Below are 57,671 nucleotides of genomic sequence, written 5' to 3' on the forward strand. Positions count from 1 at the left end.
CATGCAGGCGTCCGTCGAGCACGCCTTGCTCGACTTCGTTGGGGGCGATCATGCGAATCTGGATCTGCACGTCCGGCCCGCGCTCTTTCAACTGCGCGAGCGCGTGGGTGATGCGCATGTGGGGCAGGGTGACCAGATTATCGGTCAGGCCGATGATCAATTCGCCGCGCAAGTGCTGGTGCAGGCCGTTGACCTCGGTGCGGAAACTTTCCAGCGCACTTAAAAGCTGCAGCGCCGATTGATAGACCTCGCGACCCTCCTCGGTCAGCGAGAAACCCGCGCGCCCGCGTTGGCACAGACGCAGTCCGAGACGCTGCTCCAGATCGCTCATCTGCTGGCTGATCGCCGAGCGACCGATGCCGAGCACGGTTTCCGCCGCCGAGAAGCCGCCGCACTCCACCACGCTGCGAAAAATCCGCAGCAGACGAATGTCGAAGTCACTGACCTGGGCCAGTGGATCGGGGCGGCGGCTGCTCATGCTGTTGTTCTCATTGTTTAGCAGAGTTCTAACTGAAGGTTAGAAGAGTTGAATTTCACCGACTTTATCCGCGTGGCAATTTAGCTGCAACAACGCTTTTTATCTCTCTGAAGCTTATTGCCCTGCGAGGTTTTGCCCGATGAACATGCCTGAAAACGCGTCGTCGCCACTGGCCAGCCAACTGAAGCTGGACGCGCACTGGATGCCGTACACCGCCAACCGCAACTTCCAGCGCGACCCGCGTTTGATCGTCGGCGCCGAAGGCAGCTGGCTGATCGACGACAAGGGCCGCAAGGTGTACGACTCGCTGTCCGGTCTGTGGACCTGCGGTGCAGGGCATACCCGCAAGGAAATTCAGGAAGCGGTGGCCAAGCAGTTGGGCACCCTCGATTACTCGCCGGGCTTCCAGTACGGCCACCCGCTGTCGTTCCAGCTGGCGGAAAAAATCACCGACCTGACACCGGGCAACCTGAATCACGTGTTCTTCACCGACTCCGGTTCCGAGTGCGCCGATACCGCGGTGAAAATGGTCCGTGCCTACTGGCGCCTGAAAGGCCAGTCGACCAAAACCAAGATGATCGGCCGTGCCCGTGGCTATCACGGCGTGAACATCGCCGGCACCAGCCTCGGCGGCGTCAACGGCAACCGCAAACTGTTCGGTCAGGCAATGATGGATGTCGATCACCTGCCGCACACCTTGCTGGCGAGCAATGCGTTCTCCCGTGGCATGCCGGAGCAGGGCGGTATCGCGTTGGCCGATGAACTGCTGAAGCTGATCGAACTGCACGATGCGTCGAACATCGCAGCGGTGTTCGTCGAGCCTATGGCCGGTTCCGCTGGCGTACTGGTTCCGCCACAGGGCTACCTCAAGCGTCTGCGTGAAATTTGCGATCAGCACAACATCCTGCTGGTGTTCGACGAAGTGATCACCGGTTTCGGCCGTACCGGCACCATGTTCGGTGCAACGACTTTCGGTGTGACGCCGGACCTGATGTGCATCGCCAAGCAAGTCACCAACGGCGCGATCCCGATGGGCGCGGTGATTGCCAGCTCCGAGATCTACCAGACTTTCATGAACCAGCCGACCCCGGAATACGCCGTGGAATTCCCGCACGGCTACACCTACTCGGCGCACCCGGTGGCTTGCGCTGCGGGCCTGGCGGCACTCGACCTGCTGCAAAAGGAAAACCTGGTGCAGAGCGTGGCCGAAATCGCACCGCATTTCGAAAACGCCCTGCATGGTCTGAAAGGCGCGAAGAACGTCATCGACATTCGTAACTTTGGTCTGGCCGGTGCGATCCAGATCGCGGGTCGTGACGGCGACGCCATCGTGCGTCCGTTCGAAGCCGGTATGGCGTTGTGGAAAGCCGGGTTCTATGTGCGCTTCGGCGGCGACACGCTGCAGTTCGGCCCAACTTTCAACAGCAAGCCGCAAGACCTTGATCGTCTGTTCGACGCGGTCGGCGAAGTGCTGAACAAGCTCGACTGATTTTTCCTTCTATAAAGCTACGCCAATAGCAGGCGCCTCTTGCGGGCGTCTGCGCACAAGAATTCAGGAGTTCCCCGATGAGCGTTATCCCGCATTTGATCAATGGCGAACTGGTGACCGAGAACGGTCGCGCGGTCGATGTGTTCAACCCGTCCACCGGTCAGGCAATCCACAAGCTGCCGCTGGCCAGCCGCGAAACCATCCAGCACGCCATCGATGCCGCCAAGGCTGCATTCCCGGCCTGGCGCAACACGCCACCGGCCAAGCGTGCTCAGGTGATGTTCCGTTTCAAGCAACTGCTGGAGCAGAACGAAGCGCGCATCGCACAGTTGATCAGCGAAGAACACGGCAAGACTCTGGAAGACGCGGCCGGTGAACTGAAGCGCGGTATCGAGAACGTCGAGTTCGCCTGCGCAGCGCCGGAAATCCTCAAGGGCGAGTACAGCCGCAACGTCGGCCCGAACATCGATGCCTGGTCCGATTTCCAGCCGCTGGGCGTAGTGGCCGGCATCACCCCGTTCAACTTCCCGGCCATGGTGCCGCTGTGGATGTATCCGCTGGCGATCGTATGCGGCAACTGCTTCATCCTCAAGCCATCCGAGCGTGATCCAAGCTCGACCCTGCTGATCGCGCAACTGCTGCTGGAAGCCGGTTTGCCGAAGGGTGTGCTGAGTGTCGTGCATGGTGACAAGACTGCGGTGGACGCGCTGATCGAAGCGCCGGAAGTCAAAGCGCTGAGCTTTGTGGGTTCGACGCCGATTGCCGAATACATCTATGCCGAAGGCACCAAACGCGGCAAGCGCGTTCAGGCGCTGGGCGGGGCGAAGAACCACGCGGTGTTGATGCCGGATGCGGATCTGGACAACGCGGTCAGCGCCCTGATGGGCGCGGCTTACGGTTCTTGCGGCGAGCGCTGCATGGCGATTTCTGTAGCCGTGTGTGTGGGCGATCAGGTGGCGGACGCACTGGTGGCCAAACTGGTTCCACAGATCAAGGCGCTGAAAATCGGTGCCGGCACTTCTTGCGGTCTGGACATGGGGCCGCTGGTTACCGGTCAGGCACGCGACAAGGTCAGCGGTTACGTCGAAGATGGCGTGGCGGCGGGCGCGACCCTGGTAGTCGACGGTCGCGGGCTGAGCGTTGCCGGTCATGAAGAAGGTTTCTTCCTGGGTGGCTGCCTGTTCGACAATGTCACTCCTGAGATGCGCATCTATAAAGAAGAGATCTTCGGGCCGGTTCTGTGTGTCGTCCGGGTGAACAGCCTGGAAGAGGCGATGCAACTGATCAACGATCATGAATACGGCAACGGTACTTGCATCTTCACTCGTGATGGTGAAGCAGCGCGTCTGTTCTGCGACGAGATCGAAGTCGGCATGGTCGGCGTCAACGTTCCATTGCCGGTGCCGGTGGCTTACCACAGCTTTGGCGGCTGGAAGCGTTCGCTGTTCGGCGACCTGCATGCTTATGGTCCGGATGGCGTGCGCTTCTATACCCGTCGCAAGGCGATCACCCAGCGCTGGCCGCAGCGTGCGAGCCATGAAGCTTCGCAATTCGCTTTCCCTAGCTTGTAAGTAGAAGAGCAGTGCAAAGAAGGCCGACCTATTAAGGTCGGCCTTCGCGTTTCGGGGCTTTTTTGACCGATATGACAGATTTGTGAAAATAAGTGTTGACGGCAGATTCTGAATCTCTATAATTCGCCCCACTTCCGGCGCAGTCGAAACGGAAAACTCCTTGAGATTCAATGAGTTAAGTAGGTTTCGAAGGTGGATCGCTTCAGTTCATCGAAGCCTGGAAGGCGTTGGAAATGCCGGTTTGTTGGGCGCTTTCAGCGATTCGATCTTCTCGGTCGAAAGCGAAGAAAAAGAGGTGTTGACAGCAGCGTGTAACGCTGTAGAATTCGCCTCCCGCTAACGAGAGATCGGAAGCGCAAGTGGTTGAAGTTGTTGAAGAAATCTTCAAAAACTTCTGAAAATAATCACTTGACAGTAAATGAGGCTGCTGTAGAATGCGCGCCTCGGTTGAGACGAAAGATCTTAACCAACCGCTCTTTAACAACTGAATCAAGCAATTCGTGTGGGTGCTTGTGGAGTCAGACTGATAGTCAACAAGATTATCAGCATCACAAGTTACTCCGCGAGAAATCAAAGATGTAACCAACGATTGCTGAGCCAAGTTTAGGGTTTCTTAAAAACCCAAAGATGTTTGAACTGAAGAGTTTGATCATGGCTCAGATTGAACGCTGGCGGCAGGCCTAACACATGCAAGTCGAGCGGATGAAGGGAGCTTGCTCCTTGATTCAGCGGCGGACGGGTGAGTAATGCCTAGGAATCTGCCTGGTAGTGGGGGACAACGTTTCGAAAGGAACGCTAATACCGCATACGTCCTACGGGAGAAAGCAGGGGACCTTCGGGCCTTGCGCTATCAGATGAGCCTAGGTCGGATTAGCTAGTTGGTGAGGTAATGGCTCACCAAGGCGACGATCCGTAACTGGTCTGAGAGGATGATCAGTCACACTGGAACTGAGACACGGTCCAGACTCCTACGGGAGGCAGCAGTGGGGAATATTGGACAATGGGCGAAAGCCTGATCCAGCCATGCCGCGTGTGTGAAGAAGGTCTTCGGATTGTAAAGCACTTTAAGTTGGGAGGAAGGGTTGTAGATTAATACTCTGCAATTTTGACGTTACCGACAGAATAAGCACCGGCTAACTCTGTGCCAGCAGCCGCGGTAATACAGAGGGTGCAAGCGTTAATCGGAATTACTGGGCGTAAAGCGCGCGTAGGTGGTTCGTTAAGTTGGATGTGAAATCCCCGGGCTCAACCTGGGAACTGCATCCAAAACTGGCGAGCTAGAGTATGGTAGAGGGTGGTGGAATTTCCTGTGTAGCGGTGAAATGCGTAGATATAGGAAGGAACACCAGTGGCGAAGGCGACCACCTGGACTGATACTGACACTGAGGTGCGAAAGCGTGGGGAGCAAACAGGATTAGATACCCTGGTAGTCCACGCCGTAAACGATGTCAACTAGCCGTTGGGAGCCTTGAGCTCTTAGTGGCGCAGCTAACGCATTAAGTTGACCGCCTGGGGAGTACGGCCGCAAGGTTAAAACTCAAATGAATTGACGGGGGCCCGCACAAGCGGTGGAGCATGTGGTTTAATTCGAAGCAACGCGAAGAACCTTACCAGGCCTTGACATCCAATGAACTTTCCAGAGATGGATTGGTGCCTTCGGGAACATTGAGACAGGTGCTGCATGGCTGTCGTCAGCTCGTGTCGTGAGATGTTGGGTTAAGTCCCGTAACGAGCGCAACCCTTGTCCTTAGTTACCAGCACGTTATGGTGGGCACTCTAAGGAGACTGCCGGTGACAAACCGGAGGAAGGTGGGGATGACGTCAAGTCATCATGGCCCTTACGGCCTGGGCTACACACGTGCTACAATGGTCGGTACAAAGGGTTGCCAAGCCGCGAGGTGGAGCTAATCCCATAAAACCGATCGTAGTCCGGATCGCAGTCTGCAACTCGACTGCGTGAAGTCGGAATCGCTAGTAATCGCGAATCAGAATGTCGCGGTGAATACGTTCCCGGGCCTTGTACACACCGCCCGTCACACCATGGGAGTGGGTTGCACCAGAAGTAGCTAGTCTAACCTTCGGGAGGACGGTTACCACGGTGTGATTCATGACTGGGGTGAAGTCGTAACAAGGTAGCCGTAGGGGAACCTGCGGCTGGATCACCTCCTTAATCGACGACATCAGCTGCTTCATAAGCTCCCACACGAATTGCTTGATTCATTGAAGAAGACGAAAGAAGCAGCCCGAAATTGGGTCTGTAGCTCAGTTGGTTAGAGCGCACCCCTGATAAGGGTGAGGTCGGCAGTTCGAATCTGCCCAGACCCACCAATTTTGTGTGGGAAACGCCTGTAGAAATACGGGGCCATAGCTCAGCTGGGAGAGCGCCTGCCTTGCACGCAGGAGGTCAGCGGTTCGATCCCGCTTGGCTCCACCACTACTGCTTCTGAAGTAAGAGCTTAGAAATGAGCATTCCATCGGGCTGATGGTGAATGTTGATTTCTAGTCTTTGACTAGTTCGTTCTTTAAAAACTTGGGTATGTGATAGAAAGATAGACTGAAAGCCACTTTCACTGGTGGTGATCAGGCTAAGGTAAAATTTGTGAGTTCTCTTAGTTGAGAAATTCGAATTTTCGGCGAATGTCGTCTTCACAGTATAACCAGATTGCTTGGGGTTATATGGTCAAGTGAAGAAGCGCATACGGTGGATGCCTTGGCAGTCAGAGGCGATGAAAGACGTGGTAGCCTGCGAAAAGCTTCGGGGAGTCGGCAAACAGACTTTGATCCGGAGATGTCTGAATGGGGGAACCCAGCCATCATAAGATGGTTATCTTGTACTGAATACATAGGTGCAAGAAGCGAACCAGGGGAACTGAAACATCTAAGTACCCTGAGGAAAAGAAATCAACCGAGATTCCCTTAGTAGTGGCGAGCGAACGGGGACTAGCCCTTAAGTGGCTTTGAGATTAGCGGAACGCTCTGGAAAGTGTGGCCATAGTGGGTGATAGCCCTGTACGCGAAAGTCTCTTAGTCATGAAATCGAGTAGGACGGAGCACGAGAAACTTTGTCTGAATATGGGGGACCATCCTCCAAGGCTAAATACTACTGACTGACCGATAGTGAACTAGTACCGTGAGGGAAAGGCGAAAAGAACCCCGGAGAGGGGAGTGAAATAGATCCTGAAACCGTATGCGTACAAGCAGTGGGAGCAGACATTGTTCTGTGACTGCGTACCTTTTGTATAATGGGTCAGCGACTTATTTTCAGTGGCGAGCTTAACCGAATAGGGGAGGCGTAGCGAAAGCGAGTCTTAATAGGGCGTCTAGTCGCTGGGAATAGACCCGAAACCGGGCGATCTATCCATGGGCAGGTTGAAGGTTAGGTAACACTGACTGGAGGACCGAACCGACTACCGTTGAAAAGTTAGCGGATGACCTGTGGATCGGAGTGAAAGGCTAATCAAGCTCGGAGATAGCTGGTTCTCCTCGAAAGCTATTTAGGTAGCGCCTCATGTATCACTGTAGGGGTAGAGCACTGTTTCGGCTAGGGGGTCATCCCGACTTACCAAACCGATGCAAACTCCGAATACCTACAAGTGCCGAGCATGGGAGACACACGGCGGGTGCTAACGTCCGTCGTGAAAAGGGAAACAACCCAGACCGTCAGCTAAGGTCCCAAAGTTATGGTTAAGTGGGAAACGATGTGGGAAGGCTTAGACAGCTAGGAGGTTGGCTTAGAAGCAGCCACCCTTTAAAGAAAGCGTAATAGCTCACTAGTCGAGTCGGCCTGCGCGGAAGATGTAACGGGGCTCAAACCATACACCGAAGCTACGGGTATCACGCAAGTGATGCGGTAGAGGAGCGTTCTGTAAGCCTGTGAAGGTGAGTTGAGAAGCTTGCTGGAGGTATCAGAAGTGCGAATGCTGACATGAGTAACGACAATGGGTGTGAAAAACACCCACGCCGAAAGACCAAGGTTTCCTGCGCAACGTTAATCGACGCAGGGTTAGTCGGTCCCTAAGGCGAGGCTGAAAAGCGTAGTCGATGGAAAACAGGTTAATATTCCTGTACTTCTGGTTATTGCGATGGAGGGACGGAGAAGGCTAGGCCAGCTTGGCGTTGGTTGTCCAAGTTTAAGGTGGTAGGCTGAAATCTTAGGTAAATCCGGGGTTTCAAGGCCGAGAGCTGATGACGAGTTGCCTTTAGGCGACGAAGTGGTTGATGCCATGCTTCCAAGAAAAGCTTCTAAGCTTCAGATAACCAGGAACCGTACCCCAAACCGACACAGGTGGTTGGGTAGAGAATACCAAGGCGCTTGAGAGAACTCGGGTGAAGGAACTAGGCAAAATGGCACCGTAACTTCGGGAGAAGGTGCGCCGGTGAGGGTGAAGCACTTGCTGCGTAAGCCCACGCCGGTCGAAGATACCAGGCCGCTGCGACTGTTTATTAAAAACACAGCACTCTGCAAACACGAAAGTGGACGTATAGGGTGTGACGCCTGCCCGGTGCCGGAAGGTTAATTGATGGGGTTAGCTAACGCGAAGCTCTTGATCGAAGCCCCGGTAAACGGCGGCCGTAACTATAACGGTCCTAAGGTAGCGAAATTCCTTGTCGGGTAAGTTCCGACCTGCACGAATGGCGTAACGATGGCGGCGCTGTCTCCACCCGAGACTCAGTGAAATTGAAATCGCTGTGAAGATGCAGTGTATCCGCGGCTAGACGGAAAGACCCCGTGAACCTTTACTATAGCTTTGCACTGGACTTTGAATTTGCTTGTGTAGGATAGGTGGGAGGCTTTGAAGCGTGGACGCCAGTTCGCGTGGAGCCATCCTTGAAATACCACCCTGGCAACTTTGAGGTTCTAACTCAGGTCCGTTATCCGGATCGAGGACAGTGTATGGTGGGTAGTTTGACTGGGGCGGTCTCCTCCTAAAGAGTAACGGAGGAGTACGAAGGTGCGCTCAGACCGGTCGGAAATCGGTCGTAGAGTATAAAGGCAAAAGCGCGCTTGACTGCGAGACAGACACGTCGAGCAGGTACGAAAGTAGGTCTTAGTGATCCGGTGGTTCTGTATGGAAGGGCCATCGCTCAACGGATAAAAGGTACTCCGGGGATAACAGGCTGATACCGCCCAAGAGTTCATATCGACGGCGGTGTTTGGCACCTCGATGTCGGCTCATCACATCCTGGGGCTGAAGCCGGTCCCAAGGGTATGGCTGTTCGCCATTTAAAGTGGTACGCGAGCTGGGTTTAGAACGTCGTGAGACAGTTCGGTCCCTATCTGCCGTGGACGTTTGAGATTTGAGAGGGGCTGCTCCTAGTACGAGAGGACCGGAGTGGACGAACCTCTGGTGTTCCGGTTGTCACGCCAGTGGCATTGCCGGGTAGCTATGTTCGGGAAAGATAACCGCTGAAAGCATCTAAGCGGGAAACTTGCCTCAAGATGAGATCTCACTGGAACCTTGAGTTCCCTGAAGGGCCGTCGAAGACTACGACGTTGATAGGTTGGGTGTGTAAGCGCTGTGAGGCGTTGAGCTAACCAATACTAATTGCCCGTGAGGCTTGACCATATAACACCCAAGCAATCTGCAGACTCGAAAGAGATCAGATTGCGGTGTGTGAAGACGCAATGAACCGAAAGTTCGACGCTCACAAAACACCGAAAGCTGTCACATACTCAATTTGCTGAAGCGAGGCCATCTGGTCACGAGTCAGTACCCGAATTTCTTGACGACCATAGAGCGTTGGAACCACCTGATCCCATCCCGAACTCAGAAGTGAAACGATGCATCGCCGATGGTAGTGTGGGGTTTCCCCATGTGAGAGTAGGTCATCGTCAAGATTAAATTCCGAAACCCCAATTGCGAAAGCAGTTGGGGTTTTGTTTTGCCCGCAGGAAAGTTCTTACAGCATTCTCAGCCGCCCTGCGGCTGTCCTCGCCGGCCGACAATGCTAAGGTTCAGCCCTAGCTTTTGTACTTTTCCAAGGAAGCCTTCATGCCGGACACTCAGTCCCTCAACGCTGCATTCATGGTCGTTCAGAGCAACAGCCTGGATGAACTGCGCAGCCTTGTGATCAGCATCATGCGGCGCTATCCATTGGCCCCCCTGGAGAACGAAATCGCGCTCGTGCAGAGCAACGGCATCGCTCAATGGCTCAAGTTGGCACTGGCTGAGGATCCTGAAGAAGACGATTCAGGCGGCTGTGGTATCGCCGCCGCTATCGACGTGCAATTGCCGGGCAGTTTCATGTGGCAGCTGTACCGGATGGTTCTGGGGCGAGAGGAAATTCCAGCGAAGTCGTTGCTCGACAAGGCGCCGCTGACCTGGCGTCTGATGCGCCTGTTGCCACAGGTTATCAACCGTCAACATTTCGAACCGCTGCAACGCTTCCTCACCCATGACACCGATCTGCGCAAGCGCTACCAGTTGTCCGAACGTCTGGCAGACCTCTTCGACCAATACCAGGTTTACCGCGCAGATTGGCTTGAGGACTGGGCGGAGGGTCGTCATCAACTCCGCAATGTAAGAGGTGAAGCGAAACCGCTCTCACCGTCCAGTTGCTGGCAGGCAGAGTTATGGCGTGCTCTGCTGGATGACGTAGGCGAGCAAGGCATGGCCCAAAGTCGGGCGGGCGTGCACCAGCGATTCATGGAGCGCATCAACAGTCTTGAGCACGCACCTGTCGGTCTTCCCCAGCGGGTCATCGTATTCGGAATTTCGTCGCTGCCTGCTCAGGTACTGGAGGCATTGGCCGGGCTATCCCGTTTCAGCCAGGTTTTGTTGTGCGTCCATAACCCCTGTCGTTATCACTGGGCCGATATCGTTGCCGACAAGGATCTCTTGCGTCACCAGTACAAGCGGCAGGCTCGAAAAAACGGCATGCCTGTAGTGCTGGATTCGGAAACGCTCCACCAACATGCTCACCCGCTACTCGCAGCGTGGGGCAAGCAAGGTCGTGATTACATCAGCCTTCTCGACAGCTACGACGAGCCTGACAGCTATCGTGCAGCATTTCGCAACGGACGCATCGATCTGTTCAGCGAAACCCAGCCGAACAACATGCTCAACCAATTACAGGACGACATTCTGGAACTGCGACCGCTCAGCGAGACTCGAGCACTTTGGCCGGCAGTCGATCTGACTCAAGACAACTCGATCCGCTTTCACATTGCCCATAGCGCCCAGCGCGAAGTGGAAATTCTTCACGACCAGCTCCTGGCCCGTTTCAATGCCAACCCCCAATTACGCCCTCGCGATGTGATCGTGATGGTGCCTGACATCGATAGTTATGCGCCGCATATCCGAGCCGTATTCGGGCAGCTCGACCGTCAGGACCCACGTTTCATTCCTTTCACCATGGCCGATCAGGGGCAGCGCGGGCGGGATCCATTGCTGATCGCTGTCGAACATCTGCTCAAACTGCCGGACAGCCGTTTTCCCGTCAGTGAGATCCTCGACTTGCTCGACGTTCCTGCGTTACGCGCCAGGTTTGGTGTGCAGGAGCGAGACTTGCCGACCCTGCATCGGTGGATTGAAGGGGCCGGCGTACGTTGGGGCATCGATGCCGGACAACGTGCCGGACTGGGATTGCCCGACCAACTGGAGCAAAACAGTTGGCGCTTCGGCTTGCGTCGGATGCTGCTCGGTTATGCCGTTGGCAGTTCCGGTGCCTGTGGAGATATCGAGCCTTACGATGAGATCGGTGGTCTCGATGCTGCATTGATCGGTCCGTTGGTGGCGTTGCTGGATGCACTGGAACTCTCGCATCAGCAACTGATGAAACCCGCGCAACCACAGGAGTGGGGACATCGGCTTCAGGCGTTGATGCAGCTGTTTTTCAAGCCCGAAGATGAGCATGACGACTACCTGTTGGCTCAGCTCGAGGAGTTGCGTGAAACCTGGCTGGAAACCTGCGAGGCCGTCGGTCTGCTGGAGGAGCTGCCACTGACCGTCGTCCGTGAGGCCTGGCTGGCGGGGCTGGATCAGGGGCGTCTGTCGCAGCGCTTCCTGGCCGGAGCTGTGAACTTTTGTACGCTGATGCCAATGCGCGCGATCCCGTTCAAGCTGGTTTGCCTGTTGGGTATGAACGACGGCGATTATCCACGCGCTCAACCGCCGCTGGACTTCGATCTTATGGGCAGCGACTACCGGCCGGGGGATCGTTCCCGTCGGGAGGATGATCGCTATCTTCTGCTCGAAGCGCTCTTGTCCGCCCGTCATCAGCTCTACATCAGTTGGGTGGGCCGAAGCATTCGCGACAACAGTGAGCGGCCAGCCTCAGTGTTGATCGGCCAGTTGCGCGATCATCTCGCCAATGGATGGCGATCGGCTGATGACAATGAGGATCTTCTGATTGCCATGACTCAAGAGCATCCATTGCAGCCATTCAGTTCGCGCTACTTCCATGAGGAAGACAAGCTGTTCAGCTACGCCAGCGAGTGGCAGGTGCTGCATCAACCTCACGAACAGAACGACGTAGCTACAATGCTTGCGCCCCATACCCAGGAAGAACCGTTGAGTCTGGAACTGCTGCAGGACTTTCTGCGCAATCCGGTCCGACATTTTTTCACTCAGCGACTCAAGGTTTACTTCGAAGCGGCGCAGGTACCTCAGGCTGACGAGGAGCCTTTTGTGCTGGATGCATTGCAGCGATACATGCTCAGCGACAGCTTGCTCGGGGCAGCCATGAGGCTCCCGGACAACGTAGATAAGGCGCTCGAGTCTCAGGCCCGACGCCTCCAAAACAGCGGACTGTTGCCCATGGCCGGATTCGGTGAATGCCTTCAGCGAGAGCTGATCGAGCCTTTGCCTGACTTGTTGCAACGCTATCAACAACTGTTGGCGTTATGGCCAACCCCCCTGACCAACGCGCTACCGATCAATTTTGAATGGCAGGAACTGCGCCTTGAAGGATGGCTGGGAGGTTTGCACCGACGCGCCGATGGCGGCGTACTCTCGGTCACAACAATCCCCAACAGCATTGGCTCGATCAAGAACCGCAAATGGCATCGCCTGACCAAGCCCTGGGTCAGCCATCTTGTCGCGTGTGCCAGTGGCCTTTCCCTGACGACCGCACTGGTAGCCAGCGATGACACGCTCCTTCTGGAACCTCTGGAACAGACTCGAGCGGGACGAATTCTTGAGGATCTGCTCCTCGCTTGGCAGACGGGCATGCGCCAGCCACTGCCGGTCGCGGTGAAAACAGCTTTCGCATGGCTGGGGCAGACAGATCCGGTCAAGGCTGAAGCGGCTGCCCGCAAAGCCTATGAGGGCGATGGTCAGACCAACGAAGGTGAACGTCGCGAAAGTCCGGCTCTGACCCGACAATTCGCCGACTTCGATGCACTGCAGGCGGATGAAACCTTCTCCGGTTGGTGTGATGCACTGTATCGCCCTTTGCTTGAGGCGCCGTGGCGCTCATGGACTTATGAGGAGGCAGGCGCATGAGCAACCAACAGCCTCTCGCGCTGGCATTCCCGTTAAGGGGCAGTCAACTGATTGAGGCCAGTGCGGGCACTGGCAAGACGTTCACCATTTCGGCTTTATATCTGCGATTGATCCTCGGCCACGGAGGCGAGGGGAGTGGTTTCGGTCGTGAGCTGTTACCCCCGCAGATTCTCGTGGTGACCTTCACCGACGCGGCGACCAAAGAACTGCGCGAACGTATACGTACACGTCTGGCCGAGGCCGCCCGTTTCTTCCGTGACGAGACGCCTCCCCCTGATGCGCTGATCGATGAATTGCGTGCACAGTTCGATCCGCAACAATGGCCCGGTTGCGCCAATCGCCTGGATATCGCCGCGCAATGGATGGACGAAGCCGCTGTTTCGACGATCCACAGCTGGTGTCAGCGAATGCTGCGCGAGCATGCATTCGACAGCGGCAGTCTGTTTACCCAGACCCTGGAAACCGATCACAGCGACCTGCTCGGCGAAGTCTTGCGCGATTACTGGCGGCTGTTCTGCTATCCGATGCAGGGCGATGCCTTGAACTGGGTTCGCAGTCATTGGGCAGGCCCGGCGGCCTTGTTGCCGCGTGTGCGTGGACTGTTTGGCACCGAGCGCGAAGGGGATTCAGACAAGACACCATCCGAACTGATCGAAGAATGCCTGCAGGAACGCCGTGCGGCATTGGTTGAGTTGAAGGGACCATGGCGGCAGTGGGCCGATGAGCTACTCGCCATCTGCCATCAGGGCGTCGCCAACAAAACCGTGGACGGGCGCAAGATGCAGGCCCGCTATTTCGAGCCCTGGTTCGAAAAGCTCAAGGCCTGGGCCGAGGACGAGGCGCTCGAACAACTGGATATCGGCACCGGCTTCGCCCGGCTCACGCCGGATGGCATGGCTGAAGCCTGGAAAGGCGAGCCGCCGAGTCACCCGGGCCTGGATGCAATGCCGGTGCTCAAGTCGAGCCTGGACAATTTGCCGACGCCCGATGCGGCTGTGCTGCAGCATGCTGCCAAATGGGTCGGTGCCCGCTTTGAAGACGAGAAGCACCGTCGGGCCGAAATGGGTTTTGACGACATGCTGTTGCGTCTGGATGCGGCCTTGCAGTCCGACGGTGGGGAACGTCTCGCCACGCTCATCCGCGAGCAGTTCCCGGTCGCCCTGATCGATGAGTTCCAGGACACGGACCCGGTGCAGTACCGGATCTTCGAAAGTATTTATCGCATTGAAGAGGATAACCCCGAGACCGGGCTATTCCTGATCGGCGATCCGAAGCAGGCGATCTATGCCTTCCGTGGCGCGGACATCTACACCTATCTGCGAGCCCGGCAGGCCACAACCGGGCGCCTGCATACACTGGGCACCAATTTCCGTTCCAGTCACGGGATGGTCAGTGCGGTCAACCATGTGTTCGAACGTGCGGAGTCCCGTGAGCAAGGGCGCGGAGCATTTCTGTTCCGAGAGAAAAACGGCGTTAACCCGGTGCCGTTCCAGCCTGTGCAGGCTCAGGGGCGTAAAGAACATTTGCAAGTATCCGGGCAGGACGTACCGGCGCTGAACATCTGGCATTTATCCACCGACAAGCCACTGTCCGGGGCGGTCTATCGTCAGCAGTTGGCGGCAGCCTGCGCCAGTGAGATCACGACCCTGCTCAATGGCGGCCAAACCGGTCGCACCGGGTTTGTGCAGGAGGGCAAGGATTGGCGCGGGCTGCGACCAGCGGACATAGCGATCCTGGTGCGCGATGGTAAAGAGGCGCAGGCGATACGCGGTGAACTTGCAGCGCGCGGGGTCCGCAGCGTTTATCTGTCGGACAAGGACTCGGTGTTTGCCGCTCAGGAAGCCCATGATCTGCTGTCATGGCTCAAGGCATGCGCCGAGCCGGATGTCGAACGCTCCCTGAAAGCCGCGCTGGCGTGCATCACCCTGAATCTGCCACTGGCTGAGCTGGAGCGTCTTAATCAGGACGAACTGGTCTGGGAAACCCGGGTCATGCAGTTCCGTGGTTATCGTGAGCTCTGGCGCAAGCAAGGGGTGCTGCCGATGCTGCGGCGCCTGCTGCACGACTTTCAATTACCGCAGATGCTCATCGCCCGCAGTGATGGCGAGCGGGTGCTGACCAACCTGTTGCACCTGTCGGAATTGTTGCAACAGGCTGCGTCGGAGCTCGATGGCGAGCAGGCACTGATCCGTCATCTGGCCGAGCATCTGGCGCTGTCCGGCCAGGCAGGCGAAGAACAGATCCTGCGTCTTGAGAGCGACGAACAACTGGTCAAGGTCGTGACCATTCACAAGTCCAAGGGGCTTGAATACCCGTTGGTGTTCCTGCCTTTCATCTGTTCGGCCAAACCTGTGGATGGCAGTCGGTTGCCGCTGCATTATCACGATGAGTCCGGCAAGGCCCGCATCAGTCTGAAACCCGACGCCGAACTGATCGCCCTGGCGGACAACGAGCGCCTGGCAGAGGACCTTCGGTTGCTCTACGTCGCGCTGACCCGCGCACAACATGCGTGCTGGCTCGGAGTGACGGATCTCAAACGCGGCAATCACAGCAGTTCGGTGTTGCACCTTTCTGCGCTGGGCTATCTGTTGGGTGGCGGCGCAATGTTGAATGAGTCCAGCGGATTGGCTCGTTGGCTGAGCGATCTTCAACAGGATTGTCCGGCGCTGAGCGTTGTTGAAATGCCGGAGGCTACCGGCGAGGAGTATCAGCCCCCGCGTAACGAGGCCACGCTACGTGCCACCCTTTTACCGGCTCGCAAGGCCAGCGAGAACTGGTGGATCGCTTCGTACAGCGCCTTGCGCATCAGTGATGTGCTGAGCGTCGGCAACGATGAAGCTCCCGACAGTCCGCAAGCGCAAAAGCTGTTTGACGACGAACGCCTCGATCCCGAAGCTCCACGCGAGATCATCGCCGGCGGGGCTGACATTCACCGTTTCCCCCGTGGACCGAATCCTGGAACGTTTCTTCACGGTTTGCTGGAGTGGGCGGGGGAGGAAGGGTTCGCGGTGACTCGCGAGTCGCTGGACGACGCGATTGCCAGGCGTTGCAATCGGCGGGGCTGGGAAGGCTGGATCACCACCCTCGGTGACTGGTTGCAACACTTGCTCAAACTGCCACTGCCTGTGGGCCTCGACCAACCGCCAGTGGTGCTCGAGCAATTGAAGCAATATCGGGTCGAGATGGAATTCTGGTTCGCCAGCCACAAAGTCGACGTGCTCAAGCTTGACGAGCAGGTGCGACAGTTCACCCAAAACGGTGTTGCCCGGGGCGGTGCGGAGGCGGTGCAGCTCAATGGCATGTTCAAAGGCTTTATCGACCTGACGTTCGAGCATGAAGGTCGTTACTACGTGGCCGATTACAAATCCAACTGGCTGGGTGTCGATGACGCTGCGTATACCGAACGCGCCATGGAACAGTCGATTCTCGACAACCGGTACGACCTGCAATACGTGCTGTATCTGTTGGCTCTGCATCGTCAGCTCAAGGCGCGGCTTGTCGACTACGACTACGACCGGCATATCGGCGGCGCGTTGTATCTGTTCCTGCGCGGGACGCGCGCCCCTGGCGGTGGCGTCTACTTCGCGCGACCACCACGGGAGCTGATCGAGCGCCTGGACTTCATGTTCCAGGGCAAACCGCAACCCAAGGCCGAGCCCGCGTGGGAACAGGGAGTACTGCTATGAGCCGGACATTCACCGACCTGCTGCCAACGCCACTGACCGCCGAAAACCTCGCGCAACTGACGCCCCTGACCCGTGCCGATGATCTACTGCTGTTGCTGACCCAATGGGTCGAGCGTGGCTGGTTGCGGGCACTGGACAAAGCCTTCGTGGCCTTTCTTCATGAGTTGGCACCCGATATCGATCCGCTGGTATTGCTCGCCGCCGCATTGACCAGTCACCAGCTCGGCCATGGTCATGTCTGCCTGGATCTGTTCGAAACCCTCAAGGCGCCGGATTTCGCTCTGTCCCTGCCGCCGGAGGGTGACGCGCAACCCGGCGTGTTGCTGCTGCCATCGCAACTGCTGGATACCCTCGACGGAGCGCACTGGTGCAAGGTGCTGGCGGGCAGTTCTCTGGTGGCACTGGGCGCCGACGAAGGCGCGTCGGCTCGGGAGCGCCCGCTGGTGTTGTCCGGCAAACGCTTGTACTTGCGGCGCTATTGGGCCTACGAGCGGCGTATCGACAACGCATTGCGTCAGCGCCTCGCGGAGCAGGAAGCGACACCACCCGATCTCGCACGCCGGCTGGACACACTGTTCGATCCGGCCCAGCGCGCAGATGTCATCGACTGGCAGAAACTCGCCTGCGCCCTGGCCACCCGAAGTGCCTTCAGCATCATCACCGGCGGTCCGGGCACCGGCAAAACGACAACGGTGGTCCGTCTACTGGCGCTGCTCCAGGCACCTGCGGTCGAGGCGCATCAACCATTGCGAATTCGGCTCGCGGCGCCTACCGGGAAAGCCGCGGCGCGGTTGACCGAGTCCATCAGTCAGCAGGTGCAATCGCTGAAGGTCGCTGACAGCGTCCGGGAAAAAATCCCGACCGAGGTGACCACGGTGCACCGCCTGCTGGGCAGCCGTCCCGGCACTCGGCATTTTCGCCATCATGCCGCTAACCGTCTGCCCCTGGACGTGCTGGTGGTCGATGAAGCGTCGATGATCGACCTGGAAATGATGGCCAACCTGCTCGATGCCTTGCCGCCTCATGCCCGGTTGGTGTTGTTGGGCGACAAGGATCAACTGGCCTCGGTGGAGGCTGGCGCAGTGCTGGGGGATTTGTGTCGCGATGCCGAAGCGGGTTGGTACAGTCCGCAGACCCGCCAGTGGTTGGAAAGTGTAAGCGGCGAATCCCTGCAGGAAAGCGGCTTGCACGAAGGCTCTGACGGTTCGCACCCGCTGGCCCAGCAGGTGGTGATGCTGCGTCATTCGCGGCGTTTCGGCGAGGGCAGCGGCATCGGCCAGCTGGCGCGACGGGTGAATCAGCAACTTCCGATTGAGGCTCGGCAGTTGCTGGAAGCCAATGCTCATGGCGATGTGTTTTCGTTGCCGCTTCAAAACGAACACGACCGGAAACTCGAGCACCTGGTACTCGATGGTCACGGCGAAGGCCCCCACGGTTATCGACACTATCTGAGCGTTTTGCGCGATCGACGCCCTGCGAGTGGTACGCCGCTCGAGCATCCAGGCTGGGTCGATTGGGCGCGTGACGTCCTGCAGGCCTTCGATACCTTCCAGTTGTTGTGCGCAGTGCGCAAAGGGCCGTGGGGTGTCGAGGGGCTGAACCAGCGCATCACTGACGCGTTGCTCAAGGCGCGGCTGATCGAGAGCAACCAGCAATGGTACGAAGGTCGGCCGGTGCTGATGACTCGAAACGACTACGGTCTGGGGCTGATGAACGGTGACATCGGCATCGCCCTGAAATTGCCCGAGCTCGATGGACCGGATGCCGGTAAATCCGTATTGCGAGTGGCGTTTCCGCGTAACGACGGGCGCGGCGGGGTTCGCTTCGTGCTGCCGAGCCGGCTCAACGATGTCGAGACCGTCTTTGCGATGACGGTGCACAAGTCTCAGGGCTCGGAGTTCGCCCATACCGCGCTGATACTGCCGGACGCCCTGAATCCCGTGTTGACCAAGGAACTGATCTACACCGGAATTACCCGGGCCAAGGACTGGTTCACCTTGATTGAACCCCGCAGTGGCGTATTCGAGGAGGCAGTACAACGTAAGGTGAAGCGCTTGAGCGGGCTGATGCTTGAACTGGAAGAAGGGACTACGCCTCGAGGATGAAGGGGCTTTCGATTACTGCCGATCTTTGACCGGCCGGTCAGGGGCGCTGTATCGCTGGCGTTCCAACGCTGTGCTATCGTTGCGGCATCATTTCGTAACGATCCAAGAGAATCCTTGCATGAAGGTGGCTGTCTGGGCGACAGAGCGCGTAGTTGGCTGCAAGTGGGCATTGCTTGCCGGTGTGCTCTTTTGGTTCACGGGTGTGGCCGCTGCCCAGACTCAGACCCCGGTGGGCATGGCCGAACAGCGGGCCAAATCCGTCACCCAGGTTGTCCTCGGCATCCTCAGTTATGCGCGCTGGCCGGTAGAGCCGGCGCAGTTGCGTCTGTGCATCGTCGGACCGACCGAGTACACCGACGACCTGGTCAAGGGCACGACTCAGGCCACGGGGCGTCCGGTCATCGTGCGTCGACTGTTGGCCGACAACCCGGCCCTCGTCAGCGAGTGCGACGCGGTCTACATCGGCAAACTCACTACCGACGAACGCAGCCGGCTGTTCGCGTCTCTGATCGGCCATCCGGTGCTGAGCATCAGCGAAGGCGGTGATCAGTGCACGGTCGGCAGCCTGTTCTGCCTGCGGGTCGGCGATGAACAAGTGTCGTTCGAGGTCAATCTCGACTCCGTCGCCCGCAGTGGCGTGCGCATCCATCCCAGCGTGCTGCAGTTGTCGCGCCGCAAACCGGCGGTGCCATGAGACGCGACAAATCCACAGAGCGTCCGACCCTGGGCTCGGTCATCGGCCGTGGCAACCTGATTGTGGCGCTGGTTGCCGTGGCAATGGCCAGTGTGTCGCTGACGCTGCTTGGGGTGCTGGCACTGCGGGTCTATGCCGATCACAACCTGCACTTGATCGCCCGCTCGATCAGTTACACGGTGGAAGCCGCCGTGGTGTTCAACGACAAGGCCGCCGCGACCGAAGCGCTGGCATTGATCGCCTCGACCGAAGAAGTGGCCGATGCCCAGGTGCTGGACACTCAGGGTCAATTGATCGCGCGCTGGCAGCGTCCGGAGAACGGCCTGTTTTCCGAATTGGAGATGCAGGTCGCGCGGGCCATTCTGGAAAAACCCATTAGCCTGCCGATCCTGCATCAGGATCGAGAGATCGGTCGCATCTTGTTGATCGGCCACGGCGGCAGCCTGATGCGCTTTCTGTTGAGCGGGTTGGCGGGGATCATTCTCTGCACGGCGATCAGTGCCTGGGTCGCGCTCTTTCTGGCGCGACTGCAGTTGCGCAGGATCATCGGCCCGTTGCACAGCCTGGCGGCAGTGGCGCATGCCGCCCGAAGTGAGCGGGCGCTGGACCGACGCGTACCTCGGGCGAAGATTGCCGAGCTGGATAACCTGGGCAATGACTTCAATGCCTTGCTCGATGAGCTCGAAGACTGGCAAACCCACCTGCAAAGCGAGAACGAAACCCTCGCCCACCAGGCCAGCCACGACAGCCTCACCGGATTGCCGAACCGGGCCTTTTTCGAAGGCCGCCTGATCCGTGCGCTACGCAACGCCCACAAACTGAACGAGCGCGTGGCGGTGCTGTTTCTCGACAGCGACCGATTCAAGAACATCAACGACAGCTTCGGTCATGCCGCCGGCGACGCAGTGCTGGTGGCGGTGGCCAATCGGGTGCGGGCGCAGCTGCGTGAGGAAGATCTTGTCGCGCGTCTGGGCGGTGATGAGTTTGCAGTCCTGCTGACGCCCTTGCACAAGACCGAAGACGCCGAGCGCATTGCCGACAAGATCCTCGCCAGCATGGACACCCCGATTGCGCTGCCGGGCGACAGCAGTGTCGTGACGTCGCTCAGTATCGGCATCGCCGTTTACCCCGATCATGGCGCCACGCCCGGCACCTTGCTCGATGCGGCGGATGCCGCGATGTATCAAGCCAAGCGCTTGTCGCGCGGCGCCCAATTCACGGCCGGGTCGGAGCACCCGGTCGACCCCGTTCAAACCAGGAGCTGATGCCGTGTTCTCACTTTCCATTCGACTGTTTTCCACCCTGTTGCTGACGGCCATGCTGGCCTTGACCGGTTGCCAGACCGCCCCACAAAAAGGCCTGACGCCGGCTCAGGTTGCTGTCCTCAAGCAGCAAGGCTTCGAGTTGACCGATGACGGCTGGGAGTTCGGCCTGTCGGGCAAAGTGTTGTTTGGCAGCGATGTCGAAAGCCTGAACCAGCAAAGTACCGAAATCGTCGAGCGTATCGGCAAGGCGCTGCTGGGGGTCGGTATCGAACGGGTGCGGGTCGATGGTCACACCGACGCTTCGGGCAAGGAAACCTATAACCAGCAGCTGTCACTGCGTCGCGCGAAAAGCGTCGGCAAAGTGCTGACCTCGGTCGGCATGAAGGAAGAGAACATCCAGTTGCAAGGCCTCGGCAGCCGCGAACCGGTCGCTTCCAACGACACCGCAGCCGGCCGCACCGAAAACCGCCGGGTGTCGATCGTGGTCAGCGCCGATTAATCGGCGAACTGCATTTCGCGGGTCTCACCCATCAACAGACCCTGATTGCGCTCGGTCACCTCTCGGATGTAATCCCACAACAGGGTAATCCGCTTGAGCTTGCGCAGATCCTCCCGGCAGTACATCCAGAACTGCCGGGTGATATCGATTTCCTCCGGCAACACCGGTAGCAGACGCGGATCCTGAGCCGCGAGGAAGCACGGCAGAATCGCCAGCGACCTTCCTTGCTGCGCCGCCACGAATTGGGCGATCACGCTGGTGCTGCGCAAATGGGCGCTGGCGCCGGGCAACACGTTCGCCAGATACAGCAGCTCCGAGCTGAACGCCAGGTCATCCACGTAACTGATGAATTGATGCTTGCCCAGATCGGCGGGGCGGCGGATCGGTGGGTGTTTGTCCAGGTAATCCTGGGTCGCGTAGAGCTGCAAGCGGTAGTCGCAGAGTTTGCAGCACACGTACGGTCCGTGTTCCGGGCGTTCGAGGGCGATGACAATGTCGGCCTCGCGCTTGGACAGGCTGATGAAGTGCGGCAGCGGCAGGATGTCCACGGAGATTGCCGGGTAAGCGTCGACAAAGTGGCTCAGTTGCGGGGTGATGAAGAAGCTGCCGAATCCTTCCGTGCAGCCCATCCGCACATGCCCGGACAGCGCGACGCCGGAGCCGGACACCTGCTCGCAGGCCATGTGCAGCGTGCTTTCAATCGACTCGGCATAACTCAGCAGACGCTGGCCTTCGGCAGTCAGCACGAAACCGCTGGTGCGCGACTTTTCGAACAGCAAAGTGCCGAGCGCCGCTTCCAGCGAACTGATCCGCCGCGACACGGTGGTGTAGTCCACCGCCAGGCGTTTGGCTGCCGTGCTGGCCTTGCGGGTACGGGCGACTTCGAGGAAAAACTTGAGGTCGTCCCAGTTCAGCGAGCCTAGAGAGGTGATGTTTTTTTGCATGATGGACGGGCTTATATGTGCGTTCTTATTAGAAGTTTGCACATCTATACTCCAAAAACGGTCCGACAACCAATTCGTGACACACGCCTCATCTCAAGGCGGATCTTTCGCCTTGGCTCCCAAGATAAAAACAATTTCCGGAGACCAGCATGAACGCATCGCTTACGCCCAACGAAACCACGATCCAGAAGGTCAAGCTGCTGATCGACGGCGAGTGGGTCGAGTCGCAGACCACCGAGTGGCACGACATCGTCAACCCGGCGACCCAGCAGGTTCTGGCCAGGGTTCCGTTCGCCACCGCCGCTGAAGTCGACGCCGCCGTCAGCGCCGCCCAGCGCGCCTTCCAGACCTGGAAGCTGACCCCGATCGGCGCGCGCATGCGCATCATGCTCAAGCTGCAAGCGTTGATCCGCGAGCATTCCAAACGCATCGCCGTGGTGCTGAGCGCCGAGCAGGGCAAGACCATTGCCGACGCCGAGGGCGATATTTTCCGTGGCCTGGAAGTGGTCGAACACGCCTGCTCCATCGGCAGCCTGCAAATGGGCGAGTTCGCCGAGAACGTCGCCGGCGGCGTCGACACCTACACCCTGCGCCAGCCGATCGGTGTTTGTGCCGGCATCACGCCGTTCAATTTCCCGGCGATGATTCCGCTGTGGATGTTCCCGATGGCCATCGCCTGCGGCAACACCTTTGTACTCAAGCCATCCGAACAGGATCCGCTGTCGACCATGCTGCTGGTGGAACTGGCGATCGAAGCCGGCATTCCGGCCGGTGTATTGAACGTCGTGCACGGTGGCAAGGACGTGGTCGATGGCCTGTGCACCCACAAAGACATCAAGGCCGTTTCGTTCGTCGGTTCGACCGCCGTCGGCACCCACGTTTATGACCTGGCCGGTAAACACGGCAAGCGCGTGCAATCGATGATGGGCGCGAAGAACCACGCGGTGGTGCTGCCGGATGCCAATCGCGAGCAAGCGCTCAATGCACTGGTCGGCGCCGGTTTCGGTGCGGCCGGTCAGCGTTGCATGGCCACCTCGGTGGTGGTGCTGGTGGGGGCGGCCAAACAGTGGCTGCCGGATCTGAAAGCGCTGGCGCAGAAACTCAAGGTCAACGCCGGCAGCGAGCCGGGCACCGATGTCGGTCCGGTCATTTCGAAAAAGGCCAAGGCGCGGATTCTCGACCTGATCGAAAGCGGTATCAAAGAAGGCGCCAAACTCGAGCTGGACGGTCGCGACATCAGCGTGCCGGGCTACGAGAACGGCAACTTCGTCGGCCCGACCCTGTTCTCCGGGGTGACCACCGACATGCAGATCTACACCCAGGAAATCTTCGGCCCGGTGCTGGTGGTGCTGGAAGTCGACACCCTCGATCAGGCCATTGCGCTGGTCAACGCCAACCCGTTCGGCAACGGCACAGGCCTGTTCACCCAGAGCGGCGCGGCGGCGCGTAAATTCCAGACTGAAATCGACGTCGGCCAGGTCGGCATCAACATCCCGATTCCGGTGCCGGTACCGTTCTTCAGCTTCACCGGTTCGCGCGGTTCGAAACTTGGCGACCTCGGCCCGTACGGCAAGCAAGTGGTGCAGTTCTACACCCAGACCAAAACGGTTACGGCGCGCTGGTTCGATGACGACAGCGTCAACGACGGCGTGAACACCACCATCAACCTGCGCTGAGGAATGGCCATGAAAATCGCATTTATCGGTTTGGGCAACATGGGCGCGCCAATGGCGCGCAACCTGATCAAGGCCGGGCATTCGCTGAATCTGGTGGACCTGAACAAGACCGTGCTGGCGGAACTCGAGCAACTGGGCGGCACCATTCGCGCTTCGGCTCGCGAAGCCGCTGAAGATGCAGAACTGGTGATCACCATGCTGCCTGCCGCGGTGCATGTCCGTAGCGTCTGGCTTGGTGAAGACGGTGTTCTCGCGGGGATCGGCAAAGGCGTGCCGGCAGTGGATTGCAGCACCATCGATCCGCAGACTGCGCGCGATGTGGCGGCCGCGGCTGCCAAACAAGGCGTGGCCATGGCCGATGCACCGGTGTCCGGTGGTACCGGCGGCGCCACGGCGGGGACGCTGACCTTCATGGTCGGCGCCACTCCTGAACTGTTCGCCACCCTGCAACCGGTGCTGGCGCAGATGGGCCGCAACATCGTGCATTGCGGTGAGGTCGGTACCGGCCAGATCGCCAAGATCTGCAACAACCTGTTGCTCGCCATTTCGATGGTCGGCGTCAGCGAAGCGATGGCGCTGGGCGATGCGCTGGGGATCGACACCACGGTGCTCGCCGGAATCATCAACAGCTCGACCGGCCGTTGCTGGAGTTCGGAAATGTACAACCCGTGGCCGGGCATCGTCGAAACGGCGCCGGCCTCGCGCGGCTATACCGGTGGCTTCGGCGCCGAGCTGATGCTCAAGGATCTGGGGCTGGCCACCGAGGCGGCACGTCAGGCCCATCAGCCAGTCATGCTGGGCGCGGTGGCGCAGCAGTTGTATCAGGCGATGAGTCAGCGCGGGGAAGGGGGCAAGGACTTCTCGGCGATCATCAACAGCTATCGCAAGCCGCAGTAATCGTCTTCAGATCCAATGCAGTAGGTGTTGCCGGGAAATCACGTCGGGTGGTTTCCCGGCCTTTTTGTATCAGGCGAACACGAAATATTTGCGCACGGTCTCGACCACTTCCCAAGTGCCTTTCATGCCCGGCTCGACCACGAAGATGTCGCCGGCGCGCAGGTGGATTGGCTCCATGCCGTCCGGGGTAATCACGCAGTAGCCTTCCTGGAAATGGCAGTACTCCCACTTCACGTAATCGACCCGCCACTTGCCCGGCGTGCAGATCCAGGTGCCCATGATCTTGCTGCCGTCTTCGCTGGTGTAGGCGTTGAGGTTGACGGTGTGCGGGTCGCCCTCGAGCTTTTCCCATTTGCAGGCGTCGAGTACGGGCAGCGGGTGGGTGTCGCGCAAAACGGTGATAGGTGCGGTCATTGGTGAGTTCCAGAATGGGCCTTTGAGCGGAAGCTGCACCCTATAGCGCCGGGTACTTTGCCAATTGTCTGGGCTCGACATTCAGTTGCTCATAAACGCAACAACGATTTGCACTGAACGGTTAATCAATGACCCTTGGAACATTAATCAAAGCAATGTACTGATCTGGAACAAGGGTTATGAACTTATAACAAAATTACTTGCTTTAATTTCGCAGGTGATACGCCAGCGAAGTCATCGCTAGTTTGCTTTCCATAGTTGGGCTGAGCGCGGCGGGGCGCTCCATCCTACCCAGACATTGTTAAGTAAATATGTCGCTCCGACCCATCGTCCGCACCAATCGAGTGCAGCATTTACGGGCGTGTGCACGTCCGTCTCAGATCAAATAAAAAACTTTGAACAGCTCGTTGACTCTCCCCTTAAGGGCAGAGTTTAGATTTCCGCCGCGCGAGAAGTTGCTGTAGGAAAAGTTACTTCTCGTATGCGGAAAATATGAGTCAGCCACGACATATAGGGAGATAGAAATGAACAATCCATTGGACTTGGAACAGGTCATTGGCAGCACCCGCGCCATTCTCGCGCAGTTGCTAGTAATGAGCGCCGATGAAATCGATGAGCACAGCAGCATCGTCGAAGATCTGGGGGCGGATTCGCTGGACATCGTCGACCTCAGCTTCCAGCTGGGCCGCCAGTATGGTTGCACCTTGCCCAAGACCAGCGTGCTGGACCATGCGGTAGCTGTCTGCGGGGATGCCAGCGAGTTTGTGGCCAACGGCCGGATCACTGAAAACGGCAAGGCCCTGCTGGAGCAAAGCCTGAGCGCCTACGCACCGGACCAGCTCAAGGCCGGCATGCAGCCGGCGCAGGTGTTCGCGGCCACCACAGTTCTCAACTGGGCGCAGCAATGTCGCAATCTGTTCAATTACCTGCCATCGAGCTGCCCTGACTGCAACGCCCATCAAGCCGTGCTCAACGAGCGTCAGCAAGTGGTCTGCGGTGCCTGCAGCGCACGCCTGGTGCCGGCCGATGGCGACGAAGTCTCCCGTCAACTGGTCGAGCAGTTTGTGGCCACTCACGTCAAAGAGACGGTGTAGGAGCTCACATGCGGGCACGAGAAGTCTATGTGAGCGGGTTCGGCCTGGTGGCGCCCATGGCGCTGGACGCTGCCACGTTGTTCGAGCGCATCTGCCGGAAACAATCCTGTGTCCGCGAACATCCCCGGTTCCAGGCGTTGGGGTTTCGCAACAGTGCGGCCGGGTTTATCGATGACGTGCAGTGGCAGAAGATCGCGGCTGGATTCGGTGGCAATGCAGCGCTGCACCCGCGTCAGAGCGTGCTGGCCGAGTACGTCGCGCGTCAGGCGTTGCGGCACGCCGGTCTGACTCCGGCCGACGTTGCCCACAGCCGCAGCGGCCTGTTCCTGGGGGCCAATAAATACTGTGCCGACAGTCACGATCTGCAGCGGGTCAGTCGATGCATGGATGACGCGGGGCGAGTCGATCTGGATCGCCTGCTCGACCATCCGGCACCGCCGAGCGCTGCGTTCGTGCGTCGGGTTGATCAACAGACCCAGCACCTGGCGGACTGGCTCGGTATACGCGACTGCATCTCGACCCATTCCGACGCTTGTGCCGCCGGCACCATGGCCATCGGCAGCGCCTACCGGGCGATCGAGCGCGGTGAGGTGGATCTGGCGATTTGCGGTGCCGTGGAGCTGATGGCCAACGAGCTGCCTTATTACATGTTCAACAGCCTTGGCGCGCTGTGCCAGGCCGACCTGCCGGCAGGCGAGCAGAGCCGTCCCTTCATGCCGGATCGCAGTGGTTTTGTGCTCAGCGAAGGCGCGGCCCTGGTGATTCTCGAATCCGCCGAGCATGCCCGACGACGCAAGGCCAGGCCATTGGGACGAGTGTTGGGCTACGCCAATGTCTGCGAAGCCCAGAAGATGACCTCCAGCAGCCGGGATGGCAGCAAGTACGAGGAATGCATGGACGCTGCAATCGAAGATGCCGGGCTGCTGCGCAGTGCCGTGCAACACGTCAATACCCACGGGACTTCCACCCAGGCCAACGACAGTTGCGAGGCCCTGGCCCTGCAACGGCTGTTTGGCGAATGTCGGGACTTCATGACCTTCACCGCCAACAAGTCGGCCATGGGTCACTCTCTGGCGGGCAGCGGCGCCATTGAAGCCGTACTGTCGCTGATGACGTTGCGCGACGGTGTGCTGTTGCCGACCTTGAACTATGAGCCTGAGCGCGCCGAGTACCCTTCATTGAAGTTCCTCAGCGAGCCTGTGCACCAGCCGATCAACGTGGTGATGTCCAACTCCTTCGGATTCGGCGGCGTCAACAGTTCGCTGGTTCTGGGGAGGGCATGACATGAACAGAGCCCTCTACATCAACGCGGCTGCCGTGCTCAATGCCGCCGGCAGCGAATGCGCCGACCTGCTCGCGACACCGCCGGTGCCACAACCGCTGGCCTTCGACCCGCAACGTAACGCCCTGGTGTTGCCCGCGCCGCGCCTGGCCAGCGATCTGTTCGATCGCAAGATCCAACGCAGCGTCGAGCCGCAGGGGCTGCGTCTGCTGCATTGCGCCGCACGCCTGGCGCCCGCGCTGGCGTCGCTGCAACTGCCTGCTGCGCGCATTGCCCTGACCGCCGCCATTCCGGAAGTGGACGCGCCTAGTCCGTGCTGGGATGCAGTGCAGGCGATCCTCGAACAGCCGCACAAACAGCTGTCGCAACTGTTGGCCAACACCCCGCCATTGCATGCGTTGACGCTACTCAACAGCAGTGTGATGGCTTACGTGGCCGAGGCGCTGAATTGCCATGGTCCGATGGGCGGCTTCTGCTCCCAGGACAATGCCGGGCTCGATGCGTTGATCGAGGCCTGCCAGCAAATTGCCGAACAACACGCCGATGCGGCGCTGGTGGTCAGCAGCAGTCCGAACCTGACACCGGCCCTGTACCTGCGCGAGCCCGCTTTGGCGGACGAGCCGGTTTACGGTGAAGGCGCTGCGGCGCTGTTGCTCAGTTCGGCACCAGCGCAGGACGCTACGCAGATCTTGCGTGTCGCCGGGTTTGCCCGAGGATACAGCGCCGATCCGCAGCGCACGCTGGCCGTCGGCAAACGCGTGATCGAACGCGCCCTGAGCGAGGAAAAACTGCGAATGGGTGACGTTGCCAAAGTGGTGGCCAATCCCGCCGACCGGCAACTGATGAGCCTGTTTGAATCGACGCCACAACACCTGCGCAATGTCAGTGCAATGACCGGCGAACTGGGCGCCAGCGGATTGCTGACCGAGGTCGCCATGGCTTTGCACCACAGTCGCGAAGCAGGCGCTGTGCCTGGTTACACCTTGCTCGTCAGTCATGGTCGCGCCGGTCACTGGGGCGCATTGCTGTTGGCCAGTGAAACCCTGGAGAAGTACGCATGAGTGCGACACGGATTGTGATCACCGGAATGGGCGCGGTAACCGGATTCGGTTTCGAATGGCAGACCCTCTGGGAAAAAATGCTCGGCGCCGAACACTGCGTGCGCCCCTGGCAGCCGCAAGACCTGCAGGACAATGAGTTTCCGGTTCGCTACGCGGCGCCCGTGGACATGACGTTGTTACCCGGGCATTTGCAGGACCACCCGGCCTGGACGCTGCCCCTGGAAAAACGCAGTCGCTTTGGCTGGGTGGCTGCCACCCAGGCCGTCGCCGACAGCGGGTTGAACCCCGAGCAGTTGCGCGAGGCTGCCGTGCTGTGTGCCTCCGGGGCACCGCAACACATGCTCGCCGACATGCTCCTGACCCAGGCGCCGGACGGCGATGCAGCGGACTGGCGACACCTGATGGCGCGGGCAACAGAAGTCAGCGCCGAGGGTTCCTTGCGTCAGGCCAACGACCGTCTGGCGCGAGTGATTGCCGACGACCTCGGTTGTGAAGGCCCGGTGATCAATATCAGTAGCGCCTGTGCCGGCGCATCCCAGGCGATCGGCAATGCGTTCCAGATGATTCGTCGCGGCGAAGTGAATGTTGCCGTGGCCGGTGGTGCCGACTCGGTGCTCAACCTCGACACCATGGCCGCTTTGTACCTGCTGGGCGCAGCCTCGGGCGAGCAGCGCTGGGGCGCTGATCTGTGCCGGCCGTTCGATCGTGACCGCAGCGGTCTGATCGCCGGCGAAGGCGGCGGGTTTGTCGTATTGGAAAGTCTTGAGCATGCCCTGGCGCGAGGGGCGACCCCGTATGCCGAAGTGCTCGGTTACGGCAGCAGCCTGGATGCCTACAAGGTCACCGCACCGCAGCCAGAGGGCCGGGGCGCCGCGCTGGCCATGCAAGCGGCGCTGGACGATGCGGGGTTGCAGCCGCAGCAGATTGACCTGATCAATGCCCACGGCACCTCGACGCCCCTAAATGATGTTGCCGAGACCCTGGCCATCAAGCAGGTGTTTGCTCAGCACAAGCATTATCAGACGCTGGCGGTCAGTGCCAACAAGTCGCAATTCGGTCACCTGATCGCGGCGGCCGGGGCGCCGGAGTGCATTGTCACTGCGCTGGCCTGTCTGAACGATCTGGTCACACCCACCGTGAACCTGCACGAGGCCGATGAACGCTGTGATCTGGATTATTGCGCCGGTCAGGCCGTCAGCCGTCGTGTCGATTACGCCCTCAGCAACTCCTTTGGCTTTGGCGGCCTGAACACCTCGCTGGCCCTTGGCAAATATCGGGAGCACGGACAATGACTAGCGCTACTGCACGCATTGCCATCGCTGGCAGCGGTTGTGTGTTGCCCACGGGTTGGGGCGTCGAGGGTTTCTGGGCGGCGGCCCGGGAAGGTCGCAGTACGATCACAGCGCTGCAAACAACGCTGTTTCACAGTGAACGCATCGCCGCATTCGGACAGATCGATGACGCCACGCACCAACGCAGTCGCCAGGACGTTGCGCAAAACCTGCAGCGTTACTGCCCGCCGGCGGTGATCTGGGGCGTCAGCGCAGTGCGTCAGGCGCTGGCCGAGGCCGGCGTCGAACCCGGTCAGGACGGTTTGCGTTATGGCCTCTATTGCTGTCAGGGCGGGTATACCCATCCGTCGGTGGCTTCCTATGGGGAACTGCTTCAGGAGTGCCGCACCGACAGCGCAGCCGACATGAACCGCCTCGCCCGTCAAGTGTTGCAGGAGCGTGCGCTCGATCCGTTTTTGGTGCTCAAGAGTCTGAGTAACGGCTTGCTCGGCGTGGTCAGTCTGGCCTTGAAGCTGGAGTGCGAGTGCAACGCCTATATGCAAGGCGTGGCCGGCAATCTGGCGGCATTGCGTCAGGCGCACAGTGCCTTGCAGAGTGGGCGCATCGACGTGGCCATCGTGGTCGGGGCCGGCAGTGAACTTGACCCGCTGGCGCTGGCCGCGCTCGCCGAGGCCGGTGTGATCGGTACCGACGGTTCCCGGCAGATGCTCGCCTTCGACCGGAAGGGTTCGGGCGGCATTGCCGGCGAAGGCGCCGCTGCGCTGGTGCTGCGGCGGGCCGCGGATCTGCCGCCGGAACCGCAAACCTGCCTGACGGCGCTGTACGCGCACCCGCGTCTGGACGCTCTGAGCCTGCCGGACAAACAGGTCGATTTGCTGATCAGCAGCGCCACCGGCACTGCGCAAAAGGACGCCGATCTGGCCCGCACCCTGGCCCGTACCGGCGCCGCACACATCACCAGCGGCACGGCGCTGACCGGCATCCTCAGCGGTGCGCCGAGCCTGGTCGACCTGATCCTCGCCCGCCAGATGCTGCAGGCCCAAAGCATCGCGCCGATTGCCGGGCTGACGCAGCCGGTGGATACGCATCTGCCGTTTGTGTCGGGCGAACCACGGGATGCCGTTCTGCACGATTGCCTGGTGATCAACCGCGACGACAACGGCTTCAGCGCCTGTTACCAACTCGACTTGCAGGCGGACGACTGACCGCTTCAAGGCAATACATCGCTTCTGAATTTTTACTCAAGGGATATGACTGTCATGGATTACCGCGATTACGTTCGGCCAAAATTCGTTGAACTGATGCAGGCCCTGGGCCTGGAGTGCCAGTTCCATCGGGCGCAGGGCAGCAAACTGTTCTACCGCGACAAGCAGGGTGACGAAGTGACCGTGACCGATTTTCTCGGTGGCTACGGTGCCGCGCTGTACGGTCACAACGATCCGCAATTCGTCGATCAGCTGTGCGGCCTGCTGCGCGCCGATGTGCCGTTCAACGCGCAAATGTCGGTGCGTGGCGCGGCGGGGCAGTTGGGGCGCGAACTCAGCGAAGCGTTCAACCGTGAGCTGAACAACACCGAGCGCTACATTTCCACGTTCTCCAACAGTGGCGCCGAGTCGGTGGAAATCGCCGTCAAGCATGCCGAGTACCGTCGTCAGAAAAACCTGCAGAAGCAGTTCGACGAACATGATTTCGAACTGGCGAATCTGGTGGCCAGTGACAAGGCCTATGTCGAGTTGGAAATCGACGATCTCGATCTGCCGGCCGGTCTGTTGCCGCCGCACCTGACCAGCGTGACCGTGCGTCAGGTGGCCGAGGCGGTGCGTCAGCACAACCTCGCGCAACTGCATGTCGAGCCGGTCTTCCTCGCGGTGCGAGGCAGCTTCCACGGCAAACTGGTGAACACCGTTCAACTGACTTACGGCAAGCAATACCGCAAGCCGTTTGCCCGTTTCGGGCTCAACGTCGAATTCATCGATCCGGATCAACCGCAGCAGTTGCAAGAGCTGCCGGCCCGCCATCAGCATCACTGGCTGAGTCTGGCGTGGAGTGGCGAAACCCTGCACGTGCGCCGTGAAGCGTTCAGCGCAATCACTGCCGTGCTGCTGGAACCGATTCAGGGCGAGGGCGGGATCAACGAGTTTGCCAAAGAGTTCTACCTGGGCCTGCGTCGTCTGTGCAACGAGCAGCAATGCCCGCTGGTCATCGACGAAGTGCAGTCGGGTTTCGGCCGCACCGGCACCTTGCTCGGCGCCACCCATTTCAACCTGCAGGGCGACTACTACTGCCTGTCCAAGGCACTGGGCGGCGGCTTGATGAAAATCGCCGCCACCGTGATTCGCGCCAGTCATTACGAAAACGATTTCAGCTACATCCACAGCTCGACCTTCGCTGAAGACGATGCGTCGTGCCACATCGCGCTGTCGGCCCTGCGCCGCTTGTTCGAGAACGACAGTGCCATGCTCAAGGATGTGAGCAAGAAGGGCGAGTACCTCAAGACTTCGCTGCTGGAGCTCAAGGCGGCCTATCCGGACGTGATCGCCGATGTGCGCGGACGCGGCCTGCTGCTGGGCTTCGAACTGCATGACCTGACCGGTACCAGTTCGCTGGTCCAGGCGTCGGCGCAGTACAACGAAGCGCTGGGCTACATCATTGCCGGCTATCTGTTGCAGTTCGAGTCGTTGCGTGTGGCGCCGTCGGGCAGCAACGCCAATGTGATTCGCCTGGAACCCCCGGTGTGCATCACCTTCCAGGAAATCGATGGCCTGATCGCTTCGCTGCAAAAAGTCTGCGACATGCTGCGTCGCCGCGATGCCTTCCCGCTGGCCGCCGGTGTGTGTGCCGACAGCATTGCCCAGGTTCCGGCGCGCGATGTCAGCTTCACGGAGACCGAAAGCCTCCCAAAGCCTGACGAGAACGTGCGCGTGGTAGCACGCGTGGCGTTCATCAACCACCTGATCGATGCGGACATGCTCAGTGATGTCGACCCATCGCTGTCGACCCTGAGCCCGGAGCAGAAGCGCGAGTTCATCAAACGCATGGCCCCCGAGCGCCGCGCGGCGCCTATCGGCCCGGTGCAGATCCGCTCGAAACTCGGCACGGCGGTGGAGTTCACCCTCTATCCGCTGTGCATGGATTCCGATGCGATGGCGGCTTACATCGCCAGCGGCGATCTGGAAACCATCCGCGAGGAAGTCGGCAATCGCATCAAGGATGCCCGCGCCGACGGCTATGGCGTGGCCGGCCTGGGCATGTACACCTCGATCGTCACCAACAACTGTCAGGCGCTGAAAATCCCTGACATGGCGCTGACCTCGGGCAACGCGCTGACCATCGGCATGGGCCTGGAAGCGATCGAGCAGGGCTGCAAACAGCAAGGTCTGGAACTGAGCCGGCAGACCGCTGCGGTGGTCGGTGCTGCCGGCAACATTGCTTCGACCTACGCCTCGCTGTTGTCGACCCGTGTCGAGCACCTGATCCTGATCGGCAGTGGTCGCGACGGCTCGCTGCGACGCCTGGAGAAAACCGCTCAGCAGATTTACGCCGAAGCCGCCCGGGCCATTCTCAAGGGGGTTGCCGAGCATGATCGTCTCGCCAGTCGCCTGCAGCCGCTGCGGGGTATCGACGCCCTGCTGCAAGCCCATGGCAACAGTGCCGATCTCGGGCAGCGTGTGGCGCAACTGGTCGATGAGCAACTGGGAAGCGACGCGTTCATCACCGTCAGCAACGACCTGGATACCTTGAAGCAAGCGCGCATCGTGCTGTGTGCGGCAAATGCACCGCAGGCGTTTCTCGGTGCCGGACACTTTGCCGAGAACAGCGTGATCTGCGACATCGCCGTTCCGCTGAACGTGGACCAGAACCTCGCCGGTCAGCGCTCCGACGTGCTGTACATGCACGGCGGGATTGTCCAGACGCCGCTGGGTGATGGCCTGGCCCCCAACGTTCGCGCCTACCTCAAGCAAGGTCAGTTGTATGCCTGCATGGCGGAGTCGGTACTGATGGGGCTGTCGGGCATGAAACAGCACTACTCCTACGGCGACATCAGCCGTGAGCAAGTGCAGCAGATCCGTGCACTGGCCGCGACCCACGGGTTCAGCCTCGCGCAGTTCAAAACCGATAACTCGCTGTAAGGAACGGTCATGCCGAACAAAGTAGCAGTAGTGACCGGCGGCAGCCGTGGCATCGGCCGCGCCATCGTCCTGGCGCTGGCAGGTGCCGGTTATCAAGTGGCGTTCAGTTATGTGCGTGATGAAGTAGCGGCGATGGCCTTGCGTGATGAAGTGCAGGCGTCGGGCGTGGATTGCCTGGCGCTGCAATGCGACATCAGCCGTGGCGACAGCATCGCGTCATTTTTCGAACGGGTCGAGGCGCATTTCCAGCGCGTCGATCTGCTGGTCAACAACGCCGGCATTACCCGTGACGGCTTGCTGGCGACGATGCCGGCGAGCGACATCCTGGAGGTGATCCAGACCAACCTGGTCGGGACCTTGCTCTGCTGTCAGCAGGTGCTGCCGGGCATGCTGCGCCAGCGCAGTGGCTGCATCGTCAATATCAGTTCGGTCGCCGCGCAAAAGCCCGGCAAGGGCCAGAGCAACTATGCCGCGGCCAAGGGCGGGGTCGAGGCCATGACCCGTGCGCTGGCGGTCGAGCTGGCGCCGCGCAATATCCGGGTCAATGCGGTGGCGCCCGGGATCGTCAAGACCGAGATGAGCACCGCACTGATCGGCAGTCAGGAGGAGCAGATCCAGTCGCGGTTGCTGATCAAGCGTTACGCCGAACCCGAGGAAATTGCCGAGGCGGTGCTGTACCTCGCTGACCGTGGCCTGTACCTGACCGGGGAGGTCCTGCCGGTGAACGGCGGGTTGAAAATGCCATGAGCCGCACCATTCTGATTACCGGTGCAGCCAAAGGCATCGGGCGCGCGGTGGCCGAGGACTTCGCGGCCAATGGCGACAATCACCTGATCCTGCTGGACCTGGACTTGCCGCAATTGCAGGGCTGGGTCGATGAGCAGCAGGAGCGGATCAAGGCGCGGGTCGAGACCCACGCGGCGAACATCGCCGACCTGCCTGCCATGGAAGCGTTTTTCAAGCAGCTCGGCGCCCGGATCAAGCAGGTCGACGTGCTGGTCAACAGTGCCGGTATCTGCAATGAAAACGAGCCCGAAGATCTGCACAACTGGCACAAGGTGATTTCGGTCAACCTCAACGGTACGTTTTACGTGACCTCGCTGTGCCTGGCGCTGATGCCGGATCGGGGACGGATCATCAACATGTCCTCGATCCTCGGCCGGGCCGGCAAGGTGCGCAACACTGCGTACTGCGCTTCCAAGCACGGCATCGTCGGCATGACCAAGGCTCTGGCACTGGACCTGGCGTCGCGGCAGATCACGGTCAACGCGATTCTGCCGGCCTGGATCGATACGCCGATGCTCCAGGGCGAACTGGCGACGCAAGCGGCGATCGCCGGTCTGACCCAGGAACAGATCGTGCGCAACGCGAAGAAAAAACTGCCGATGCGCCGCTTCATCCAGAGCGAAGAAGTGGCGGCAATGGTGCGTTACCTGGCCAGTCCTGAAGCCGGTGGGGTCACGGCCCAGAGCCTGGTGATCGATGGCGGCGTCGGATTGGGAATGTAGCGATGCCAGGATCTATCAACCGCATCGCCTGGGCGATGTGGGCGTGCGTGGCCGCTCCGGCGGTTGTCGCGGCCCTGGAAGTCGACGATCTCAAGCCCGATTACGCCGACGCCGAAATCGGCGTGGCCACGGCACTGCGCCTGCACGGTGACGATCAGGTCACACAGAAGGCCGTGTATTTCAAAGCCAACCTGGAGGACAACTGGGACGGCGGTTATTACAAGGCCAAGGGTCGCGTACGGTATGACGCCCGCTACGACGGCAACAACCCGTACAGCGAACGCGCCCGGGAAAAGTATCGCTTCGACGCTGACTGGCGGCATCTGTATGTCGGTCATTCGCTGGGCGATGGTGAAGTGACGGTCGGCTGGCAGCAGGTGGTCTGGGGGCGTGCGGATGAACTGCGTGTGCTGGACCAGATCAACCCGTTGGACTATCGCGATGGACTGACCCCGTTGCTTGAGGACAGCCGCATCGCCGTGCCGATGGTGCGCGTGGCGCAGCCTGTGGGCGAGTGGGAGCTGGAAGCGCTGTGGATCACCGACTTCGTCAAGAACCGGCCGCCGGTGGCGGGCAGCGAGTTCGCCGCGCCGCTGTTCGCGGCGCCCGATCCGGAGTATTTCCTGCTTGATTCCAAACCCGGTTATGACGGTGACAAGGGCTATGCCTATGGTCTGAGCGCCAATGGCCGGATCGGTGCGGTGGACACCAGCTTCGTGGCACTGAGCGCACGTCAGCAGGATCCGGTGTATGCCGTCGAAGGCCTGGCCGATGACGGTCGTACGCGTCTTGAACGCCAGTTTCCCCGTTACACCATGGGCGGAGCAGGTCTGGCGATCGACGCCGGTCACAGCATCGTGGTGCGCAGTGAGATTGCCTGGTTCGACAACTGGCGCGTGACCAATCCGACCCGCGCCTACGGTGCCGACAGCACGTCGATGGTCAAGTCGCTGTTGGGCGTCGACTATCTGTGGCGCGACTGGCTGATTTCGGCGCAATGGCAGGAGCAGGTGCTGCTCGACTGGCAGGACGGGATGCTGCAGGACAAGCGCGAGCCGCTGTTCACCCTCTCGGCCGAAGGCACTCACTGGCAGGACCGGCTCAAGAGCCGACTGGTGGCCGCGGCCTCGCCGCCGCTCAAGGACAACGCTTTGCTGCAGGGCATCTTCACCTACAAACCGGTGGACTACATCAAGCTGGGACTGGAAGTGGACGTGTTCTTCGGCAAACCCGACAGGGCCTTCGGCGAGTACAGCAAGCGCGATCAAGTGCGCCTGTCCGCCGGCTATCTGTTTTAACCCCGTGACGCCTGCCTGCCACCGATGGCGCAGGCCCGCATGTACTCATCCGACGAAAAGGGAAATTCCGATGTTGCCGCTTTTGAAAAGTCTGACCGCCACCGCGTTGATCCTCAGTGGCGTCTGCGCCAGCGCTGCCGACGGCAGCAATGCCGATGAAATCATTCGCCAGGTGCGCGATCGCAATGACGGTAAAAGCTTCATGTCCCAGGTGTCGTTGATCCTTCACGACAAGAAGGGCAATACCCGGGTTCGTGAATTCACTTACCTGCAGAAGGACTACCCGGACAGCGACAAATTCAGCATGTATTTCTCGGCGCCGACCGATGTGCGCGACGTCGCGTTCCACATCGAAAACCCGCACGAGACGCTGGGGCTGGAAGACAGCCAGTGGATGTACCTGCCGGTCAGCCGCCAGACCCGCCGGATCTCCACCACCGACAAGCGCGGCTCGTTCATGGGCAGCGAATACTCCTATGCCGACCTGGACAAGATCCGGGTCAAGGATTACTCGCAGACATTGCTGGGAGAAGAGCAGATCAAGGGCCGCGACTGCTACGTGATCGAACGTGAACCGGCGTCCCCGGAAGTGCTGGCCAAGACCGGTTACAACAAACTCAAGGTGTGGATCGACAAGCAGAATTTCCTGGTCATGCGTCAGGACTTCTTCGACGTCAAAGGTGTGCTGATCAAGCAGATGCGCACCCAGAAGGTCGAGACCATCGACGGGATCGACAGCATCGTGCTCAGTGAAACCGAGCACTTCATCGACGGCACGCGCTCGGAAATGCGCTTCAACCAGTTGCAGTACAACGTCCCGCTGGAAGACCGGCTGTTTACCCAGACCGCCATCAAGCGCGGGCTGAAAACCGGTGACCTGCCGGAATTTTCCGTGACTGCCCGCTAAGCGCCGCTCCCGACGACCCTGGAACACATGATCATGGAAAGATACCTGAACTTCGTCGAGCGCCATGCGCGGGCGATCGTTTTCCTGCTGGTGGCGATCACCGCGTATTTCACTTATACGCTGGGCGCGCTGATCTCGGACACCAACCCTTATCTGCTCAAGGACAGCCATCCGGCGCGCAAGACCATCATCGATTTGCAGGGTGAGTTCACCGGCACCTTCGACTCGGTGATGGTGGCGTTGAACAACCCGCAGACGGTCTTCAACAAACAGACGCTCAATGCGTTGTTTTCGATGTCGCAGTCGGTGCGCAAGATGATCCTGGCCAACGACGCCGACAAGGAGCAACTGACGCAAATCGTCGCTCGCTACCCGAATGACAGCCGCGCGCAGCTATTGACCCGGGACATTCTGGAGGACGGTTTTTCCCAGAATGATTACGCTCAGGCCAAGGCCCTGCGCGATCATGCCCAGAGTCAGAACTGGGATGCTCATGATCAGTTGTTCCTGACCTTCCTCGCCGAGCGAATCAACCCGATTCGCGAAATGGCGTCGATGGGCGACCTGGAAAACATCGTGTTGACCGACGATGGCGAGTTGTTGATCCACAAGACCCTCAACGCCTATGACATGGATCCGGCCGTGGTCGAGTCACAGATCATGGGCAACGAACTGATGGTCGACGGCGTGGTGTCGAAGGACAAGAAAGTCGCGATGCTGGTGGCCGAACTCGGTACCAAGCAGGATGACGCCCAGGCGCAATTGCGCGCCTATCAGTTCGTGCGGGGCATCGTCGCGAAGTATCAGGCAGATCATCCGGAGTACAAGGACGAGATTTTCATTGCCGGCATGCCGATCTTCATCGCGGCCCAACAGGAAATCATCGACCATGACCTGGCGGTGCTGTTTCCGATCGTGTTTCTGCTGATCACCCTGCTGCTGATTTTCTTCTTCCGCAAACCGCTGGGCGTGTTGTTGCCGCTGTTCAACATTCTGTTCTGCACCATCTGGACGCTGGGCCTGATGGCGCTGCTGCGGGTGCCGTTCGACCTGTTGACCAGCGTGTTGCCGGTGTTTCTGTTCACCATCTGCTGCTCGGACGCCATCCATGTGATGGCCGAATACTACGAGCAGAAAAACGCCGGCAAGAGCAACCGTGACGCCAACCGCGAGACCCAGCGGCTGATGGTCGTGCCGGTGGTGTTGACCACAGTGACGACCATCGCCACGTTCATGATTTCCACCACCAACAACATCGTCAGCATCCGTAACTTCGGCGTGTTCATGTCCATCGGCCTGACGGCGGCGCTGATCATTTCGTTGCTGCTGATTCCGGCCTGGATCTCCATCTGGGGCAAGGATCAACCAGCGCAAGCCAGGGTCGCTGCGCACAAGGAATCGATCATCTCGCGTTATCTGGTGGCGTTCTGCGCCTGGATGATCCGCTTTCGCAAACCGATTCTCATGGTCATGCTGCCGTTGCTGGCGCTGGCCACCGTGTTCACCTTCCGCGTCGATATCGAAGACTCGGGCATTGCCTATTTCAAACCCGAAAGCCATATCCGCATTTCGGACCAGTTCATCAACCACGCCAACGTCGCGGGTACGGCGCCGGGCTGGATTGCCATCGACAGCAAGGAGCCTCGCGGGGTGCTGACCACGGAGGTGGTGCAGTTCATCGACAAGCTCGACCACTTCATCAAGCAGCAGCCGAACGTGAGTTACGGCTACTCCCTGGCCACTTACGTCAAGCGCATGAACCTGGTGCTCAACGACATGAACCCTGATTACCTGCGCGTTCCCAACGCCATGGAAAAGGTGAGCTCAGTCAATGATGACGGGCAGGTCGAGCAATTCGAAGTGCCAGGCAATTCGCTGATCGAGCAGCACGTGATGCTGTTCGAAAACGGTGGCGGCTCGGACTTGAACAACGTGCTCAACGCCGACTTCTCCAAGGCCTTGACGCTGTACACCATGACCTCGTCGGTCGCCAGTGATTATCAGGGCATGCTCGATCGCCTCGACGCCTGGCTGCTGGTGAACAAACCGGCCAATCTGGAGGTGACGCATGCCGGCACGCCGTTGATCTGGACCGGTGTGTTGCAGGAAATCACCCAGGGCCAGGTACTGAGTTTTTCCCTGGCGTTGCTGGTCGTCACGCTGATGATGATGTACTGGCTCAAGTCGGTGCGGCTGGGCATTCTCGGCATGTTGACCCTGCTGACCACCTCGGTCACGGTCTACGGCTTCATGTTTCTGTTCAAGATCGAGCTGAACATCGGCACGACGCTGGTGACTTTCCTGGTGGTGGGCGTGGTCGATTACGCGGTGCACCTGCTGTCGCGCATCAAATGGCTGGTGCAGCAGGGCATTGAAGTCGACGCGGCGATTCTGCAGGCGATGCACAGCGTCGGTCGCTCGACGGTGATCAACGTGGTGATTTTCTCCGTGGGCTTCATGGCGCTGCTGTTTTCTGACTTCAAGCCGATTGTCGATCTGGGGGCGCTGGTGGCCATGGCGCTGTTCTCCAGCGGGGTCATGACCATCATTCTGGTGACGCTGGTTTCGCCGTGGTTCTTCGGCGCGATTGAGCCGATTGCCCAGCCTGCTCGGGCGCAACGCCTCGACGCAGAGGCAGTACCGGGCTGAAGCCCGATCCGGTTCCGCCTGCCCTGATCCGACAGGCGAACCGGCCCATGCGCCGCAGAAGGGTTTTCAGTTCAGCGTAGCGGCAGGGGTTTTTTCCCCCTGCCGGGCGATGCGCTCGAACTGACATTCCTGTCGAGCCTCGTGGAGGTTGTTTTCAAACGCTTCAAGCCCATCGTACAACTGCTGCAAATCGCCGATCTGGGTCACCAGCTCGGCTTTTTTCCGGGCGATGGCATTCTGTGCCATGTCCCAGGGGAATTCCTCGCCGCGGTAGTTGTTCAGGATGACCTGCAGCTCCTTGAGCTTGAAGCCCAGTTGCTGAGCGCATTTGATGAACGTCAGGACCTCGACGCTTTCCTGACTGTAAATACGGTATTTGCCTTCACGCTTGGGCTCGGGCAACAGGCCGATTTCTTCGTAATGGCGAATGCTTTTGACTGTGGTGCCCGATAGCTGGGCGGCTTTGCCGATATACATAAAGATCCATCTCGATGATAAAACGGGGCGTAGCGTGACCAGGCTCGAGCCTGATCGGCGGGCGATTATAGGGTGAATACCATCGGCAGGTTGCAACTGTGCGTAAATGACGCGCACAGCTGACGGACGGGCTCGTGGGAGAGCCCGTGGAAGGCTGACGGCGTCGGCGGCGCCGTCAGTTGGACAGTCGCGTCAGATTCAGAACGCGGCGCTGGCTCGCGCCTGTTGCAGCCACACGTCGCGCTGCTCCGGTTTGGAGCCGAGCATGGGGCCGAACGTCAGGGTCTTGATCGGTTTGACTCCGCAGAACTCCAGCGTGGTCTTGCGCACCTGGTGCAGGCCCGGCATGCGGTAGAACCATTTGTAGTACCAGTACGGCGTGTCCATGGTCACCAGCAAATGGGCGGTGCGGCCTTTGAGCAGTTTGTCCGGGAAGGCTTTGCCTTCGCGGTACTTGAACGCGAAACCGGGCAGGAAGATGCGGTCCAGAAAGCCTTTCATCAACGCCGGAATCCCGCCCCACCAGATCGGATAGACGAAAGTCAGGTGCTCGGCCCAGGTGATGTCGGCCTGGGCCTGCAGCAGATCGGGTTCCAGCGGCTGAATCTTGTTGTAACCCTCGTGCAGGACCGGGTCGAAATCCAGCGCATCCAGGCGCATCAACCGCACCTCATGCCCGGCGTCCTTGGCCGCCTGAACGTAGGTTTCACTCAGTGCTCCGCAAAAACTGTCGGTGGAGGGGTGTCCCAGAATCACGAGCATTCGTTTGCCCATAGTGTGTACTCCTGAAAAGAAGCTCACAGGATAGAGTCTGCCCCTAGCGGTAGAGTCAAGGCGTCAGAGCATCAAGCAAGGCTTGGGTGTAGGCCGGCAGATGGGCGAAATTTCTTGAACACAGATGCAGTGTCCGTCTGGCCCAGGCATCGTCCAGCGGCACGCAGGCCAATGCGTTCGTCCGGGGCCAGCGCTCAACCGCCACTTTGGGCACGATTGCCAGGCCTGCCCCGCGCACGACCATGCGCATGAGCCCATCGAAGCCATCGGCGCGGATGCGGATCGCCATGCGCTGGCCGATGTGCAGCGCCTGTTCTTCCAGATGAATCGCCAGGGCACTGTCGGCACCCAGCGCCACGTAGTCATGGGCCAGGGTTTCGGCAAAGGTCAGCGAGAGACGCTCTGCCAGCGCATGACCCGGCGGCACGAGCAGTACCAGCGGGTCGTCGCGAAAGACCCGGGTCTGCAAGTCGTGGGTGTCCACGGCGTCGGAGACAATGCCAAGGTCTGCTGCTCCCTGGCGCAAGGCGTGAGTGATGCGGGCGCTGGGCAGTTCCTGCAAGTCGATGTCGAGGTTGGGATGTTCGCGCAGGAAATCCGCCAGCACTTCCGGCAGGTATTCGCTGATGGCCGTGGTGTTGCACAGCAAACGCACCTGGCCTTTCACACCCCGGGCGTATTCGTTCAAGTCCTGCTGCATGCGCTCGGCCTGTTGCAACAGGAGTCGCGCATGTTGCGCCAGGGCCTTGCCGGCCGGCGTCGGTGTAACTCCGCGCCGCCCGCGCTCGAGAAACTCGGTGCCCAACGAAGCTTCCATCGCCCGGATCCGCGCACTGGCCGCTGCCAGCGACAGATGACTGCGGGCGGCGCCGGCGGTGATGTTGCCGCTGTCGAGAATGTGCAGGTACAGGCGCAGGTCGGTGAGGTCGAAGTGCATCGGTGGTGACTCTTGCTGAAAGAGAGGCTGCCTCAGTGTATGACAGATTTTCAGTTCATCCGTGCAGGCGCACAGTATCGCCATGAACGCACTCGCAGATTTCTATCAGAACCTCGGTCTGGCCCTGTCATTGCTGGTGATGGCGACCTTCGTCGTCGCCGGCATGATCAAGGGTGTGATCGGTCTCGGCCTGCCCACCGTCGCCATGGGCCTGCTCGGTCTGGCTATGGCGCCAGCGCAGGCTGCGGCGTTGCTGATCATTCCGGCGACCCTCACCAACGTCTGGCAACTGGCGTTCGGCGGGCATTTGCAGGGGCTGGTGAAACGCTTGTGGCCGATGCTGCTGGCGATCTCTCTCGGCACGGCCATCGGCACCTTGTGGATCGGCATGGCCGGCGGGCATTGGGTGGTGCGCGGGTTGGGCGCGGCGTTGTTGCTCTATGCGCTGAGCGGATTGTTCCTGCCGACGCTGAGTGTCAGTCGCCGCCATGAAACGTGGCTGGGAACGCTGTGTGGCGTGATCACTGGCGTCATCACTTCGGCCACCGGCGTGTTCGTGATTCCCGCCGTGCCGTACATGCAGGCCCTGGGCTTGAGCCGCGATGAACTGGTGCAGGCGCTGGGCCTGTCCTTCACGATTTCGACCCTGGCGCTGGCCGGCGGATTGCTCTGGCGCGGGTCGCTCGGCGGCGCGGAATTGAGTGCTTCGCTGCTGGCGCTGTTCCCTGCCATGCTCGGTATGCTGCTCGGCCAATGGCTGCGCCAGCGCATCAGTGCGGTGCTGTTCAAGCGGGTGTTCTTCATCGGTCTGGGCGCGCTCGGCGCCCATCTGCTGATCAGCGGCTAGCGGACGACGCGCTGAGCATTTCGATCGGGCGGATATCGAAATCCCGCTCCAGATACTCCATGCGATTGGCGAGAAACTGCTGCATGTGCGGCAGGTTCGAGTGCACGTCCAGATGCGCCTGGCTTTCCCAGATCTCGTAGAAGATGAACAGGCTCGGGTCTTCCTTGTCGCGCAGCATGTGGTACTCGATGCAGCCAGGTTCGGCGCGGCTCGGCTCGACGTAAGCGCGGAAAAACGCTTCGAAGGCCTCGGCTTTTTCCGGGCGGGTCTTGGCGTGCAGGATGAAACCCTGGCGTTCGCTCATGGCAAAAAACTCCTCAGATTCAGATGGCGGCCAATCCTACGGCAACAATCGGCATTCGATTCGTGCGTTTTAATCAAATGAATTTTGCGCAACCGATGCTTATTCCGCGCGGGGCGGATCGCTAATCTGCCGCCATTCAATTTTTCCCCTTCTCCATCCAGCGCTCTGCGCTGCGCATCGGAATCCGATCGAGGCTCTCCCATGAAAAAAGTGCTGTTGCTCAATGGCGGTAAAAAATTTGCTCACTCCGACGGTCGCTACAACACCACCCTGCACGAAGCGGCGCTGAGCGTGCTGGATCGCGGCGGTGTCGACGTCAAGACCACCTTCATCGACGAGGGTTACGACATCGCTGAAGAAGTCGCCAAATTCCTCTGGGCCGACGTGATCATTTATCAGATGCCGGGCTGGTGGATGGGCGCGCCGTGGACCGTGAAAAAGTACATCGACGAAGTCTTCACCGAAGGTCACGGCAGCCTCTATGCCAGCGATGGTCGCACCCGTTCCGACGCGTCGCAGAAGTACGGCAGCGGCGGTCTGATCCAGGGCAAGCAGTACATGCTGTCGCTGACCTGGAACGCACCGCAGCAGGCGTTCGATGACCCGACCGACTTCTTCGAAGCCAAAGGCGTGGACGCCGTGTACTTCCCGTTCCACAAGGCCAACGAGTTTCTTGGCATGACCGGCCTGCCGACCTTCCTCTGCGTGGACGTGATGAAACGCCCGAACATTGAAGCGGATGTGGCGCGTTACGAGCAGCATCTGACCGAGGTGTTTGGCCTCAAGGCCTGACGCTCGGCTACTATCGAAGGCCTGAGCTTGCGCAGCAGGCCTTTCGATTCGAGGACACCCGTGAAAGCCAGATCCGATGAGTTGCAGATTTTCGTCTGCGTGATCGAGTGCGGTTCGATCTCCGCCGCTGCCGAGCAGGTCGGGCAGACACCGTCGGCGGTCAGCCGCACGCTGTCGCGGCTGGAAGCCAAGCTCGACACCACGCTGATCAACCGCACCACACGGCGCATGGACCTGACCGAGGAGGGCAAGTATTTCTTCGAACAGGCCAAGCTGATCCTCGACCAGATGGATCAACTCGAAGAACGTCTTTCTTCGCGCCAGCAAACCCCGTCAGGACGACTGCGCATCAACGCCGCGTCGCCGTTCATGCTCCACGCCATCGTGCCGTACATCGACGAATTCCGTCGGTTGTACCCGGACATCCAGCTCGAACTCAACAGCAATGACCTGATCATTGACCTTCTGGAACAAAGCACCGACGTTGCCATCCGCATCGGCCCCCTTGCCGATTCGACATTGCATGCGCGGTCGCTGGGTTGCAGTCCGCTGTTGATCGTCGCCAGTCCCGCGTATCTGGAAAAACACGGCGCGCCGATCGAAGTGGCCGACCTGAGCGACCACACCTTGCTCGGTTTCACCCAGAACGAAGGCCTCAACCAGTGGCCGTTGCGTTACGTGCACGGCGATCGCTGGCCGATTACCCCGGCGATCAGCGCCTCCAGCGGCGAGACGGTTCGGCATCTGGCGCTGGAGGGCCAGGGCATTGCCTGCCTTTCGCATTACATGACCATCGACGACATCCGCGCCGGGCGCCTCAAGATGTTGCTGGCGGAATTCAACAGCGGTTATCGCCAGCCGATCAACGCGGTGTACTACCGCAACTCGCAATTGGCGCTGCGCATCCAGTGCTTCCTGGACTTTATCCAGAGCAAACTGGCGGCTTACGCCAGCGCCGATTTCAAAGGCTGATTCGTGACCCCTGCGCAAGAGTGAATTGGTTGAGGGCGGGTTTTTCCACAGGACCTGCCGATCGATACTCGTTGCATCACTTACTCACGCAGGGAGTTTCCCCATGAACGTATTCGTCACTGGCGCTGCCGGTTTTATCGGCGGCTCCATCGCCACCGGTCTGGTCCAGGCCGGCCACAGCGTCACCGGTCTTGTGCGCAGCGCCGAACAGGCCAATGAGCTGAAAGCACTGGGCATCACCCCGGTGATCGGCACCCTCGACGACAAGGCACTGCTGGCCGAACAGGCCCGCGCCGCCGACGCCGTGATCAACGCCGCCAGCAGCGACCATCGCGGCGCGGTCGAAGCCTTGCTCGATGCCCTGCGCGGTTCGAACAAAGTGTTCCTGCACACCAGCGGTTCGAGCATCGTCGGCGATGCCTCGGGCGGCAAATCCAGCGACGTCATCTACTTCGAAGACAACCTGCCGGAGCCGACCGTCGACAAGGCCGCACGGGTGGCCATCGACAACCTGATCCTCGCGGCAGCGAAGGACGGCGTGAACTCGGCCGTCATCTGCAACACTCTGATCTACGGCCACAGCCTGGGCGTCAATCGCGACAGCGTGCAACTGCCGCGTCTGCTGAAACAGGCACGCAAAAGCGGCGTGGTGCGTCACGTCGGCAGCGGTCAGAACATCTGGTCCAACGTGCACATCGAAGACGTGGTGTCGCTGTACCTGCTGGCCCTGACCAAAAACGTCCCGGGCACCTTCTACTTCGTCGAAAGCGGCGAAGCGTCGTTCATCGACATGACCACCGCCATGGCCGAAGCCTTGAATCTGGGCCAGCCACAAGACTGGCCGCTCAAAGACGCTGAAGCCGAGTGGGGCTATGAAATGGCCAACTACGGCCTCGGCTCCAACAGCCGCGTACGCGGCAAACACGCCCGCGAACTGCTCGGCTGGGTGCCGAAGCGCACGTCGGTGGTTGAATGGATTCGTAACGAAATGGTGTGAGGGTTGATTAAACCCGAGAGGGCTTTGCGACTAACCTGTGAACGGCTGCCTTTGGGCAGCCGTTTGTGTTTTTTGATTTGTCCTGGCATCGGGGCAAATCCCCGGCGCTTTTCAATGTTCAGTGGCATCAGGAGGGGCAAGGATGGTTGAGGCAATCAACCAAGGGCTGAATTGCAATTACGAACCCATGGAGTATTGGGTTCGGCAGGCATTGTGGACTTGAGTGACGATCTCATTTGGCCAGAGAAAGATGCAGAAACTTGCTGTCCTTGAGCTTCAGCTTGCGTTCAATCGATTCAACGCTCTGACCCGTTTCGATGGCTGTCGAACTGGCAATCGCGCGTATCAACGCTTCGGCAGTGAGCTTTTTGGGGCGGCGGCGCGAAGCAGTCATGGCAGGAACTCGATAGAAAGCGTCTGCCGAGTATAGCGCCTGGATTGATGTTGAAAACCTTGTGGTCTGGGCAAACCTTCAGCCGGGTCATGAAAATCCTACCCCGCGATTTTCATTATTCACGACAAGACATATCCAAAAACGACAACCCTTATCCCTCCACGAAAATTACTTTCACTTCGTTTGAAAACTCGATCTCGAAATGATTTATGAGTTTCACAACCCATTCGAACGTGACCCTTTCGAGGAGTACCGCATGACACCGTCCTTCGGCTATTGGCTGCTGGTGTACGCCGCCGTTGCCATCATCGCCCTGATCGTTCTGATCGCCCGTTACCGGCTCAATCCGTTCATTGTCATCACCCTGATTTCCATCGGCCTGGCGCTGGTGGCGGGGATGCCGCCGTCCGGCGTGGTGGGGGCGTATGAGGCCGGGGTGGGCAAGACGCTGGGGCATATTGCGCTGGTGGTGGCGCTGGGGACGATGCTCGGCAAGATGATGGCCGAGTCCGGTGGCGCCGAGCAGATGGCGCGCACGTTGATCGAACGCTTTGGCGAAAAGAACGCACACTGGGCGATGGTGTGCATCGCGTTTCTGGTGGGTCTGCCGCTGTTTTTCGAAGTCGGTTTCGTGTTGCTGGTGCCGATTGCCTTTACTGTGGCGCGGCGGGTCGGCGTGTCGATCCTGATGGTCGGTTTGCCGATGGTTGCCGGTCTTTCCGTGGTGCATGCGCTGGTGCCGCCGCACCCGGCGGCGATGCTGGCGGTGCAGGCCTATCAGGCGTCGGTCGGGCAGACCTTGCTGTACGCGATTGCCATCGGCATTCCGACGGCGATCATTGCCGGTCCCCTGTACGCCAAATTCATCGTGCCGCGCATTCAGTTGCCGGCGGATAACCCGCTGGAAAAACAATTCCTCGAACGCGAGCCCCGCGACAGCCTGCCGGGTTTCGGCATCACCATGGCGACCATTCTGTTGCCGGTGGTGCTGATGCTGATCGGCGGCTGGGCCAATCTGATTTCCACGCCGGGCAGCGGCTTCAATCAGTTCCTGCTGTTCATCGGCAACTCGGTGATCGCGCTGTTGCTGGCGACGCTGTTGAGTTTCTGGACGCTCGGCATTGCACAGGGCTTCAACCGGGAATCGATCCTCAAATTCACCAACGAATGCCTGGCACCGACCGCCAGCATCACCTTGCTGGTGGGCGCCGGTGGCGGTCTGAACCGGATTCTCGTGGACGCCGGCGTTACCGATCAGATCGTCGGCCTGGCTCACGAATTTCACCTGTCGCCGCTGATCATGGGCTGGTTGTTCGCCGCGCTGATGCGCATCGCCACCGGTTCGGCCACCGTTGCGATGACCACGGCTTCCGGCGTGGTCGCGCCAGTGGCCATCGGTCTGGGTTATCCACACCCGGAACTGCTGGTGCTGGCGACCGGTGCGGGCTCGGTTATCTTTTCCCACGTCAACGACGGCGGCTTCTGGTTGATCAAGGAATACTTCAACATGACGGTGGCCCAGACGTTCAAGACCTGGACGGTGCTGGAAACCCTGATCTCGGTAGTCGCTTTCGCCCTGACCGTCGGTCTTTCTTACCTGCTGTAGTCGGAGTTTTCCGCCATGGACATCCTTTATCAGATCCGCGCCCGTCAGGATTCCTTCAGCGCCGGTGAAGGACGCATCGCCCGTCTGATGCTCGACGACGTAGGATTTGCCGCCTCCGCCAGCCTCGAAGAGCTGGCGCAGCGGGCCGAAGTCAGCACCGCCACACTGTCGCGCTTTGCCCGCACCGTCGGTTGCCGCGACCTGCGTGATCTGCGTCTGCAACTGGCCCAGGCCAGCGGCGTCGGCAGCCGTTTCCTCGATCCGGCGGGCACGCCCGAGCAGTCGGCGTTTTACGGGCAGATCGTCGGCGATATCGAAACCACCCTGCGCCAGCATCTGGCGGCGTTCGATGAATCGCGCTTCGCCGATGCGGTGAAACTGCTGGGCCAGGCGCGGATGATCCACGCCTTCGGCATCGGCGGTTGCTCGACCCTGTGCAGCGATGAGTTGCAAGTGCGGCTGGTGCGTCTCGGCTATCCGATTGCGGTGTGCCACGACGCGGTGATGATGCGCGTCACCGCCGCCAGCCTCAGCGCCGAGCAGGTGGTAATCGTCTGTTCGCTGACCGGCATCACCCCGGAATTGCTGGAGACCGTGGCGCTGGCGCGCAACTACGGCGCCCGGATTCTCGCCATCACCCGCGCCGACTCGCCGCTGGCGGAACTGGCCGATATCGTCCTGCCGCTGCAAGGCGCCGAGACCTCGTTCATCTACAAACCGACGGCGGCACGCTACGGCATGCTGCTCGCCATCGACGTGCTGGCCACCGAGCTGGCGCTGGCCAATCCAGAAGACAATCAAGAACGTCTGCGGCGGATCAAACTCGCCCTCGACGAATACCGTGGCGGCGACGATCACCTGCCGCTGGGAGACTGACATGCTGTACGACACGCTGATTCGCAACGCCACCGTCATCGATGGCAGCAACGTTCCCGGTTACAAGGCTGACGTGGCCCTTCTCGAGGGCCGCATCGTTCGTATCGGCGACTTGCATGACGCCAGTGCCACAGAAGAAATCGATGCGACGGGCCGTGTGCTGGCGCCGGGTTTCATCGACGTACACACCCACGACGACACCGTGGTGATCCGCCAGCCGCAGATGCTGCCCAAGCTCAGCCAGGGCGTGACCACGGTGATTGTCGGCAACTGCGGCATCAGCGCCGCACCGGTCAGCCTCAAGGGTGATCCACCGGATCCGATGAACCTGCTCGGCACGGCCGCCGCATTCGTCTATCCACGTTTCAGCGATTACCGCGCGGCGGTCGAAGCGGCCAACACCACGCTGAACGTGGCGGCACTGGTCGGCCACACGGCGCTGCGCAGCAATCACCTCGATGATCTGTTCCGCACCGCGACTGACGATGAAATCAGTGCGATGCGCGAGCAGTTGCGTGAAAGCCTGGAGGCGGGCGCCCTCGGCTTATCCACAGGTCTGGCGTATGCGAGTGCGTTCTCGGCATCCACCGATGAAGTCATGCAATTGACCGAAGAACTGAATGCGTTCGGCGCGGTGTACACCACGCACCTGCGCAGTGAATTCGAACCGGTGCTGGAGGCGATGGACGAGGCCTTCCGCATCGGGCGCCACGCCCGATCGCCGGTGATCATTTCCCACCTCAAATGTGCCGGCGCCGGTAACTGGGGGCGCAGTCCGCAGTTGCTCGCCTCGCTGGAAGAGGCGGCGAAGACTCACCCGGTCGGCTGCGATTGCTATCCGTATGCGGCGAGTTCTTCGACCCTGGATCTGAAGCAGGTCACCGACGCCCACCGCATCACCATCACCTGGTCGACGCCGCATCCTGAGATGGGCGGCCGCGACCTGATGGATATCGCCGCCGAATGGAACCTGTCGTTGCTCGACGCCGCCAAGCGTCTGCAGCCGGCGGGCGCAGTGTATTACGGGATGGACGAGAACGACGTGCGCCGGATCCTCGCCCATCCGCTGTCGATGGTCGGTTCCGATGGCCTGCCGGAAGACCCGTTCCCGCATCCGCGACTGTGGGGGGCTTTCCCACGGGTGCTCGGCCATTTCAGTCGTGATGTCGGGTTGTTTCCACTGCACACCGCCGTGCACAAGATGACCGGTCTGTCGGCGGCGCGTTTTGGCCTGAAGGAAAGGGGCGAGATTCGAGAAGGGCACTGGGCGGATCTGGTGTTGTTCGACCCGGCAACCGTGCGTGACGTGGCGGATTTCAATGACCCGCAACGCGCCGCGCAAGGCATCGACGGGGTGTGGATTAATGGTGTGTTGAGTTATCGCGACGGCCAGGCCAACGGGCAAACAGCAGGGCGGTTCCTGGCGCGCCAGGGCGATCTGCGCGACGGCTTTCGTTGAATTTTGCTGACTGCGTCACGGTGATGGCACATTGCAATTAAAGAAAGCCACCACCAGGCCGAATTGCTGACATTCACCCCGGCTACACGCCGGGGCCAATCAGTCAGGGAGCAACCCATGAGCTTCGGCAAAACCACCCCGATCCTGCGGATTTTCGATGAAGCCAAAGCCGTGGAGTTCTACGTCGACTTCCTCGGCTTCAAGATCGATTGGCAGCATCGTTTCGAGTCTGGTTTCCCGTTGTACCTGCAAATCTCCCGTGGCGAGTGTGTGCTGCATTTGTCCGAACACCACGGCGATGCGACTCCCGGTTCAGCCCTGCGGATCGAGACCGATGAGCTGGAGGCGTTTCAGCAGCAGTTGCTGGCCAAGGAATACAAGTTTTCGCATCCACAGATTCAGGCCATGCCGTGGGGCAGCCAGGACATGACCATCGCCGATCCGTTCGGCAACCGTTTGGTGTTCACCAACGCGATCAGCCTCTAGCCGTCGTTCGACACCCGGTGAGTCTGGCGAAATTCACCGGGCGGCATCCCGCGTCGGCTCTTGAAGGCGCGGTGAAACGAGCGTGATTCGCTGAAGCCCAGATACTGGGCAATGTCCTGAATCGGCAGGGTGCTGTTGAGCAGGTAATGCTCGGCCAGTTCCTGGCGCAGTTCATCGAGAGTCTGCTGATACGACGTGCCGGCTTGATGCAACTGGCGTTGCAGCGTGCGCACCGACACGGCGAGATGTTCGGCCACCTGCTCCTCGCGCGGCAGACCTTCCTTGAGCAACTGGCGCAGGATGCTTTTGACCCGCTGCTCCAGCGACGCATCCTCCAGTGTCGCCATCAGACTCTGCGCGTGTTCTTCCAGGGTGCGCAGCAAATGCGCATCGGCCTGGCGCAACGGCAACTGCAAATACGGCAACGGCACGATCAGCGCGGAATACGGTTGATCGAACAGCGCCGGGCATTCGAAAAACTGTTCGTACTGCGCCAGCGTCGTGCCCGCCGGGAGTGAATGTTCCAGCCACACCGCGGCCGGTGACAGTCGGGTATCGGCGATCCAGCGCGCGTATTGCAGCCAGGAGCCGAGCACGTTTTCCACCAGATGCCGGCGAATCCGCGGGCGCTCAAAGCGGCAGCTCCAGATCAGGTGCACATGGATTTCGTGAACCTCGGCGCGGCTGACACCCATGTCACCCACCAGTTTTTCGAACGGCATGATGCGGCTCATGGCGTCGCCCAGTGTCGCGCAGTTCATGGTGATGTAACCCAGCACGCTCCACGAGTTGGGCAGGACGAAATTGGCGGCGTTGAGGCCGAACAGCGGATCGCCCGAGTGTTCGCAGAAATAATCGAGCAACCGCTCATGGGCTTCACCCGGCAAGCGCAGGCTGTTGTCGCTCAACTGCTGCGCCTGCAACCCGGCCGCCGCCAACGCAGGCTCGATGGCCATGCCCAGATGTTCGGCATGGCGCAGGTACTTGAGCAGCGGTGGGACGGAGGTGAAGCCGAGCGATTGCATGACCGAATCCTCTTGATCGAGGCCGCCGTGGGCGGAGGAGCGCTCTGAAAGGTAATTTGAATCCGCGAATAAAGTAAATGGCTGGCCTTGGGACCATGCAGAGGTCTTCGAGCTGGTTTGTTAGTCTGCGATCACTCATTTCACGGATTGCAGGAAGCCTTATGACCAGCATCACTATTCGACTCGATGAGCAGATGACAGAGCAACTGCGTATCGCTGCCGCCCAAAATGGCCATTCCATGGAGGACGAAGCGCGGCAGATTCTGGAAAACGCATTGGCTACGGTTGATCGAGCTGGCGGGTTAGGTACTCGGATACACAATCGATTCGGCGCCATGGGTGGCGTCGAACTTGATCTGCCATCACGTTCAGAAAACCTCAGCGGTTGATAAACACCGCTCAAAAAAATGGCGAGTGCACCGCACTCGCCACCTCCCGCATCAATCCGTCGGTACCACCTTGTCCAGCGCACGGTTAACAGCCATTTCGGCGATCATCACGATTTGGGCGATGCCTTGCAGGGTCTTGCGGTGGCTGCCTTCGACCAGTGCCACATGATTGTTGAGCATGACGGTGGCGGAGCCGAGGGATTCGCTGGCGTCCACCAGCAGGGATTCGGTGTCGGCTTCGGGGTGGGCCTGATAGAGGGTGTTGGGTTTGTAGGGCGCGGCCATGATGTGGGCGCTGAGTGGGCCCAGGTGATAATCGAGGGCGCGTTCGGCGGCTTCGTTGAAGCGTTTCGAGCCGGGGCATTCGTAGGGGGATGCCGGATCCGGGAGGGTTGTGGGTTCGGTGAGCGGTGGGTTTGGCGTTACCTTGAACATGGGTGACTAACCTCTGGTTGAGGCTGCACCTTTTCGCCGCTAAGCAAAAGGGTGGCAGCTGTGCGCAAGTTAGCGGACCGGTAGTCACCCTCAACCCGGCGCACCCGAAGGTGCCATGCGCACAGCTACCATCAAGTGCAGGCTGGCGCCTGACTGGATTCGACATGTGCAACCGTAGGGGACATTCCGAACCGCTAAGTTCGATCACTGGAAATCAGTGACGCAATCAAATTACGCAGCCAGCCCAAGGCGCACAAGCCGGCGGATTCTGGCGTAGCCGTAGGCAACGGCGCAAGGTTTTGTGGGTGTTTGGAAGTGACGCGTGGTGTAGATAAACAGATATTCCGGAATGTGTTTAATCACGAATATATTTTGACGTTGTGACTGATTGGGTTGGATGCTTGGTCGCTACTCAGCGTCTTGAATTTAGCGGGTTTCCTACGATTGCCATAATTCGAAATGGCCATTCGAAATTGCCACCACGTCAGTTCTCTATGGCTCGGCGCTGGACACGTCTAGATATCTTGATATATTCAAATTGATTGAATTTTAAATATTCAATCAATTTGATTGTTTTTTCTGTCGCGTTTTTTTTCGCAAAGTCAAGGGTTTTTCGATGAAAAATGGGGTCGGTGTTCTCACAGGTGACTTGTATAAATCCTCTGTAGGATATGAGAGAGGCTTACCTTATCTAAAGAGTATGGAGTCTGTTCTTAATAAATTAAAAAACGTGGATATGTTTTCTATACAGAATATAGATATATTTCGAGGGGACTTTTTTCAAATTACGTTAAACGATCCAGCATATTTTTTTGATTTGGCAGTTTATCTTCGGGCTCGTTTAATATCTCTGAGTGATGATATTGAGACAAAATATGATGCTCGGCTATCGCTTTCGTATAGTGAGGTGGATTTTTCTGCAGAGTTAAGGGATCGATCTTACTTTGAAGATGCGTACTTGCTTTCCGGTAGAGGGCTCGATGCTATGCCGAAAAACACAATGATGCTGTTTAACTCTACTATTGAAGGTTGGCATAGATCTTTTAATGGGCCAATTAAGCTACTCGATTTTATAGTTGGATCGCTTTCCAAGCCTCAGGCTCTCGTGCTGTCCGAGATTATTTTGGAGAGGCGAGTAAATGTTTTGGAATTGTCGGGAAAAACAAAAAAGACGCAACAAAATATCTACAAGCTTATGGATCGAGGGGGTATTAGGCAAGTTTATGACTTTTTGGAGTGGTCAAGAGATCAAATTCATTTTTTAAGGAGCTGAGATGAGTGTTTATTTGTTGCTTTCCCTTCTTTTGTTAGGTCATGTTGTTTGTGATTTTTATTTTCAGTCAGAGGATGATGTAAAAAGAAGAAGTTTCCGATAAATAATAGGGTTAAAGAATTTTTTGTTGCGCACTCACTTCACGCCCTAACTCATTCTGTAGTGATTACTGCAATTTCTGTCGTTTGGTTTTTTAGCAATACCGAGTCCTCTCGCCCATCCTCCATTGTTGAGCTCTTTAATATTTTTCTTGTTATTGGTGTGATCTTGTTCTTCAGTCACTTGTGTATTGACATGCTGAAAGAATTTGTTTCGGAAAGATTTGTTTCTTATGGGTCTGTAGTGTTTTTGATCGATCAGTTCGCTCATATTTCAATTGTATTTTGGTTAGTTTTAAAGTTTTTTTATAGTGCGGAATATTTGAGCGGTAAGAGCAATATCCAATTAGAGCTGACCACATTAACGATTTTTGCTATTTCATTGGTGTTGTTGCTTAGGCCTGCATCTATATTCATAGTTTTGTTTATGAGTGGTAAGAAGATAGGAGGTATGTCTGAAAGGATACAAATAACAAAAAGCTTTATGGCTGCGGCTTATTATTCGGAGCTGGCCAAAGAATATGCTTCAAAGTCGGGTGCTGATCTTCATGATGAGCTAAGGAAAAGCAAGGATAAGGCGGATGACTTAGTGACTTTTCTGAAGAGCGGAACGCTTGAGGTGAGCACTGACAGGGCATTTGATTCGAATGGGGCGGGTAAGTGGATCGGATATATTGAAAGGGTAATGATATTTGTTTTTTTTATTTTCAATCAGCCCGCTGCGATTGCCGGAATTATGGCAATTAAAACGGCGTTTCGCTTTAATGACCTGAAAGACGATAATGACAGCGCTCGATCGGAATACATCATGATCGGTACTTTTCTTAGCTTTTTTATCACGATGATAGTTGCCGCCACAGCTAAGTTTTCAATTGAATCAATATGGGACGGCAGTCAAGTCAAAATTATGGATTTTGATATTTTGCACTGGCTGAATACTTATATTTTTCGCTATTGAAAGTGCGAGGCGCGACTTTTCTGAGTTAAAACGTCCGGCGGAAAAATTGCGAAAAATCCAATTTGGTTGAAAAACCGTAAAACAAACGATTTGGTTGTTGTTTTGGTCGCTTTAAAAAAAAATGGTCAAGCATTTTTTTGGTTTTTTGCTAGGGCGGATGAGTAGCAGGTCCACAGGTCCAGATGCCTACCACAGTCTGTGGTAGGCATCTGGACCTGTGGACCTGCTTGCGAATGGAGTCGCTGATTCACCACTAAGGTGAAGGTCAGACGCGGAAATGGCTCACCATCTGCTGCAACTGCCCACCCAACCGCGCCAGTTCAACGCTGGACTTGGCGGTCTCATCACTCGCCGCCGCCGTCTGTTCCGACACGTCGCGGACGTTGATGATGCTGCGGCTGATTTCTTCGGCCACGGCGCTCTGCTGTTCGGCGGCAGCGGCGATCTGCTGGTTCATCGACTGGATATTCGACACCGTGCGGGTGATGTTTTCCAGCGAGTCGCCGGCCTTGCGGGTCAGGGCGACGCTGCTGTCGGTCAGGGCGCGGCTGTTGTTCATCACGGCGGACACCTGTTGCGTGCCGTTCTGCAGACCGGCCACCAGGCCTTCGATTTCCTCGGTGGATTTCTGGGTACGCTGGGCCAGGCCACGGACTTCGTCGGCAACCACGGCAAAACCGCGACCGGCCTCACCGGCACGGGCGGCTTCGATGGCGGCGTTGAGGGCCAGCAGGTTGGTCTGTTCGGCCACGGCCTTGATCACGTCCATGACGCTGCCGATCTTGTCGCTTTCCTGTTGCAGCACGCTCATGGCTTCGGTGGAACGCACCACTTCGCTGGCCAAACGCTCGATCTGGGCGATGGCTTCGTTCACCACCTTGTCACCTTCGCGGGCTTCGCCGTCAGCGGCGGCTGCGGCTTGCGAGGCTTCTTCGGCGTTGCGCGCGACTTCCTGCACGGTGGCGGTCATCTCGTGCATGGCGGTGGCCACCTGATCGGTCTCGACCTTCTGGCTGTTCACGCCGGCGCTGGTCTGTTCGGTGACGGCCGACAGTTCTTCGGCGGCGCTGGCGATCTGGGTCACGCCGTCGCGGATGCCGCTGATCAGGTCGCGCAGAGTCACGCCCATGCGCGCGATGCCTTGTTGCAGCACGCCGAGTTCGTCGCGGCGGGTGACGATCACGTTCTGGCTCAGGTCGCCGCTGGCGATGCGGTCGACCACGGCCATGGTTTCCTGCAGCGGACGGGTGATCTGACGGGTGATGATGAATGCGGCGATGATGCCGACCAGCAACGCCAGCAGGGTGCTGATCAATTGCAAGGTGCGAGCCTGGGCGCTTTCGGCGTCACGACGGTCGAGCTGGATCTGATACAGCTGCTCGCTCAGGGATACGATCAGGTTGCCCTGATCGGTCATTTCCTTGCGCGCCTGCACCGCATCGCTGTTGGCGTTCTTGAAGGCCTGCAAGGCGCTGCGGTAGTTGGTCAGTGCGGTTTCCAGCTGACGCAGGGCGTCCTGTTGGCTGCTGGCGAAATGCATGTTCAGCGGCTTGAGGCTGGCGATGGCCACGTCCAGCTGGCCGACGGCTTTCTGCTCGGTTTCGGCGTTGGCAGTGGCGGTGTAGCCGCGCACTTCGTAGCGCGCCAGGATGAACGCTTCCTTGGCGGCGGTGACAGCCTGGAACTGCTCGAAACGCTCATCGCTCAGCGGCATTTGCTGGACCCGGTTGCTCAGCGCTTCGATCAGGCCGTAAGCCGTCGCGGCACTGGTGGCCATCGAGTCGCGCGCCGTGTTGCCGGTGCGGTAGGCGTTGCGCATCTTGTTCAGGGACGTCTGGTACTCGGCGATGGTCGCCGCCTGCTGCTTGAGCAGCTTGAGGTTTTCCGGGCTCTTGAAGCTGCTGATCAGCTTCTGCTGCTGCGCGGCAAAACCGTCGAGGGTGGTCTGCACGTTCTGCGCGGCGGTTTCGTCGCCGTTGGTCAGCATATATTGCAGGCGCACCACGCGCAGTTTGGTCAGGCCAGCGTTGAGCTGGGTGATGTCGCTCATCCAGTTGCTGCGGTCAATCAGGCCGCCCAGGCTGGTCCAGCCGGTGAGCGCCAGGATGCAGGTCAGGGCCAGGACGAGGCCGAATCCGAGCCCCAGTTTCAGGTTCACGCTGATGTTGCCGAACCAGCTATTCATCA

Annotated in this window: 43 protein-coding genes, 2 tRNA genes, 3 rRNA genes and 1 pseudogene (1 of these 49 cut by a window edge); 37 read left to right on the top strand and 12 right to left on the bottom strand. The window is 59.2% G+C overall.

The window, feature by feature from the left end:
* Positions 1 to 478 carry the 5' portion of a LysR family transcriptional regulator gene (locus I5961_RS03540; RefSeq protein WP_007958517.1) on the bottom strand. The gene continues 443 nt to the left of window position 1, outside the view, so 478 of the gene's 921 nt are visible here — the first part of the coding sequence; the start codon lies at positions 476 to 478; its stop codon lies off the left edge, out of view.
* Positions 479 to 617: 139 nt separating this feature from the next.
* On the opposite strand from I5961_RS03540, the gene I5961_RS03545 reads away from it, so the two are divergent.
* The 13 genes from I5961_RS03545 (at position 618) to I5961_RS03605 (ending at position 21,233) form a co-directional block, all read left to right on the top strand.
* Positions 618 to 1,967, top strand: coding sequence for an aspartate aminotransferase family protein (locus I5961_RS03545; protein ID WP_085700928.1), 1,350 nt, complete (start codon positions 618 to 620; stop codon positions 1,965 to 1,967).
* Positions 1,968 to 2,044: 77 nt separating this feature from the next.
* Complete coding sequence (locus tag I5961_RS03550) at positions 2,045 to 3,538, top strand: CoA-acylating methylmalonate-semialdehyde dehydrogenase (protein ID WP_011332326.1); 1,494 nt, start codon at positions 2,045 to 2,047, stop codon at positions 3,536 to 3,538.
* 633 nt (positions 3,539 to 4,171) lie between these two features.
* Positions 4,172 to 5,708: ribosomal RNA gene (locus I5961_RS03555) — 16S ribosomal RNA — on the top strand.
* An 81-nt stretch (positions 5,709 to 5,789) separates the two neighbouring features.
* A tRNA-Ile gene (locus tag I5961_RS03560) sits at positions 5,790 to 5,866 on the top strand.
* 30 nt (positions 5,867 to 5,896) lie between these two features.
* A tRNA-Ala gene (locus I5961_RS03565) sits at positions 5,897 to 5,972 on the top strand.
* Between the two features lie 244 nt (positions 5,973 to 6,216).
* Positions 6,217 to 9,105 (top strand): 23S ribosomal RNA (locus I5961_RS03570).
* A gap of 156 nt (positions 9,106 to 9,261) precedes the next feature.
* Positions 9,262 to 9,377 (top strand): 5S ribosomal RNA (rrf, locus tag I5961_RS03575).
* The 16S, 23S and 5S rRNA genes sit together here with 2 tRNA genes alongside, the layout of an rRNA operon.
* A 154-nt stretch (positions 9,378 to 9,531) precedes the next feature.
* A complete protein-coding gene (recC, locus tag I5961_RS03580; protein WP_227234371.1) occupies positions 9,532 to 12,984 on the top strand; it encodes an exodeoxyribonuclease V subunit gamma in 3,453 nt (1,150 codons plus the stop codon).
* The gene (recB, locus tag I5961_RS03585) at positions 12,981 to 16,670 is read left to right on the top strand and encodes an exodeoxyribonuclease V subunit beta (protein ID WP_227234373.1); all 3,690 of its coding nucleotides are present in this window, start codon (positions 12,981 to 12,983) and stop codon (positions 16,668 to 16,670) included. The genes recC and recB overlap by 4 nt, the downstream gene beginning before the upstream one ends.
* Positions 16,667 to 18,775: an exodeoxyribonuclease V subunit alpha gene (gene recD / locus I5961_RS03590; protein ID WP_227234375.1), complete on the top strand. Its 2,109-nt coding sequence runs from the start codon at positions 16,667 to 16,669 to the stop codon at positions 18,773 to 18,775. The genes recB and recD overlap by 4 nt, the downstream gene beginning before the upstream one ends.
* A gap of 118 nt (positions 18,776 to 18,893) precedes the next feature.
* Positions 18,894 to 19,469, top strand: coding sequence for a YfiR family protein (locus I5961_RS03595; protein ID WP_085701332.1), 576 nt, complete (start codon positions 18,894 to 18,896; stop codon positions 19,467 to 19,469).
* Positions 19,466 to 20,734: a diguanylate cyclase domain-containing protein gene (locus I5961_RS03600; protein ID WP_085701333.1), complete on the top strand. Its 1,269-nt coding sequence runs from the start codon at positions 19,466 to 19,468 to the stop codon at positions 20,732 to 20,734. The genes I5961_RS03595 and I5961_RS03600 overlap by 4 nt, the downstream gene beginning before the upstream one ends.
* Positions 20,735 to 20,786: 52 nt before the next feature.
* The gene (locus I5961_RS03605) at positions 20,787 to 21,233 is read left to right on the top strand and encodes an OmpA family protein (protein WP_371807405.1); all 447 of its coding nucleotides are present in this window, start codon (positions 20,787 to 20,789) and stop codon (positions 21,231 to 21,233) included.
* On the opposite strand, the gene I5961_RS03610 is transcribed toward I5961_RS03605, so the two are convergent.
* The gene (locus I5961_RS03610; RefSeq protein WP_085701334.1) at positions 21,230 to 22,177 is read right to left on the bottom strand and encodes a LysR family transcriptional regulator; all 948 of its coding nucleotides are present in this window, start codon (positions 22,175 to 22,177) and stop codon (positions 21,230 to 21,232) included. The two genes, I5961_RS03605 and I5961_RS03610, sit on opposite strands and share 4 nt — an antisense overlap.
* A gap of 149 nt (positions 22,178 to 22,326) precedes the next feature.
* Between I5961_RS03610 and I5961_RS03615 the strand changes: the two genes are divergently transcribed.
* Both I5961_RS03615 and mmsB read left to right on the top strand, forming a co-directional pair.
* Positions 22,327 to 23,853, top strand: coding sequence for a CoA-acylating methylmalonate-semialdehyde dehydrogenase (locus I5961_RS03615; protein WP_085702395.1), 1,527 nt, complete (start codon positions 22,327 to 22,329; stop codon positions 23,851 to 23,853).
* Between the two features lie 9 nt (positions 23,854 to 23,862).
* Positions 23,863 to 24,750 (top strand): 3-hydroxyisobutyrate dehydrogenase, encoded by an 888-nt coding sequence (mmsB, locus tag I5961_RS03620; RefSeq protein WP_227234377.1) that lies wholly within the window; start codon positions 23,863 to 23,865, stop codon positions 24,748 to 24,750.
* A 69-nt stretch (positions 24,751 to 24,819) separates the two neighbouring features.
* Here mmsB and I5961_RS03625 read toward each other — a convergent pair whose 3' ends face one another.
* Positions 24,820 to 25,164 carry a cupin domain-containing protein gene (locus tag I5961_RS03625; RefSeq protein ID WP_039592382.1) on the bottom strand — a complete coding sequence of 115 codons (345 nt, stop codon included), beginning with the start codon at positions 25,162 to 25,164 and terminating at the stop codon, positions 24,820 to 24,822.
* Positions 25,165 to 25,688: 524 nt separating this feature from the next.
* Here I5961_RS03625 and I5961_RS03630 point away from each other — a divergent pair.
* The 11 genes from I5961_RS03630 to I5961_RS03680 all read left to right on the top strand — a co-directional run bounded on the left by I5961_RS03630 (position 25,689) and on the right by I5961_RS03680 (position 40,385).
* Positions 25,689 to 26,258 carry an acyl carrier protein gene (locus I5961_RS03630; protein ID WP_227234379.1) on the top strand — a complete coding sequence of 190 codons (570 nt, stop codon included), beginning with the start codon at positions 25,689 to 25,691 and terminating at the stop codon, positions 26,256 to 26,258.
* Positions 26,259 to 26,266: 8 nt separating this feature from the next.
* Complete coding sequence (locus tag I5961_RS03635; protein ID WP_227234380.1) at positions 26,267 to 27,541, top strand: beta-ketoacyl-[acyl-carrier-protein] synthase family protein; 1,275 nt, start codon at positions 26,267 to 26,269, stop codon at positions 27,539 to 27,541.
* A 1-nt stretch (position 27,542) separates the two neighbouring features.
* Positions 27,543 to 28,601 carry a beta-ketoacyl synthase gene (locus I5961_RS03640; protein WP_227234382.1) on the top strand — a complete coding sequence of 353 codons (1,059 nt, stop codon included), beginning with the start codon at positions 27,543 to 27,545 and terminating at the stop codon, positions 28,599 to 28,601.
* On the top strand, positions 28,598 to 29,893 hold the full coding sequence (locus I5961_RS03645; protein WP_227234384.1) for a beta-ketoacyl-[acyl-carrier-protein] synthase family protein: 1,296 nt from the start codon (positions 28,598 to 28,600) through the stop codon (positions 29,891 to 29,893). The genes I5961_RS03640 and I5961_RS03645 overlap by 4 nt, the downstream gene beginning before the upstream one ends.
* Positions 29,890 to 31,098 carry a beta-ketoacyl synthase N-terminal-like domain-containing protein gene (locus tag I5961_RS03650; RefSeq protein WP_227234385.1) on the top strand — a complete coding sequence of 403 codons (1,209 nt, stop codon included), beginning with the start codon at positions 29,890 to 29,892 and terminating at the stop codon, positions 31,096 to 31,098. The genes I5961_RS03645 and I5961_RS03650 overlap by 4 nt, the downstream gene beginning before the upstream one ends.
* A gap of 54 nt (positions 31,099 to 31,152) precedes the next feature.
* Positions 31,153 to 34,023: an aminotransferase class III-fold pyridoxal phosphate-dependent enzyme gene (locus I5961_RS03655; protein ID WP_227234387.1), complete on the top strand. Its 2,871-nt coding sequence runs from the start codon at positions 31,153 to 31,155 to the stop codon at positions 34,021 to 34,023.
* A 9-nt stretch (positions 34,024 to 34,032) separates the two neighbouring features.
* Positions 34,033 to 34,770 (top strand): 3-oxoacyl-ACP reductase family protein, encoded by a 738-nt coding sequence (locus I5961_RS03660; RefSeq protein WP_085685527.1) that lies wholly within the window; start codon positions 34,033 to 34,035, stop codon positions 34,768 to 34,770.
* Positions 34,767 to 35,531: an SDR family NAD(P)-dependent oxidoreductase gene (locus I5961_RS03665; RefSeq protein ID WP_085701344.1), complete on the top strand. Its 765-nt coding sequence runs from the start codon at positions 34,767 to 34,769 to the stop codon at positions 35,529 to 35,531. Before I5961_RS03660 ends, I5961_RS03665 begins: the two co-directional genes overlap by 4 nt.
* A 2-nt stretch (positions 35,532 to 35,533) precedes the next feature.
* A complete protein-coding gene (locus tag I5961_RS03670) occupies positions 35,534 to 36,829 on the top strand; it encodes a DUF1302 family protein (RefSeq protein WP_085702402.1) in 1,296 nt (431 codons plus the stop codon).
* Between the two features lie 70 nt (positions 36,830 to 36,899).
* On the top strand, positions 36,900 to 37,736 hold the full coding sequence (locus I5961_RS03675; protein WP_085701346.1) for an outer membrane lipoprotein-sorting protein: 837 nt from the start codon (positions 36,900 to 36,902) through the stop codon (positions 37,734 to 37,736).
* A 33-nt stretch (positions 37,737 to 37,769) separates the two neighbouring features.
* Complete coding sequence (locus tag I5961_RS03680; RefSeq protein WP_227234388.1) at positions 37,770 to 40,385, top strand: efflux RND transporter permease subunit; 2,616 nt, start codon at positions 37,770 to 37,772, stop codon at positions 40,383 to 40,385.
* 66 nt (positions 40,386 to 40,451) lie between these two features.
* On the opposite strand, the gene I5961_RS03685 is transcribed toward I5961_RS03680, so the two are convergent.
* The 3 genes from I5961_RS03685 to I5961_RS03695 all read right to left on the bottom strand — a co-directional run bounded on the left by I5961_RS03685 (position 40,452) and on the right by I5961_RS03695 (position 42,573).
* Positions 40,452 to 40,862: a MerR family transcriptional regulator gene (locus tag I5961_RS03685; protein ID WP_085685536.1), complete on the bottom strand. Its 411-nt coding sequence runs from the start codon at positions 40,860 to 40,862 to the stop codon at positions 40,452 to 40,454.
* Between the two features lie 198 nt (positions 40,863 to 41,060).
* Positions 41,061 to 41,636, bottom strand: a complete 576-nt coding sequence (locus I5961_RS03690; protein WP_085701347.1) for an NAD(P)H-dependent oxidoreductase — start codon at positions 41,634 to 41,636, stop codon at positions 41,061 to 41,063.
* A gap of 55 nt (positions 41,637 to 41,691) precedes the next feature.
* The gene (locus I5961_RS03695) at positions 41,692 to 42,573 is read right to left on the bottom strand and encodes a LysR substrate-binding domain-containing protein (RefSeq protein ID WP_085701348.1); all 882 of its coding nucleotides are present in this window, start codon (positions 42,571 to 42,573) and stop codon (positions 41,692 to 41,694) included.
* Between the two features lie 82 nt (positions 42,574 to 42,655).
* On the opposite strand from I5961_RS03695, the gene I5961_RS03700 reads away from it, so the two are divergent.
* Complete coding sequence (locus tag I5961_RS03700; protein ID WP_227234390.1) at positions 42,656 to 43,420, top strand: sulfite exporter TauE/SafE family protein; 765 nt, start codon at positions 42,656 to 42,658, stop codon at positions 43,418 to 43,420.
* On the opposite strand, the gene I5961_RS03705 is transcribed toward I5961_RS03700, so the two are convergent.
* Positions 43,410 to 43,724, bottom strand: a complete 315-nt coding sequence (locus I5961_RS03705; protein ID WP_065261059.1) for a putative quinol monooxygenase — start codon at positions 43,722 to 43,724, stop codon at positions 43,410 to 43,412. The genes I5961_RS03700 and I5961_RS03705 overlap by 11 nt on opposite strands.
* Positions 43,725 to 43,925: 201 nt before the next feature.
* On the opposite strand from I5961_RS03705, the gene I5961_RS03710 reads away from it, so the two are divergent.
* From I5961_RS03710 to I5961_RS03720, 3 genes are all read left to right on the top strand, one after another.
* On the top strand, positions 43,926 to 44,516 hold the full coding sequence (locus I5961_RS03710) for an NAD(P)H-dependent oxidoreductase (protein WP_085701350.1): 591 nt from the start codon (positions 43,926 to 43,928) through the stop codon (positions 44,514 to 44,516).
* 60 nt (positions 44,517 to 44,576) lie between these two features.
* Positions 44,577 to 45,488 (top strand): LysR substrate-binding domain-containing protein, encoded by a 912-nt coding sequence (locus I5961_RS03715; protein ID WP_227234391.1) that lies wholly within the window; start codon positions 44,577 to 44,579, stop codon positions 45,486 to 45,488.
* A 103-nt stretch (positions 45,489 to 45,591) separates the two neighbouring features.
* The gene (locus tag I5961_RS03720) at positions 45,592 to 46,485 is read left to right on the top strand and encodes an NAD-dependent epimerase/dehydratase family protein (protein ID WP_085702405.1); all 894 of its coding nucleotides are present in this window, start codon (positions 45,592 to 45,594) and stop codon (positions 46,483 to 46,485) included.
* 232 nt (positions 46,486 to 46,717) lie between these two features.
* On the opposite strand, the gene I5961_RS03725 is transcribed toward I5961_RS03720, so the two are convergent.
* On the bottom strand, positions 46,718 to 46,879 hold the full coding sequence (locus I5961_RS03725; RefSeq protein ID WP_170929807.1) for a hypothetical protein: 162 nt from the start codon (positions 46,877 to 46,879) through the stop codon (positions 46,718 to 46,720).
* A gap of 256 nt (positions 46,880 to 47,135) precedes the next feature.
* Between I5961_RS03725 and I5961_RS03730 the strand changes: the two genes are divergently transcribed.
* The 4 genes from I5961_RS03730 (at position 47,136) to I5961_RS03745 (ending at position 51,306) form a co-directional block, all read left to right on the top strand.
* A complete protein-coding gene (locus tag I5961_RS03730; RefSeq protein WP_085608174.1) occupies positions 47,136 to 48,485 on the top strand; it encodes a GntP family permease in 1,350 nt (449 codons plus the stop codon).
* A 15-nt stretch (positions 48,486 to 48,500) separates the two neighbouring features.
* Positions 48,501 to 49,361, top strand: coding sequence for a MurR/RpiR family transcriptional regulator (locus I5961_RS03735; RefSeq protein WP_007953817.1), 861 nt, complete (start codon positions 48,501 to 48,503; stop codon positions 49,359 to 49,361).
* Position 49,362: 1 nt separating this feature from the next.
* Positions 49,363 to 50,820 (top strand): N-acyl-D-amino-acid deacylase family protein, encoded by a 1,458-nt coding sequence (locus I5961_RS03740; RefSeq protein ID WP_085701353.1) that lies wholly within the window; start codon positions 49,363 to 49,365, stop codon positions 50,818 to 50,820.
* Between the two features lie 117 nt (positions 50,821 to 50,937).
* Complete coding sequence (locus tag I5961_RS03745; protein ID WP_085702408.1) at positions 50,938 to 51,306, top strand: glyoxalase superfamily protein; 369 nt, start codon at positions 50,938 to 50,940, stop codon at positions 51,304 to 51,306.
* On the opposite strand, the gene I5961_RS03750 is transcribed toward I5961_RS03745, so the two are convergent.
* Positions 51,303 to 52,331 (bottom strand): AraC family transcriptional regulator, encoded by a 1,029-nt coding sequence (locus I5961_RS03750; RefSeq protein ID WP_227234393.1) that lies wholly within the window; start codon positions 52,329 to 52,331, stop codon positions 51,303 to 51,305. The two genes, I5961_RS03745 and I5961_RS03750, sit on opposite strands and share 4 nt — an antisense overlap.
* A 161-nt stretch (positions 52,332 to 52,492) precedes the next feature.
* Between I5961_RS03750 and I5961_RS03755 the strand changes: the two genes are divergently transcribed.
* Positions 52,493 to 52,720 (top strand): FitA-like ribbon-helix-helix domain-containing protein, encoded by a 228-nt coding sequence (locus I5961_RS03755; protein WP_085701356.1) that lies wholly within the window; start codon positions 52,493 to 52,495, stop codon positions 52,718 to 52,720.
* 51 nt (positions 52,721 to 52,771) lie between these two features.
* Here I5961_RS03755 and I5961_RS03760 read toward each other — a convergent pair whose 3' ends face one another.
* Entirely contained in the window at positions 52,772 to 53,155 is a 384-nt protein-coding gene (locus tag I5961_RS03760; protein WP_085685558.1) for a DUF6124 family protein, read from the bottom strand.
* Positions 53,156 to 53,771: 616 nt separating this feature from the next.
* On the opposite strand from I5961_RS03760, the gene I5961_RS03765 reads away from it, so the two are divergent.
* Together I5961_RS03765 and I5961_RS03770 are read left to right on the top strand one after the other, a co-directional pair.
* Positions 53,772 to 54,428 carry a hypothetical protein gene (locus I5961_RS03765; protein ID WP_227234394.1) on the top strand — a complete coding sequence of 219 codons (657 nt, stop codon included), beginning with the start codon at positions 53,772 to 53,774 and terminating at the stop codon, positions 54,426 to 54,428.
* A gap of 99 nt (positions 54,429 to 54,527) precedes the next feature.
* On the top strand, positions 54,528 to 55,484 hold the full coding sequence (locus tag I5961_RS03770; protein ID WP_264373530.1) for a DUF3307 domain-containing protein: 957 nt from the start codon (positions 54,528 to 54,530) through the stop codon (positions 55,482 to 55,484).
* 265 nt (positions 55,485 to 55,749) lie between these two features.
* On the opposite strand, the gene I5961_RS28775 is transcribed toward I5961_RS03770, so the two are convergent.
* Together I5961_RS28775 and I5961_RS28780 are read right to left on the bottom strand one after the other, a co-directional pair.
* Positions 55,750 to 56,613 (bottom strand): methyl-accepting chemotaxis protein, encoded by an 864-nt coding sequence (locus tag I5961_RS28775; RefSeq protein ID WP_371321019.1) that lies wholly within the window; start codon positions 56,611 to 56,613, stop codon positions 55,750 to 55,752.
* 42 nt (positions 56,614 to 56,655) lie between these two features.
* Positions 56,656 to 57,669, bottom strand: a pseudogene (locus I5961_RS28780) (methyl-accepting chemotaxis protein); the annotation flags it as partial.
* Between the last annotated feature and the right edge of the window lie 2 nt (positions 57,670 to 57,671).

It is taken from the genome of Pseudomonas sp. IAC-BECa141, assembly GCF_020544405.1.
Taxonomy (GTDB): domain Bacteria; phylum Pseudomonadota; class Gammaproteobacteria; order Pseudomonadales; family Pseudomonadaceae; genus Aquipseudomonas.

What these genes read in the sequence shown, in the direction of transcription:
- I5961_RS03595 (WP_085701332.1), top strand. Translation starts at nt 18,894, where the DNA reads ATGAAGGTGGCTGTCTGGGCGACAGAGCGCGTAGTTGGCTGCAAGTGG.
- I5961_RS03730 (WP_085608174.1), top strand. Translation starts at nt 47,136, where the DNA reads ATGACACCGTCCTTCGGCTATTGGCTGCTGGTGTACGCCGCCGTTGCC.
- I5961_RS03750 (WP_227234393.1), bottom strand. Translation starts at nt 52,331, where the DNA reads ATGCAATCGCTCGGCTTCACCTCCGTCCCACCGCTGCTCAAGTACCTG.
- I5961_RS03650 (WP_227234385.1), top strand. Translation starts at nt 29,890, where the DNA reads ATGACTAGCGCTACTGCACGCATTGCCATCGCTGGCAGCGGTTGTGTG.
- I5961_RS03725 (WP_170929807.1), bottom strand. Translation starts at nt 46,879, where the DNA reads ATGACTGCTTCGCGCCGCCGCCCCAAAAAGCTCACTGCCGAAGCGTTG.
- mmsB (WP_227234377.1), top strand. Translation starts at nt 23,863, where the DNA reads ATGAAAATCGCATTTATCGGTTTGGGCAACATGGGCGCGCCAATGGCG.
- I5961_RS03625 (WP_039592382.1), bottom strand. Translation starts at nt 25,164, where the DNA reads ATGACCGCACCTATCACCGTTTTGCGCGACACCCACCCGCTGCCCGTA.
- recD (WP_227234375.1), top strand. Translation starts at nt 16,667, where the DNA reads ATGAGCCGGACATTCACCGACCTGCTGCCAACGCCACTGACCGCCGAA.
- I5961_RS03545 (WP_085700928.1), top strand. Translation starts at nt 618, where the DNA reads ATGAACATGCCTGAAAACGCGTCGTCGCCACTGGCCAGCCAACTGAAG.
- I5961_RS03720 (WP_085702405.1), top strand. Translation starts at nt 45,592, where the DNA reads ATGAACGTATTCGTCACTGGCGCTGCCGGTTTTATCGGCGGCTCCATC.
- I5961_RS03755 (WP_085701356.1), top strand. Translation starts at nt 52,493, where the DNA reads ATGACCAGCATCACTATTCGACTCGATGAGCAGATGACAGAGCAACTG.
- I5961_RS03765 (WP_227234394.1), top strand. Translation starts at nt 53,772, where the DNA reads ATGAAAAATGGGGTCGGTGTTCTCACAGGTGACTTGTATAAATCCTCT.
- I5961_RS03735 (WP_007953817.1), top strand. Translation starts at nt 48,501, where the DNA reads ATGGACATCCTTTATCAGATCCGCGCCCGTCAGGATTCCTTCAGCGCC.
- I5961_RS03745 (WP_085702408.1), top strand. Translation starts at nt 50,938, where the DNA reads ATGAGCTTCGGCAAAACCACCCCGATCCTGCGGATTTTCGATGAAGCC.
- I5961_RS03740 (WP_085701353.1), top strand. Translation starts at nt 49,363, where the DNA reads ATGCTGTACGACACGCTGATTCGCAACGCCACCGTCATCGATGGCAGC.
- I5961_RS03550 (WP_011332326.1), top strand. Translation starts at nt 2,045, where the DNA reads ATGAGCGTTATCCCGCATTTGATCAATGGCGAACTGGTGACCGAGAAC.
- I5961_RS03640 (WP_227234382.1), top strand. Translation starts at nt 27,543, where the DNA reads ATGAACAGAGCCCTCTACATCAACGCGGCTGCCGTGCTCAATGCCGCC.
- I5961_RS03665 (WP_085701344.1), top strand. Translation starts at nt 34,767, where the DNA reads ATGAGCCGCACCATTCTGATTACCGGTGCAGCCAAAGGCATCGGGCGC.
- I5961_RS03705 (WP_065261059.1), bottom strand. Translation starts at nt 43,724, where the DNA reads ATGAGCGAACGCCAGGGTTTCATCCTGCACGCCAAGACCCGCCCGGAA.
- I5961_RS28775 (WP_371321019.1), bottom strand. Translation starts at nt 56,613, where the DNA reads ATGGGCGTGACTCTGCGCGACCTGATCAGCGGCATCCGCGACGGCGTG.
- I5961_RS03760 (WP_085685558.1), bottom strand. Translation starts at nt 53,155, where the DNA reads ATGTTCAAGGTAACGCCAAACCCACCGCTCACCGAACCCACAACCCTC.
- I5961_RS03605 (WP_371807405.1), top strand. Translation starts at nt 20,787, where the DNA reads ATGCTGGCCTTGACCGGTTGCCAGACCGCCCCACAAAAAGGCCTGACG.
- recB (WP_227234373.1), top strand. Translation starts at nt 12,981, where the DNA reads ATGAGCAACCAACAGCCTCTCGCGCTGGCATTCCCGTTAAGGGGCAGT.
- I5961_RS03660 (WP_085685527.1), top strand. Translation starts at nt 34,033, where the DNA reads ATGCCGAACAAAGTAGCAGTAGTGACCGGCGGCAGCCGTGGCATCGGC.
- I5961_RS03700 (WP_227234390.1), top strand. Translation starts at nt 42,656, where the DNA reads ATGAACGCACTCGCAGATTTCTATCAGAACCTCGGTCTGGCCCTGTCA.
- I5961_RS03670 (WP_085702402.1), top strand. Translation starts at nt 35,534, where the DNA reads ATGCCAGGATCTATCAACCGCATCGCCTGGGCGATGTGGGCGTGCGTG.
- I5961_RS03600 (WP_085701333.1), top strand. Translation starts at nt 19,466, where the DNA reads ATGAGACGCGACAAATCCACAGAGCGTCCGACCCTGGGCTCGGTCATC.
- I5961_RS03685 (WP_085685536.1), bottom strand. Translation starts at nt 40,862, where the DNA reads ATGTATATCGGCAAAGCCGCCCAGCTATCGGGCACCACAGTCAAAAGC.
- I5961_RS03675 (WP_085701346.1), top strand. Translation starts at nt 36,900, where the DNA reads ATGTTGCCGCTTTTGAAAAGTCTGACCGCCACCGCGTTGATCCTCAGT.
- I5961_RS03610 (WP_085701334.1), bottom strand. Translation starts at nt 22,177, where the DNA reads ATGCAAAAAAACATCACCTCTCTAGGCTCGCTGAACTGGGACGACCTC.
- I5961_RS03615 (WP_085702395.1), top strand. Translation starts at nt 22,327, where the DNA reads ATGAACGCATCGCTTACGCCCAACGAAACCACGATCCAGAAGGTCAAG.
- I5961_RS03635 (WP_227234380.1), top strand. Translation starts at nt 26,267, where the DNA reads ATGCGGGCACGAGAAGTCTATGTGAGCGGGTTCGGCCTGGTGGCGCCC.
- I5961_RS03695 (WP_085701348.1), bottom strand. Translation starts at nt 42,573, where the DNA reads ATGCACTTCGACCTCACCGACCTGCGCCTGTACCTGCACATTCTCGAC.
- I5961_RS03645 (WP_227234384.1), top strand. Translation starts at nt 28,598, where the DNA reads ATGAGTGCGACACGGATTGTGATCACCGGAATGGGCGCGGTAACCGGA.
- I5961_RS03680 (WP_227234388.1), top strand. Translation starts at nt 37,770, where the DNA reads ATGGAAAGATACCTGAACTTCGTCGAGCGCCATGCGCGGGCGATCGTT.
- recC (WP_227234371.1), top strand. Translation starts at nt 9,532, where the DNA reads ATGCCGGACACTCAGTCCCTCAACGCTGCATTCATGGTCGTTCAGAGC.
- I5961_RS03710 (WP_085701350.1), top strand. Translation starts at nt 43,926, where the DNA reads ATGAAAAAAGTGCTGTTGCTCAATGGCGGTAAAAAATTTGCTCACTCC.
- I5961_RS03630 (WP_227234379.1), top strand. Translation starts at nt 25,689, where the DNA reads ATGAACAATCCATTGGACTTGGAACAGGTCATTGGCAGCACCCGCGCC.
- I5961_RS03655 (WP_227234387.1), top strand. Translation starts at nt 31,153, where the DNA reads ATGGATTACCGCGATTACGTTCGGCCAAAATTCGTTGAACTGATGCAG.
- I5961_RS03690 (WP_085701347.1), bottom strand. Translation starts at nt 41,636, where the DNA reads ATGGGCAAACGAATGCTCGTGATTCTGGGACACCCCTCCACCGACAGT.